The organism is Bacillus tianshenii, assembly GCA_020524525.2.
GTDB lineage: Bacteria > Bacillota > Bacilli > Bacillales > Bacillaceae_N > Bacillus_AV.
In genome coordinates, this window is the sequence record CP129018.1 from 3,534,206 (window position 1) to 3,591,876 (window position 57,671).

44 protein-coding genes, 29 tRNA genes and 4 rRNA genes (1 of these 77 cut by a window edge) are annotated in these 57,671 nt (G+C 40.7%); 70 read left to right on the top strand and 7 right to left on the bottom strand.

From position 1 onward, the window contains the following. Positions 1-45: 45 nt before the first annotated feature. From rrf (LC040_17850) to LC040_17930, 17 genes are all read left to right on the top strand, one after another. Positions 46-161: ribosomal RNA gene (rrf, locus tag LC040_17850) — 5S ribosomal RNA — on the top strand. A 9-nt stretch (positions 162-170) separates the two neighbouring features. Then, a tRNA-Val gene (locus tag LC040_17855) sits at positions 171-246 on the top strand. Between the two features lie 3 nt (positions 247-249). After that, positions 250-325: transfer RNA gene (locus LC040_17860), tRNA-Thr, on the top strand. A gap of 27 nt (positions 326-352) precedes the next feature. Further along, positions 353-434: transfer RNA gene (locus LC040_17865), tRNA-Leu, on the top strand. 30 nt (positions 435-464) lie between these two features. Next, a tRNA-Gly gene (locus tag LC040_17870) sits at positions 465-539 on the top strand. A gap of 6 nt (positions 540-545) precedes the next feature. Further along, positions 546-622: transfer RNA gene (locus LC040_17875), tRNA-Arg, on the top strand. Positions 623-657: 35 nt separating this feature from the next. Further along, positions 658-734: transfer RNA gene (locus tag LC040_17880), tRNA-Pro, on the top strand. Between the two features lie 7 nt (positions 735-741). After that, positions 742-814 (top strand) — tRNA-Ala (locus LC040_17885). A 24-nt stretch (positions 815-838) separates the two neighbouring features. Beyond that, positions 839-915: transfer RNA gene (locus LC040_17890), tRNA-Met, on the top strand. Between the two features lie 9 nt (positions 916-924). Then, positions 925-1,017, top strand: a tRNA-Ser gene (locus LC040_17895). A gap of 8 nt (positions 1,018-1,025) precedes the next feature. Continuing rightward, positions 1,026-1,101, top strand: a tRNA-Phe gene (locus LC040_17900). Between the two features lie 27 nt (positions 1,102-1,128). After that, positions 1,129-1,213: transfer RNA gene (locus tag LC040_17905), tRNA-Tyr, on the top strand. A 17-nt stretch (positions 1,214-1,230) separates the two neighbouring features. After that, a tRNA-Gly gene (locus LC040_17910) sits at positions 1,231-1,304 on the top strand. A 49-nt stretch (positions 1,305-1,353) separates the two neighbouring features. Continuing rightward, positions 1,354-1,430 (top strand) — tRNA-Ile (locus LC040_17915). Positions 1,431-1,436: 6 nt separating this feature from the next. Beyond that, positions 1,437-1,511, top strand: a tRNA-Asn gene (locus tag LC040_17920). A gap of 2 nt (positions 1,512-1,513) precedes the next feature. Beyond that, positions 1,514-1,585 (top strand) — tRNA-Glu (locus tag LC040_17925). Positions 1,586-1,774: 189 nt separating this feature from the next. Further along, the gene (locus LC040_17930) at positions 1,775-3,511 is read left to right on the top strand and encodes a methyl-accepting chemotaxis protein (GenBank protein ID WLR51046.1); all 1,737 of its coding nucleotides are present in this window, start codon (positions 1,775-1,777) and stop codon (positions 3,509-3,511) included. Between the two features lie 47 nt (positions 3,512-3,558). Here LC040_17930 and LC040_17935 read toward each other — a convergent pair whose 3' ends face one another. Then, positions 3,559-4,464: a DMT family transporter gene (locus LC040_17935; GenBank protein ID WLR51047.1), complete on the bottom strand. Its 906-nt coding sequence runs from the start codon at positions 4,462-4,464 to the stop codon at positions 3,559-3,561. A gap of 163 nt (positions 4,465-4,627) precedes the next feature. Between LC040_17935 and LC040_17940 the strand changes: the two genes are divergently transcribed. The 3 genes from LC040_17940 to uvsE all read left to right on the top strand — a co-directional run bounded on the left by LC040_17940 (position 4,628) and on the right by uvsE (position 7,702). Continuing rightward, positions 4,628-6,088, top strand: coding sequence for a DEAD/DEAH box helicase (locus LC040_17940; GenBank protein WLR51048.1), 1,461 nt, complete (start codon positions 4,628-4,630; stop codon positions 6,086-6,088). 177 nt (positions 6,089-6,265) lie between these two features. Then, positions 6,266-6,694: a large conductance mechanosensitive channel protein MscL gene (mscL, locus tag LC040_17945; GenBank protein WLR53332.1), complete on the top strand. Its 429-nt coding sequence runs from the start codon at positions 6,266-6,268 to the stop codon at positions 6,692-6,694. 42 nt (positions 6,695-6,736) lie between these two features. Beyond that, positions 6,737-7,702 carry a UV DNA damage repair endonuclease UvsE gene (uvsE, locus tag LC040_17950; GenBank protein ID WLR51049.1) on the top strand — a complete coding sequence of 322 codons (966 nt, stop codon included), beginning with the start codon at positions 6,737-6,739 and terminating at the stop codon, positions 7,700-7,702. Positions 7,703-7,755: 53 nt separating this feature from the next. On the opposite strand, the gene LC040_17955 is transcribed toward uvsE, so the two are convergent. Further along, positions 7,756-8,478 carry a rhomboid family intramembrane serine protease gene (locus tag LC040_17955; GenBank protein WLR51050.1) on the bottom strand — a complete coding sequence of 241 codons (723 nt, stop codon included), beginning with the start codon at positions 8,476-8,478 and terminating at the stop codon, positions 7,756-7,758. Between the two features lie 95 nt (positions 8,479-8,573). Between LC040_17955 and acpS the strand changes: the two genes are divergently transcribed. From acpS to LC040_18025, 14 genes are all read left to right on the top strand, one after another. After that, positions 8,574-8,930 carry a holo-ACP synthase gene (gene acpS / locus LC040_17960; protein WLR51051.1) on the top strand — a complete coding sequence of 119 codons (357 nt, stop codon included), beginning with the start codon at positions 8,574-8,576 and terminating at the stop codon, positions 8,928-8,930. Between the two features lie 73 nt (positions 8,931-9,003). Next, positions 9,004-10,539, top strand: a complete 1,536-nt coding sequence (locus LC040_17965; GenBank protein WLR51052.1) for an NAD(P)H-hydrate dehydratase — start codon at positions 9,004-9,006, stop codon at positions 10,537-10,539. A gap of 52 nt (positions 10,540-10,591) precedes the next feature. Beyond that, complete coding sequence (locus LC040_17970; protein WLR51053.1) at positions 10,592-11,608, top strand: outer membrane lipoprotein carrier protein LolA; 1,017 nt, start codon at positions 10,592-10,594, stop codon at positions 11,606-11,608. Between the two features lie 382 nt (positions 11,609-11,990). Continuing rightward, complete coding sequence (locus tag LC040_17975; protein WLR51054.1) at positions 11,991-12,269, top strand: antitoxin endoai; 279 nt, start codon at positions 11,991-11,993, stop codon at positions 12,267-12,269. A 4-nt stretch (positions 12,270-12,273) separates the two neighbouring features. Next, entirely contained in the window at positions 12,274-12,624 is a 351-nt protein-coding gene (locus tag LC040_17980; protein ID WLR51055.1) for a type II toxin-antitoxin system PemK/MazF family toxin, read from the top strand. A 309-nt stretch (positions 12,625-12,933) separates the two neighbouring features. After that, positions 12,934-13,755 (top strand): STAS domain-containing protein, encoded by an 822-nt coding sequence (locus LC040_17985; protein WLR51056.1) that lies wholly within the window; start codon positions 12,934-12,936, stop codon positions 13,753-13,755. A gap of 14 nt (positions 13,756-13,769) precedes the next feature. Continuing rightward, positions 13,770-14,126 carry an STAS domain-containing protein gene (locus LC040_17990; protein ID WLR51057.1) on the top strand — a complete coding sequence of 119 codons (357 nt, stop codon included), beginning with the start codon at positions 13,770-13,772 and terminating at the stop codon, positions 14,124-14,126. A 3-nt stretch (positions 14,127-14,129) separates the two neighbouring features. Beyond that, positions 14,130-14,534, top strand: a complete 405-nt coding sequence (locus LC040_17995) for an anti-sigma regulatory factor (GenBank protein WLR51058.1) — start codon at positions 14,130-14,132, stop codon at positions 14,532-14,534. 55 nt (positions 14,535-14,589) lie between these two features. Next, positions 14,590-15,579, top strand: a complete 990-nt coding sequence (locus LC040_18000) for a PP2C family protein-serine/threonine phosphatase (protein WLR51059.1) — start codon at positions 14,590-14,592, stop codon at positions 15,577-15,579. A 57-nt stretch (positions 15,580-15,636) separates the two neighbouring features. After that, a complete protein-coding gene (locus tag LC040_18005) occupies positions 15,637-15,969 on the top strand; it encodes an anti-sigma factor antagonist (protein WLR51060.1) in 333 nt (110 codons plus the stop codon). Next, positions 15,966-16,454: an anti-sigma B factor RsbW gene (gene rsbW, locus LC040_18010; GenBank protein WLR51061.1), complete on the top strand. Its 489-nt coding sequence runs from the start codon at positions 15,966-15,968 to the stop codon at positions 16,452-16,454. The genes LC040_18005 and rsbW overlap by 4 nt, the downstream gene beginning before the upstream one ends. Next, positions 16,420-17,211 (top strand): RNA polymerase sigma factor SigB, encoded by a 792-nt coding sequence (sigB, locus tag LC040_18015; GenBank protein ID WLR51062.1) that lies wholly within the window; start codon positions 16,420-16,422, stop codon positions 17,209-17,211. The genes rsbW and sigB overlap by 35 nt, the downstream gene beginning before the upstream one ends. Beyond that, complete coding sequence (locus tag LC040_18020) at positions 17,211-17,813, top strand: PP2C family serine/threonine-protein phosphatase (GenBank protein ID WLR51063.1); 603 nt, start codon at positions 17,211-17,213, stop codon at positions 17,811-17,813. Before sigB ends, LC040_18020 begins: the two co-directional genes overlap by 1 nt. A gap of 139 nt (positions 17,814-17,952) precedes the next feature. Continuing rightward, the gene (locus LC040_18025; GenBank protein ID WLR51064.1) at positions 17,953-20,100 is read left to right on the top strand and encodes a Tex family protein; all 2,148 of its coding nucleotides are present in this window, start codon (positions 17,953-17,955) and stop codon (positions 20,098-20,100) included. 8 nt (positions 20,101-20,108) lie between these two features. Here the strand turns inward: LC040_18025 and cmpA are convergent, their stop codons facing one another. Next, the gene (gene cmpA / locus LC040_18030) at positions 20,109-20,222 is read right to left on the bottom strand and encodes a cortex morphogenetic protein CmpA (GenBank protein WLR51065.1); all 114 of its coding nucleotides are present in this window, start codon (positions 20,220-20,222) and stop codon (positions 20,109-20,111) included. Between the two features lie 139 nt (positions 20,223-20,361). On the opposite strand from cmpA, the gene LC040_18035 reads away from it, so the two are divergent. The 23 genes from LC040_18035 (at position 20,362) to tsaD (ending at position 31,514) form a co-directional block, all read left to right on the top strand. Then, positions 20,362-20,811 carry a SprT family protein gene (locus LC040_18035; protein WLR51066.1) on the top strand — a complete coding sequence of 150 codons (450 nt, stop codon included), beginning with the start codon at positions 20,362-20,364 and terminating at the stop codon, positions 20,809-20,811. Positions 20,812-20,982: 171 nt separating this feature from the next. Further along, positions 20,983-21,057: transfer RNA gene (locus tag LC040_18040), tRNA-Asn, on the top strand. Between the two features lie 3 nt (positions 21,058-21,060). After that, positions 21,061-21,151, top strand: a tRNA-Ser gene (locus LC040_18045). Positions 21,152-21,157: 6 nt separating this feature from the next. Next, positions 21,158-21,232 (top strand) — tRNA-Glu (locus tag LC040_18050). Positions 21,233-21,248: 16 nt separating this feature from the next. Further along, positions 21,249-21,324, top strand: a tRNA-Val gene (locus LC040_18055). Between the two features lie 7 nt (positions 21,325-21,331). Then, a tRNA-Asp gene (locus tag LC040_18060) sits at positions 21,332-21,408 on the top strand. Between the two features lie 5 nt (positions 21,409-21,413). Next, positions 21,414-21,488: transfer RNA gene (locus LC040_18065), tRNA-Gln, on the top strand. Between the two features lie 6 nt (positions 21,489-21,494). Continuing rightward, positions 21,495-21,570, top strand: a tRNA-Lys gene (locus LC040_18070). A gap of 7 nt (positions 21,571-21,577) precedes the next feature. After that, positions 21,578-21,662, top strand: a tRNA-Leu gene (locus tag LC040_18075). Positions 21,663-21,669: 7 nt separating this feature from the next. Then, positions 21,670-21,755: transfer RNA gene (locus LC040_18080), tRNA-Leu, on the top strand. Positions 21,756-21,775: 20 nt separating this feature from the next. Beyond that, positions 21,776-21,852 (top strand) — tRNA-Arg (locus LC040_18085). A 49-nt stretch (positions 21,853-21,901) separates the two neighbouring features. After that, a tRNA-Pro gene (locus LC040_18090) sits at positions 21,902-21,978 on the top strand. Between the two features lie 13 nt (positions 21,979-21,991). Further along, positions 21,992-22,065, top strand: a tRNA-Gly gene (locus LC040_18095). Between the two features lie 4 nt (positions 22,066-22,069). Beyond that, positions 22,070-22,143, top strand: a tRNA-Ile gene (locus tag LC040_18100). Between the two features lie 90 nt (positions 22,144-22,233). Beyond that, a 16S ribosomal RNA gene (locus LC040_18105) occupies positions 22,234-23,776 on the top strand. Positions 23,777-23,970: 194 nt separating this feature from the next. Next, positions 23,971-26,898, top strand: a 23S ribosomal RNA gene (locus LC040_18110). Positions 26,899-27,000: 102 nt separating this feature from the next. After that, positions 27,001-27,116: ribosomal RNA gene (gene rrf / locus LC040_18115) — 5S ribosomal RNA — on the top strand. Together the 16S, 23S and 5S rRNA genes with 13 tRNA genes alongside form the textbook arrangement of a ribosomal RNA operon. Positions 27,117-27,252: 136 nt before the next feature. After that, complete coding sequence (locus tag LC040_18120) at positions 27,253-28,395, top strand: aminotransferase class I/II-fold pyridoxal phosphate-dependent enzyme (protein WLR51067.1); 1,143 nt, start codon at positions 27,253-27,255, stop codon at positions 28,393-28,395. Between the two features lie 139 nt (positions 28,396-28,534). Then, positions 28,535-28,611, top strand: a tRNA-Met gene (locus tag LC040_18125). 264 nt (positions 28,612-28,875) lie between these two features. After that, positions 28,876-29,331 carry a tRNA (adenosine(37)-N6)-threonylcarbamoyltransferase complex ATPase subunit type 1 TsaE gene (tsaE, locus tag LC040_18130; protein WLR51068.1) on the top strand — a complete coding sequence of 152 codons (456 nt, stop codon included), beginning with the start codon at positions 28,876-28,878 and terminating at the stop codon, positions 29,329-29,331. After that, positions 29,331-30,023 (top strand): tRNA (adenosine(37)-N6)-threonylcarbamoyltransferase complex dimerization subunit type 1 TsaB, encoded by a 693-nt coding sequence (gene tsaB, locus LC040_18135; protein WLR53333.1) that lies wholly within the window; start codon positions 29,331-29,333, stop codon positions 30,021-30,023. Before tsaE ends, tsaB begins: the two co-directional genes overlap by 1 nt. A gap of 10 nt (positions 30,024-30,033) precedes the next feature. Further along, positions 30,034-30,492 (top strand): ribosomal protein S18-alanine N-acetyltransferase, encoded by a 459-nt coding sequence (gene rimI / locus LC040_18140; GenBank protein WLR51069.1) that lies wholly within the window; start codon positions 30,034-30,036, stop codon positions 30,490-30,492. Next, on the top strand, positions 30,489-31,514 hold the full coding sequence (gene tsaD, locus LC040_18145) for a tRNA (adenosine(37)-N6)-threonylcarbamoyltransferase complex transferase subunit TsaD (protein WLR51070.1): 1,026 nt from the start codon (positions 30,489-30,491) through the stop codon (positions 31,512-31,514). The genes rimI and tsaD overlap by 4 nt, the downstream gene beginning before the upstream one ends. Before the next feature lie 295 nt (positions 31,515-31,809). On the opposite strand, the gene LC040_18150 is transcribed toward tsaD, so the two are convergent. Further along, positions 31,810-33,756 carry an ABC-F family ATP-binding cassette domain-containing protein gene (locus tag LC040_18150; protein ID WLR51071.1) on the bottom strand — a complete coding sequence of 649 codons (1,947 nt, stop codon included), beginning with the start codon at positions 33,754-33,756 and terminating at the stop codon, positions 31,810-31,812. 208 nt (positions 33,757-33,964) lie between these two features. On the opposite strand from LC040_18150, the gene LC040_18155 reads away from it, so the two are divergent. Further along, entirely contained in the window at positions 33,965-34,615 is a 651-nt protein-coding gene (locus LC040_18155) for a redox-sensing transcriptional repressor Rex (protein WLR51072.1), read from the top strand. Between the two features lie 70 nt (positions 34,616-34,685). Here LC040_18155 and LC040_18160 read toward each other — a convergent pair whose 3' ends face one another. Together LC040_18160 and LC040_18165 are read right to left on the bottom strand one after the other, a co-directional pair. Continuing rightward, the gene (locus LC040_18160) at positions 34,686-34,880 is read right to left on the bottom strand and encodes a YdiK family protein (protein WLR51073.1); all 195 of its coding nucleotides are present in this window, start codon (positions 34,878-34,880) and stop codon (positions 34,686-34,688) included. Further along, on the bottom strand, positions 34,877-35,596 hold the full coding sequence (locus tag LC040_18165; protein ID WLR51074.1) for a type II CAAX endopeptidase family protein: 720 nt from the start codon (positions 35,594-35,596) through the stop codon (positions 34,877-34,879). Before LC040_18165 ends, LC040_18160 begins: the two co-directional genes overlap by 4 nt. A 295-nt stretch (positions 35,597-35,891) precedes the next feature. On the opposite strand from LC040_18165, the gene groES reads away from it, so the two are divergent. From groES to egtB, 4 genes are all read left to right on the top strand, one after another. Then, positions 35,892-36,176: a co-chaperone GroES gene (gene groES, locus LC040_18170; GenBank protein ID WLR51075.1), complete on the top strand. Its 285-nt coding sequence runs from the start codon at positions 35,892-35,894 to the stop codon at positions 36,174-36,176. A gap of 116 nt (positions 36,177-36,292) precedes the next feature. Beyond that, positions 36,293-37,930 (top strand): chaperonin GroEL, encoded by a 1,638-nt coding sequence (groL, locus tag LC040_18175; protein ID WLR51076.1) that lies wholly within the window; start codon positions 36,293-36,295, stop codon positions 37,928-37,930. A 230-nt stretch (positions 37,931-38,160) separates the two neighbouring features. Next, positions 38,161-39,765 carry a BCCT family transporter gene (locus LC040_18180; GenBank protein WLR51077.1) on the top strand — a complete coding sequence of 535 codons (1,605 nt, stop codon included), beginning with the start codon at positions 38,161-38,163 and terminating at the stop codon, positions 39,763-39,765. A gap of 119 nt (positions 39,766-39,884) precedes the next feature. Next, positions 39,885-41,138 carry an ergothioneine biosynthesis protein EgtB gene (gene egtB, locus LC040_18185; protein ID WLR51078.1) on the top strand — a complete coding sequence of 418 codons (1,254 nt, stop codon included), beginning with the start codon at positions 39,885-39,887 and terminating at the stop codon, positions 41,136-41,138. Positions 41,139-41,411: 273 nt separating this feature from the next. Here the strand turns inward: egtB and LC040_18190 are convergent, their stop codons facing one another. Further along, a complete protein-coding gene (locus LC040_18190; GenBank protein WLR51079.1) occupies positions 41,412-42,185 on the bottom strand; it encodes a CPBP family intramembrane metalloprotease in 774 nt (257 codons plus the stop codon). Between the two features lie 1,070 nt (positions 42,186-43,255). On the opposite strand from LC040_18190, the gene LC040_18195 reads away from it, so the two are divergent. From LC040_18195 to LC040_18230, 8 genes are all read left to right on the top strand, one after another. Then, positions 43,256-45,334, top strand: a complete 2,079-nt coding sequence (locus tag LC040_18195; protein ID WLR51080.1) for an AAA family ATPase — start codon at positions 43,256-43,258, stop codon at positions 45,332-45,334. Further along, positions 45,327-47,279, top strand: coding sequence for a UvrD-helicase domain-containing protein (locus LC040_18200; GenBank protein WLR51081.1), 1,953 nt, complete (start codon positions 45,327-45,329; stop codon positions 47,277-47,279). The genes LC040_18195 and LC040_18200 overlap by 8 nt, the downstream gene beginning before the upstream one ends. Positions 47,280-48,473: 1,194 nt before the next feature. Beyond that, positions 48,474-49,193, top strand: coding sequence for a hypothetical protein (locus LC040_18205; GenBank protein ID WLR51082.1), 720 nt, complete (start codon positions 48,474-48,476; stop codon positions 49,191-49,193). Next, positions 49,186-50,802: a hypothetical protein gene (locus tag LC040_18210; protein ID WLR51083.1), complete on the top strand. Its 1,617-nt coding sequence runs from the start codon at positions 49,186-49,188 to the stop codon at positions 50,800-50,802. The genes LC040_18205 and LC040_18210 overlap by 8 nt, the downstream gene beginning before the upstream one ends. 1,084 nt (positions 50,803-51,886) lie before the next feature. Beyond that, positions 51,887-53,392, top strand: a complete 1,506-nt coding sequence (gene rlmD / locus LC040_18215) for a 23S rRNA (uracil(1939)-C(5))-methyltransferase RlmD (GenBank protein ID WLR51084.1) — start codon at positions 51,887-51,889, stop codon at positions 53,390-53,392. A gap of 417 nt (positions 53,393-53,809) precedes the next feature. After that, positions 53,810-54,784 carry a MoxR family ATPase gene (locus LC040_18220; GenBank protein WLR51085.1) on the top strand — a complete coding sequence of 325 codons (975 nt, stop codon included), beginning with the start codon at positions 53,810-53,812 and terminating at the stop codon, positions 54,782-54,784. Further along, positions 54,781-55,965 carry a DUF58 domain-containing protein gene (locus tag LC040_18225; protein ID WLR51086.1) on the top strand — a complete coding sequence of 395 codons (1,185 nt, stop codon included), beginning with the start codon at positions 54,781-54,783 and terminating at the stop codon, positions 55,963-55,965. Before LC040_18220 ends, LC040_18225 begins: the two co-directional genes overlap by 4 nt. Before the next feature lie 17 nt (positions 55,966-55,982). Beyond that, positions 55,983-57,671 carry the 5' portion of a transglutaminaseTgpA domain-containing protein gene (locus tag LC040_18230; GenBank protein ID WLR51087.1) on the top strand. Its footprint extends 429 nt past the window's final position, so 1,689 of the gene's 2,118 nt are visible here — the first part of the coding sequence; the start codon lies at positions 55,983-55,985; its stop codon lies off the right edge, out of view.

Sequence of the window (57,671 nt, forward strand, 5' to 3'; positions counted from 1 at the left end):
GTGTATAATAATTCTTGTCCCTTAGAAAAGGAACAAGAAACATAGTCTGGTGGCAATAGCGAAGAGGTCACACCCGTTCCCATACCGAACACGGAAGTTAAGCTCTTCAGCGCCGATGGTAGTTGGGGTTCTTCCCCTGTGAGAGTAGGACGCCGCCAGGCGATATTTTTGGAGGATTAGCTCAGCTGGGAGAGCACCTGCCTTACAAGCAGGGGGTCGGCAGTTCGATCCTGTCATCCTCCACCATATGCCGGTCTAGCTCAATTGGTAGAGCAACTGACTTGTAATCAGTAGGTTGGGGGTTCAAGTCCTCTGGCCGGCACCAGGTTTTCTTAGAAAACTTTATATTTTTGCGGGTGTGGTGGAACTGGCAGACACGCTAGACTTAGGATCTAGTGCCTTACGGCGTGGGGGTTCGACTCCCTCCACCCGCATCATTTTACTTAAAAACATTCTTTAAAAATGCGGAAGTAGTTCAGTGGTAGAACACCACCTTGCCAAGGTGGGGGTCGCGGGTTCGAATCCCGTCTTCCGCTCCAACTTTTGCGCCCGTAGCTCAATTGGATAGAGCGTCTGACTACGGATCAGAAGGTTAGGGGTTCGACTCCTCTCGGGCGCGCCATTTTATTTGTTTGGTAAGTTTCTATTACATAAAAACGGGAAGTAGCTCAGCTTGGTAGAGCACATGGTTTGGGACCATGGGGTCGCAGGTTCGAATCCTGTCTTCCCGACCATTTATTTGGGGCCTTAGCTCAGCTGGGAGAGCGCCTGCCTTGCACGCAGGAGGTCAGCGGTTCGATCCCGCTAGGCTCCACTTGAAATACATTTATTATATTATGGCGGTGTAGCTCAGCTGGCTAGAGCGTACGGTTCATACCCGTGAGGTCGGGGGTTCGATCCCCTCCGCCGCTACCATATATATACGGAGGAATACCCAAGTCCGGCTGAAGGGATCGGTCTTGAAAACCGACAGGGGCTTTACGGCCCGCGGGGGTTCGAATCCCTCTTCCTCCGCCATATATTTTGGCTCGATAGCTCAGTCGGTAGAGCAGAGGACTGAAAATCCTCGTGTCGGCGGTTCGATTCCGTCTCGAGCCACCATAATTTTATAAAGTTCTCTCTTTATATGGAGGGGTAGCGAAGTGGCTAAACGCGGCGGACTGTAAATCCGCTCCCTCAGGGTTCGGCGGTTCGAATCCGTCCCCCTCCACCATGTAAACTATTAGAAGTGCGGGTGTAGTTTAGTGGTAAAACCTCAGCCTTCCAAGCTGATGTCGTGGGTTCGATTCCCATCACCCGCTCCATTTATATACATATGTGATTGCCCCATAGATTATGCAAGCGCCTAACTATGGGCCTGTAGCTCAGCTGGTTAGAGCGCACGCCTGATAAGCGTGAGGTCGGTGGTTCGAGTCCACTCAGGCCCACCATAATATTCCACAGTAGCTCAGTGGTAGAGCTATCGGCTGTTAACCGATCGGTCGTAGGTTCGAATCCTACCTGTGGAGCCAACGGCCCGTTGGTCAAGTGGTTAAGACACCGCCCTTTCACGGCGGTAACACGGGTTCGAATCCCGTACGGGTCATACTAAAAAATAGAGTGTATGCTAAAAAGCATGCACTCTATTTTTTTATTCTATAAACAAGTTAGAAAATTTTGAAATTATGGCAAATATCTAGTATTATTTTATTAATATAGGTAAGTTAAATGACCTAGTGGAAGATGAAAGGAAGGAAAAGTAGGGTTTGGTCTTAATGGGATGGGGGGTTGGTTTATGAAGTATCACATTCGTACAAAATTAATTATTGTTTCCATGCTTCTGTTAGCAGTTCCGAGTTTGGTGATTGGGAACATTGCTTATACAAGTTCTAAGCAGAGTCTTGATGATTTAGGCGCTGTTGGCTTGCAGAACGACGTTAGAATGGCTATGAAGTTAATTGATTCATTAGATTCTCAGGTTGAGAGTGGGGATTTGTCCCTTGATGAAGCTAAGGAAATGGTGAAGCAGCAAATATTAGGGAATAAAAAGGATGATGGAAAGCGAGAAATTGATAAAAGTATCGACATTGGTGAAAACGGTTACTTTTTTGTGATGAGTAAGGACGGGAAGTTGTTAGCGCATCCTAGTTTGGAGGGTGAAAATATTTGGGAGACGGAAGACCCGAACGGGGTAAAGGTCGGTCAAGTTGTGGCTGATGCGGCATTAAATGGAGATGGGTTCATTTATTATGAATGGCCTCTTCCGAATGACGATTCTAAGGTGGCGCCTAAGGTTACTTATGCTGAATATAATGAGAATTGGGATTGGATTGTCGCAGCAGGGACATATATGATGGATTTTAACAAGCAGGCAAATAAAATTCTTTACGCACTGCTCATTACCTTAGGAGTAGCATTGATTGTTGGCGTTATTATCATTATTCTATTCTCTCAACATATTTCAAAACCAATATATAGAATCGCAAAACAAGTTCACCGTGTCGCAGATGGCGATCTTACTGGAGAGCCGCTCATTGTGAAGAATCGGGATGAGGTTGGCTTGCTGGCAACTGATGTTAATAAAATGACGACAAATTTAAAAGAAATGATTAGCTATGTATCGAAAGTTTCCAATACAGTTGCTGATGAATCTTCAGAGTTGATGGCAAACACGGACCAAACAAGAAAAGCAAGTGAGCAGATTAGCGTTGCGATGGATGAGGTAGCAAGTGGGGCGGATAAGCAATTAACAAACATGCACGAGGCGAAGGAAGATGTATCTGAAATGGCTGTGCATGTTGAAGAAATTACCGAGAAGATAAGTGATGCAAGTAAGTCTACTCAATTTGCCTCTTCAACTGCTAAGAATGGAAACGAGGTCATTCACACTGCTATTAATCAAATCAACTTAATTAACACACATACAAAAGAAGCAGCAGAAATGTTAGAGTTGCTCACTGAAAAATCAAATGAAATCGAATCGATTATTACGATGATTACTGCTATTGCCGATCAAACAAACCTCCTAGCTTTAAATGCATCAATTGAAGCTGCTAGGGCAGGGGAACATGGGAAAGGATTTGCTGTGGTGGCAGATGAAGTGAGAAAGCTTGCTGAGCAGTCAGGAAATGCTGCTTCACAAATTGGTCAATTGATTGCTGTTGTACAAGAGGAAATTGGAAATGCTAATAAAGTAATGGGTGAAGGGCGAAGCGCTGTGAAAGAAGGCACGGACCTCGTTGAACAGGCTGGAGGTTCTTTCGTCGACATTACGAAAGCTGTTGATGAAGTAACAGGACAAATGAAGTCACTTTCAACTTATATCTATCAAGTACGAGAAGGTGCAAATGGTTTGGTTGACAAAATCCAGGTCGTAGGCGAAATCTCTGAATCATCAGCAAACCATACTCAGCACGTGGCTGCGGTTACTGAAGAGCAAAATGCGGCGATTGAAGAAGTATCTTCTTTGGCTGCCATGCTTGCTGATATCGCTGATGAATTAAACCATACCGTTAAAAAGTTTAAATTTTAAAAATATTTGTTTCCCGTGAAACAAACGTTAAACTAGAAAAGAGCCCATTATAGTGAGCGGGCTCTTTTTGCTGGCGATGAAACTGATGGCTGTCTGTTGAATAGTAGAAAAAGAAACATGCCTAATAGGACGAGAAAACCTCCGATCCATTGGGTCCATACTAACCTCTCACCAAAGATATAATAGGCAAGGATAGAAGCACCTACAGGTTCGAACAGAATGCTCATAGAAATAACCGACGTACTTAACCAACGAAGTGTCCAATTAAATAATGTATGTCCGAGTAATGTAGGAACTATTGCTAATAACAAAAAGTAGGACCAAGTTTTCAGAGGGTATGAAAAAAATGCATAACCGTTATACACACTATAAAGGATTAGTGTAAATGAGCTGAAACTATACACAAGAAAGGTATACGTCATAAGCGACAGGCGCTTTCGAATATTTTGTCCAATTAAGAAGTAGGCAGTTACCATTACTGCCCCGCCTAAGGCTAGAATATCACCAAACAAGGCAGCTCCACTTAATCGAAAATCGCCCCAGCTGATGAGAATACTTCCTCCGATTGCTAAACAGCCACTTAAAATTGCACTTAACCGTAGGCGTTCCTGGAAGAAAAGGAAAGTACCTGCAAATGCAAAAATTGGTTGAAGCGTAACAAGAACAACAGAACTAGCTACAGATGTATAGTTTAAAGACTCAAACCAAAGGATAAAATGAAAAGAGAGGAATACACCAGCTAGAGCAGAATAGAGCCAATCTTTCTTATTGATGTTGCTAAGTTCATGGTGATATTTTAAAATGATCACCGGGAGCATCAGAATGACTGTGAACAGTAACCGATAAGCTGCGGTAATTGCGGCCGGAGCAGAAGCTAGCTTCACAATAATCGCAGATGTTGAGACAGCCAGCACGCCGATTAGTAGTGCAAAATAAGGGTTTATCTTTGGCATTTAAGATCAATTCCTTATCGTAGTATTGTTTGGGATATTTAATCACACCTCTGTTAAATTGTAAATCAAGAAACTTTAATTGCGGTTGTGACAGTCCTGTGCTACAATGAAATCTAATGCCAAAAAACATGAGATTAATGTTTTCTAAAGGAGTATGAATAAATTGGGGAAATTTTCTGATTTAGCAATTAGTCAAACGACACTTAAGTCGATTCATAATATGGGATTTGAGGAAACAACATCTATTCAAGAAGAAGCAATTCCATTGTGTCTTCAAGGAATGGACGTTATTGGACAAGCTCAAACTGGAACGGGCAAAACAGCAGCGTTCGGAATTCCGTTAGTGGATAAAATTGATCGTGATGGTGGATTACAAGGTATTATTGTTGCACCAACTCGTGAGTTAGCAATTCAAGTTGGAGAAGAGTTAAATAAGATTGGCCGTAGCAAAGGTCTTCAAACTCTTCCTGTCTATGGTGGACAAGATATCCGCCAGCAAATTCGTTCATTGAAGAAGCGCCCGCAAATCATTGCAGGTACACCTGGACGTCTTCTGGATCATATCCGTCGTAAAACAATCCGCTTAGACCAAATTAAAATGGCTGTCTTAGATGAAGCTGACGAAATGTTAAACATGGGCTTTATTGAAGATATTGAGGCTATTCTAAAGGAAATGCCTGTCGAGCGTCAAACAATGCTATTCTCAGCAACGATGCCTGGACCAATTCAACGTATCGCTGAAACATTCATGAACGACCCGAAAGTCGTGAGAGTGAAAGCGAAAGAAATGACAGTTCCAAGTATCGAGCAACTTTACATGAAAGTAAAAGAAAAGGATAAATTCGATGCGTTAACACGCTTAATTGATATCCATGCACCTGAATTAGCAATTGTATTTGGTCGTACAAAGCGTCGTGTTGATGAATTATCTGACGGCTTAAAGCTTCGCGGTTATTCAGCAGAAGGTATTCATGGCGACTTAACGCAATCAAAGCGTATGAACGTGCTTCGCCGTTTCAAAAATGGTCAAATCGATGTTCTTGTTGCAACAGATGTAGCAGCACGTGGTTTGGATATTTCCGGTGTAACACATGTATACAACTTCGACTTACCGCAAGACCCTGAAAGCTATGTTCACCGTATTGGACGTACAGGACGCGCAGGTAAAACAGGAATGGCAATCTCTTTCGTAGAGCCAAGAGAAATGGAGCATCTGCATAATATTGAGCAGAAGACAAAGCGTAAGATGACTCCACAAACAATGCCGTCTTTCTCAGATGCGCTTATCGGTCAGCAACGCATGGTTGTAGACCAGCTAGTAGAGGCGATTCAAAACGAAGATTTAACTCGTTACGAAGATGCCGTTCAAGAGCTTACAAACTCTTATGATGTAAATGAAGTACTTGCTGCAGCAATTAAAGTACTGATTAAAGAGCCTGACACAACGCCTGTAAAGTTAACTTCTGAAGGTCCACTTCCAACGAAGAAACACCGTGGCCCTCGTGGAGGAAAAGGCGGAAAAGGCGGAAACAACAAACGCCGTTTCCAAGGCAACCGCTCTGACCGAAAAGGAAGAGGCGGAAATAATCGAAACGACAAAAGAAGACGTCGTCCATCAAATTAATTGATGATAAAATGCCGGGTATAGGACTATCCGGTATTTTTTTATGCAAAAAATCCGATATGCATGACCGTCCACATTTCAACTATACATAATGGTAAGTGGAGTTTTTGTGGAGGTGTGCGTGTGAAGCTACTTAAAGAATTTAAGGAATTTGCTGTACGAGGCAGTGTTGTGGATATGGGTATTGGCGTGATTATCGGTACTGCTTTCGGAAAGATTGTTGATTCGCTTGTTTCAGACATCTTAATGCCTCCGCTTGGTTTATTTCTTGGAAAGGTGAACTTTTCCGAGCTTTTTCTAACTCTTTCGGGTGGGACGTACCATTCATTAGAGGAAGCGAAAGAGGCGGGAGCGTTAACGATTAATTATGGGGTTTTCATTGATTCGGTTATCCACTTTGCGATTATTTCGTTCGTTACATTTATGGTCATAAAACAAATGAATCGCATTCGAAAGGTGCCTGTTTCTCTTGTAGTGAAGGAATGTCCATATTGCTATTCAACCATTCCTACAAAGGCGGTGCGGTGCCCAAATTGTACAACAATCATAAATAAGCAGCTGATGAAGGAAAAGGAGAAATTGAAAGTGACAATTAAAGCAGGTTAATTGGGCATACTAAGTGAAAGTCAGAGAGAAAGGTTGATTTTCATGACGGTTGTCCGTCTCGGTTATGTAGCAATGAGTGTTCATTTGCAAAACTGTTCACCATCTCAAACGATGACTCATGCTCAATTTCAAAAGATAGCAGATAAGGAAGCGGCGGTTCGAAAGCTTGAGCGGATTGCCAAGTCAAATCTTCATAATTGTCTCCGTCTCCTAAAGCACAATGCAGCCCACGATATTTCTTTTTTTCGACTTAGCTCTCGGCTGATTCCACTTGCGAACCATGAGGACTTAAAAGGCTGGCAGTACTTAAAGCCATTAAAAGAGGAGTTAAACGAAATTCGTAACTTTCTACAGCGTCATCCGATGCGAATTGATTTTCATCCCGACCATTTCGTTCTATTTACTTCAAAGAAGCTTGAGATTTTAAATCAATCTATTAAAACTTTGCTTATGCATAGAGGTTTGTTGCAAGGAATGGGGATCGACCCAAGGCACCGCTGTGTTCTTCATGTTGGCGGTGCATATAACGACAGGGAAAAAGCACTTGAGCAGTTTATTTATAATTGGGGTCATGTACCGCAGAAGCTGCAGCAAATGGTTATGCTTGAAAATGATGATACAGCATTTACGATGACAGATACTTTATATCTGTGTGAAAAGCTCGAAATTCCGCTTGTATTTGATTATCACCATCATTTGGCTCATTATGACGACCCATCCTGGCAGAGTCATTGGGAACGTGCTGTTCAAACGTGGGAACGTTCTCCACTTCCGATTAAAATTCATATTTCAAGCCCGAGAAATGAACGTGAATACCGGGCGCATGCTGATTATGTTGATCCGAAAATGTTTTTGGATTTTTTGCAGGGTGTTAAGGGGAGTGTGTCAGAGATTGACTGTATGATTGAGGCGAAGAAAAAGGATGACGCTTTATTTCGCTTGATGGAGGAGTTGCGAGCTGAGCCATCTGTGGAAATCATTGACGGCGCGAGTTTTCGAATAAAGTAAAGCGGTTGCCATGAATGGCAGCCGCTTTGTGCGAAAAAGGGCGGAGTTATACGCTATAAAAACTTACTGATGAAGCCGATTAGCGCAAGGACAATTAAGACGACCCAAAAGATATTGCGGCTGTTTCCCTGTCGTTTCTTCCAGCGGTTTGGGTTGAAGGTGATTTCATAATCATTAAATGATTGCTGTTTTCTTGGGCGACCGAGAAACAATGGAGAGAGCAATGCGCCACTAATAAAACCAAATATGTGGCCGACCATATTAATGTTCGGTCTAGCAAAGGTCATTACTAACCCAATAACAAGAATGGCGATAATAATTTGTGAATTCGCCGAATCGATTAGGTCTTTACGATAACGAACCATATAAAGGTAAATACCAAACAAACCAAACAGCGCTCCCGAAGCACCTAAATGATACAGGTACGGCGGAGAAAGAAAGAAGGTTGCAATGTTTGCTGCGATTCCTGTTGCTAAATAAGCAGTGATAAACTTGTATTTTCCGAGAATATGTTCTAACGCTGGACCAAATAAAACAAATGAAAAAGAGTTAAATAGTACATGTGTAAAGCTCCCGTGTAGAAAGATTGGTGTAACTAACCTCCAAAGTTCCCCTTGTGCAACTGCAGCATTTGAACCGATATACTGCTGCAGAACATAACCGCCCCCAGGAAAAAAGGTTGTATAAATCCATAGAAAAAGGTTCAAGCCTGTAATCAATGACACAACAGGGTATAATCGAAGAAAAGAGCGAAAGTCTTCTGTGCGAACAAACATGATTTAATCTCCTTTTATAAAATAAAATGATTTCGTGATAAACAGTGTACCCAAAGCAAATCAATTATTAAACAGTTAAGTTAGGTGGAATGAGGATGATTAAAGGAATCGGCTTGGATATCGTCGAACTACAGCGTATTAAACGAATGGTTGAGAAAGAAAGGTTTGTATTAAGGATCTTAACGAATCAAGAGCGAGAAAAGTTTCAGAAATTAGAAGGTCACAGAAAAGTAGAATTTCTAGCTGGCCGATTTGCTGCCAAAGAAGCCTATGCAAAGGCCGTCGGAACAGGAATAGGAGCAAATTTGAGCTTTCAAGATATTGAAATTTTAAATAATGAGTATGGTAAGCCTATTTTATATCATAAATCGAAAGAAATTGTGCATGTATCAATCACTCATAGTCAAGAGTATGCAGCGGCTCAAGTCATTATTGAAGAAAAAAATGAGTAAAGCTTGGCAAGCTCGTCTGCATATCAGCATCTTTTCTCACATATATTTCTATTGCGGGTAGGAGGGAACTCAAGTGCATGTTGTAACCGCGCACGAGATGTATCAAATGGATCGCTTGACAATTGAACAGGTTGGACTTCCTGGTATTGCGTTAATGGAGAATGCTGGACGTGCTGTCTCGGATGTTATTGAAAGAGTAGTAGGCAAGGAGAAACGGATTGTTGTTCTTATTGGTACCGGGAATAACGGTGGGGATGGCTTTGTTATTGCAAGAACATTAAAGAGTCGCGGCTTTCTGGTGGAGTCATGGCTTATCCCGCCTCTTGAGAAGTTAAAAGGTGATGCGCTCAAACATTATCATATTTATGAGCAAGCAGGTTATCGGTTACATGAATATGAGGTAGAGGGAGCGGATCGGCTGAATCAACAGTTAATAGGAGCTGACTGTATTGTTGATACAATGCTTGGTATTGGTGTGAAAGGTCGTTTGCGTGAGCCGTATGCAGAAATCATTCATACATGCAACAGACTAGATTCAATGAGAATAGCTGTTGATATACCAAGTGGTGTGCCGGCAGATAGTGAGGTTCCTTTTGAAGCTGCTTTTCGAGCAGATTTAACTGTGACGATTCAGTATCCGAAAACAAGTGCTTTCGTTTTCCCGCATGCCGATTACTATGGAGAAGTGAAAGTCGTGGATATTGGCATACCGCCTTCTGCATTAACAATAATAGAAACGGAACGGAAATGTTGGACGAGCGAAGATGTGAAGCGCACTTTCCCTAGAAGAAGTGATGACTCTCATAAGAGTACTTATGGAAAAGGTATCGTCTTCGCTGGTTCGCAGGCAATGTCGGGAGCAGCAGTCATGACAGCAAAAGCGGCTGTTAAGAGCGGAGCGGGTCTTCTGAGTGCTGCTGTTCCTGAGAATGTACAGCCGATTGCAGCATCGCAGTTGCCGGAAGTGATGTTTCATTCTCTTCCATCTAATCAGGGGGGAACGACAGGAGAACATTCATTTGATTTAGCACAATTTGATGCAGTAGCGACAGGGCCGGGGCTTGGGCGGACAGAGGGTGTTAAGAAGCTTATACAAGGATTGCTTGAGAATGTAGCCGCTCCTTTAATACTAGATGCGGATGCACTTTATCACCTGTCAGCCAATTTGGAGCACCTTCAATTACGTTCTCATCCAACGATTCTGACACCACACCCTGGGGAGATGGCTCGTCTAGCAGGTCTCTCTGTAAAAGATGTAGAACAGAATCGGTTCAAAGTAGCGCGACAATTTGCTACAGAGAATGGTGTCTATCTTGTACTGAAAGGAAGATACACCATTGTAACAACACCAGAAGGCGCCCAGTATATTAATACAACCGGTAACGCTGCTCTTGCAAAGGGTGGTTCAGGAGATGTGCTTACAGGCATTGTTCTTGCATTTGTTCTTCAACAAACCAATATCCAGGAAGCAATAAGTAACGCCGTTTTTCTACATGGAAAAGCAGCTGATTGGCTTATTGAGGAAAAGCATTCGAAGCTTGATGTAATGGCAACTGATTTGATTGAAGCTTTACCACATGTATTAAAACCATTTGATGCAAGCTGTTAGCATGCACTTGTTCTCTTCTTTGTCGTCGATATGAGACAAAGGAGCTGATAATGTGAAAAGGCGATTGATTTTGTTTTCGTTATTTTTATTAGTAGGGATTTTACTGGCAGGTTGTGGTGAGAAGTCACAAGAGGATGTTACCTCAATGCTTGAGAAGAAGATGGAAGAGATGACGGGTTACAAGACAGAGGCGAAGATGACACTTGATATTGGAAAAGAGCCTCAATCTTATGATTTAGAAATTTGGCACAAGAAAAAGGGCTATTACCGTGTTGTTCTGAATCATGAACAAAAGAAACAAAACCAGATGATCATCCGTAATGATGAAGGTGTATTTGTTTTAACACCTGCTTTGAATAAAAGCTTTCGATTCCAAAGCGAGTGGCCTGAAAATAGTAGCCAAACGTACCTGTATGAATCGCTTGTAAGTGATATCTTAAATGATAAAGATGCAAAATTTAAATCAGATGAAAAACATTATATCTTTGAAACGAAGACGAACTATCAAAATAATAAAACACTTCCATATCAAGAAGTGACGCTTTCAAAGGATTCACTTATGCCTGTGATGGTGAAGGTGATGGACCAAGACCGTACGCCGCTTGTCCAAGTTGACTTTACTAACTTTAAGTTTAATCCGTCTTATGACGAAGGCGCCTTTGATGTGCAACGAAATATGACTGGGGCGCAATTGGATACAGATGCACCGACAATGGCTCAACCGACTAACAAAGAATTTAAAATACTCTATCCGTTGAATTTGCCAGAAGGTGTGGGTTTGGTTGAAGAGAAGAAGGTAGAGACAGAAGATGGTGAGCGCATGGTGCTTACCTATGGTGGAGATAAATCGTTTACCTTATATCAAGAAAAAGCAATTGCAATGCAAACAGGAAGCCTAGTTTCTGCTGAAGGAGAACCGGTTGATTTAGGATTTGCAATTGGAGCGATGACAGACCGCACATTGTCTTGGTCATTTGAAGGTGTTGATTATTATTTAGCTTCAAAAGATTTAACACAAGATGAAATGGTCGAAATTGCACGTTCTGTCCAAGGGCAGGCAATGAAGTAATCCTATTGTGAAGGCAGGTCCATTTAGGGCCTGTCTTTTTCAAAAATTTCAAGGGACTCTTCCATTGAAGTATAAAATATACATTTTCGAGAATAATTGAAATAGCATAAAAAATTTCCACCTGAAATATTTTTATTTAGTTGAAGGAATTCTGAATTGATTAGCGAATATACATTGTGAAAGAGTTTGTTCGGCATCGTCACATGTATTTAATTTGAAATAACTGCCTGTTGGGGAAGCGTTGAATTTTGAAATCCGATGCTTAATTCTACGCGGTATATAGCCTAAAATAGCTTTGCAATCGTTCTCCAGCGATGGTATGATGAATAGTGGGTTTTCATAACAAAAAATTGGCGTGCAGTTGTGGTGGAGGTGTACGTTTGTGTCCGAAGCTAATACTCAAGAAATTATGGTACGTTTACCAGAGAGCTTAGTGAATGAGCTTGATCTCATTCTAAAACAAGAAGACGGAAGTCGGAGTGATTTCATTTACCAAGCTACGAAACAGTATCTTCGAGAGCGTAAGAAGCGTCACATACGCGAGTCAATGCGACGTGGCTATATGGAAATGGCAAAAATCAATCTTAATATTGCTTCAGAAGCCTTTCTTGCCGAGGAGGAAGCAGACCACACCTTAGACCGCTTAGTAAGCGGGGTGTAAGGGTTTGATAGTTAAGCGCGGCGACGTGTATTTTGCTGATCTTTCTCCTGTAGTTGGTTCAGAGCAAGGAGGCGTTCGCCCTGTTTTAATCATTCAGAATGACATCGGTAATCGATTCAGCCCTACTGTTATTGTGGCGGCGATTACTGCTCAGATACAGAAAGCTAAATTACCCACACATGTGGAAATCGATGCGAAACGTTATGGGTTTGAGCGTGATTCTGTCATTCTGTTAGAGCAGATACGAACGATTGATAAACAGCGTCTTACGGATAAGATTACCCACCTCGATGATGGTATGATGAGTCGAGTGGATGACGCGCTTCAAATTAGCATCGGATTAATTGATTTCTAGAATAAGGTTCATGACGAAAAAGTTGCTTATTTAAGCAGCTTTTTTTATTTGATTCAAATCCAAATTATGACGTATTCTTTATTCTGTAGGAAAAAAAGAATGAGATTCTGCGGGTTTGCTAATGAAGAACGTGCTAAGCTTATCTCACATGCTCATTTCCACCTTTTGGTTGGAGGTAAACATTCAGCGGAAGTTTTTTTGCAGATTCTTTTTGTTATTCTTTGGATAGGGTGCTAGGTGTATTCGTTGAAAGATATCTGGAAAAATGAAATAATGATTAAAAACCTATTTTGAGTGAGGAGATGACCAATGCGTTCTTTTATCGTAGAAATTATAAATGATAATTATGAAGTAATTGTTGAAAAATGGATGAACGAAACTGCAAAATATGAAAAAACAAGCGCGTTAAATCGGTTTGTGGACCATGATCAGACCGAAACAAATAGAGAATTTATTGAGCTGGTTTTACAGTCAATTATTTTAGACGGTGAAGATTATCGCCCTAAAATGGTTGAATTTTCCGAAAAGGTCATGGGTTTAGGGTGGCATCTCGAATATATAACAAAAGGGCTTCAGCTTGTCCGTCATATTCTCTTGGAACTTCTATCAGAGAAAGGGTTTGGCAGTCATAAGCCTCTTCAAATGATGAAGAAAGTAGACGATCTTGTCGACCCAATCGTTAATGAAATGGTGAAAAGTTATACAGGAGCATGGGAGAATACGTTTTCGTTGCAAAAAGATGCTCTTCAAGAGCTTTCATCACCACTTATTCCGCTATTTGATAACATCACTGTCATGCCTCTTATCGGGACAATTGATACAGAGCGTGCCCAATTAATTATGGAGAACTTGTTAGATGGTGCTGTAAAACATCGTTCAGAGGTTGTTTTAATTGACATTACTGGGGTTCCTGTTGTGGACACAATGGTTGCTCATCATATTATTCAAGCAGTCGAAGCTGTGCGTTTAATTGGTGCCCAGGCAATCCTTGTGGGAATCCGCCCAGAAATTGCACAAACAATTGTTAACCTAGGAATTGATTTGAGCCAGTTCCCTACAAAGAACACGATGAAAAAAGGAATAGAGAGCGCATTGGAGATTACAAATAGAAAATTAACGAGTCTCAACTAGGGGGAGGGTGAACAATGAGGATTCCGATATTGAAGTTACATGAGTATTTGCTCATATCTATTCAATGGGAACTCGATGATCAAACAGCTTTACAATTTCAAGAAGACCTACTGAACAAAATTCATGAGACTGGCGCGAAAGGTGTAGTAATTGATCTAACATCAATTGACATGATCGACTCATTCATTGCAAAAGTTTTAGGGGATGTTGTCAATATGTCGAACCTTTTAGGCGCTAAAGTGGTTTTAACAGGTATCCAGCCTGCTGTTGCTATTACATTAATTGATTTAGGAATCTATCTACGTGACGTTCCAACAGCATTAGATTTAGAGCAGGGGTTGGATAAATTGAAACAGGAATTGGGGGATTAGAAAATGAACCACCAGTCCTGTGTGAATATACAAAAAGAATGGGATATTGTAGCGGCGAGGCAATTAGGACGAAACGTTGCAAAAGAGCTTGGCTTCGGAAGTGTTGATCAAGCGCGTGTAGCCACTGCGATCTCAGAGTTAGCACGAAACATTTATTTATATGCAGGAGCAGGAAAGATTTGTATTGAACCTGCCCATGATAGCGGGAGACCCGGTTTAATGATTGTTGCTTCTGATGCAGGACCTGGCATCAAAGATATCCGTAGAGTGATGGAAGATGGATATTCTACGTCAGGCGGGCTTGGATCAGGTTTGCCTGGTGTAAAACGTTTAATGGATGACTTTACGATCGAATCTGCTTTAAATAAAGGTACAGAAATTGTCGTTTATAAGTGGTTGCGTCGATAGTTGAAATGAGCAACTGCTTTATATATGGGGGGTTACTGTGGAAGAGCAGACAACTATGGAAACATATAAAAGTATATTAGAGGACTATTTAGAGCGTAAAGATGAGACTGCCTTATATCGCGCTCAACGTTTCAGCAGAAAAGCATTAGAGCAAAAGACATCACCAGAAGAAGTAATCAACATGCATATCTTAGCTCTTCAAGAAATCTTTCCTGAAATGCAAAAAAGTGTGCGCGACTCATTTGATTTTCTGTTAGAAGTGATGATGGAATATGGTATGGCTTATCAGGAACATCAGAGCTTACGAAACCAACAACTGGAATTGAAATCTGAAATAGAAGTCGCGGCAAACATGCAACGCACATTATTAAAATCACAAACCCCTTTTGTTTCATCAATGGATATTGGTGCGCTTAGCGTGCCTGCTAAGAAAATGAACGGCGATTACTTTCATTTTGTTCAAGATGAGAAAGATAGGGTAAGTGTAGCTATAGCAGATATTATCGGAAAAGGCATTCCGGCGGCACTATGTATGTCGATGATTAAGTATTCAATGGATAGCTTGCCAGAAACTCGCATGAAGCCTGCAGCAATCCTAGAAAATTTAAACCGTGTAGTAGAGCAGAACGTTGACCCAAGTATGTTTATTACAATGCTATACGGGATATATGACCCAAGTGCCCATCGTTTTTCTTATTCTTCAGCTGGCCATGAGCCAGGTTTTTATTATCATGCAGAAGATGATGAATTTGAAGAATTAGCAGCGAAGGGTCTTGTATTAGGTGTATCTCGGAATACGATTTACAAAGAGTATCAACGAGATGTTAAGCCGAATGACATGGTCGTCCTTCTTACAGACGGTGTTACAGAATGTCGTTCTGGAGAAGAGTTCATTGATCGATCCCAAATTGCAGATTTGATTCGAAAGTACATCAATCTCCCAGCGCAACAAATTGTTGAGAATGTTTACAAAGAATTAGAAAAGTTACAGGATTTTGAACTGCGGGATGACTTTACATTATTGATTATTCGACGGAAGGTTTAAAATAAAAGAAAGAGGGAATCCCAAGAGTACGTAAAAAAGTTGAGGGGGGCGCTGAGCGTGAATTTAAAAGTTGATATCATTCATAATGATTCTCAAATTGAAGTAAGTGTTTTTGGAGAAGTAGACGCTTATACAGCTCCAAAACTAAGAGAGTCGCTTATTCCTTTAACAGAAGAAGAAGGCGTCGATATTTTTGTTAATTTAGCCGGTGTTGATTATATGGATAGTACCGGGCTAGGTGTGTTTATTGGCGCATTAAAATCTAGTCGTAAGCATAATAGCACACTTAAATTACATGGAATGACCGATCGTGTTGAACGATTGTTTCAAATCACCGGTTTGAATGAAGTCATGGATATCGAAACTAGCCCAAGAGGTGAAACGCAATGAAACAAACCGTCGATTATGTAGAGATGAAGGTTCCTGCCAAAGCTGAATATGTAGGGGTTGTACGGTTAACCTCTTCGGGTATAGCTAGTAGAATGGGCTTTTCATACGAAGACATTGAGGATATTAAAGTAGCGGTTTCAGAAGCATCTACAAATGCTATCCAACACGCATACAAAGAAGATGAAAAGACAGGAGAAGTCCTTGTTGGCTTTAGTAGCTATGAAGATCGTTTAGAAATTATTATTTCCGACCATGGTCAAAGCTTTGATTCAGAAGAGGTGAGAAAGAAGACAGGTCCATACAATGCTGAATCACCACTTGAAGATTTGCGGGAAGGTGGGTTAGGTCTATTTTTGATTGATACCTTGATGGATAAACTGCAAATCAATGATGATTCAGGCGTGATTGTAATCATGACCAAGTATTTAAACAGAGATGAGGTGGAGCATAGTGGCGACACAATCTCAACCTCGCAAACCAAATAAAAAAGAGGTTTATGAATGGATTGAGGATTTCCAAAATGACCGAAATAAGGCTGAGGTTCAAGAAAAGATTGTTACACAATATCAAGGCTTAGTTGAATCACTGGCGAGAAAGTACTCACGTGGAAAGAGCATTCACGATGATTTAGTACAAGTGGGTATGCTCGGTCTTCTTGCGGCGATCCGTCGCTATGATTCTACATTTGGCAAGTCATTTGAATCGTTTGCGGTTCCGACCATTATTGGTGAAATTAAACGCTTTATACGTGATAAGACATGGAGTGTTCATGTTCCACGACGGATTAAGGAACTAGGTCCAAAGCTTAAGAAAGCTGTAGAAGAGTTAACGACTGACTTGCAGCGTTCACCGAAAGTATATGAAATCGCTGAACACCTTGGGGTTACAGAAGAGGAAATTCTCGAAACGATGGAAATGGGTAAGAGTTATCAAGCATTATCCGTAGACAGCAAGATTGAAGCGGATGCAGAAGGAAGTACAGTTACGTTGCTTGATCTTGTCGGTAACCAAGATGAGAACTTTGAGACGACTGATCAAAGATTAATTCTTCAGAAGGCATTTAAAGTACTGACTGAACGTGAGCAAGCAATTATTCAATACACCTACTTTGAAAATATGAGTCAAAAAGAAGCTGGTGAGATGCTAGGTATATCACAAATGCACGTTTCTCGTTTGCAGCGGCGTGCGCTTAAGAAACTTCGTGAAGCGATTCGACTTGAACCGCAGGAGTGTATTGAATAATGATTATCGAAAAATACGATAATGTGGATATTGCAGCTTATCAGCGGGCGAAAAAAGGGCAAACATGTTGTGGTGACAGTTACTTTATGGTTGAGACAAAAGGTTACTTTGTATGTGCTGTAGCGGATGGGCTTGGGAGCGGGCCAGAAGCAAAGAAGTCATCCGAAGCAGCTATACAGGTAGTGAAACGATGCCATTCAGGTGATGTCCAAACCATCATGGAAGAATGCAATCGAACCTTGACTGGAAAGCGTGGTGCAGTCCTCGGTCTTTTGAAAGTTGATTATGAAAAGCGTGAGATCGTTTATAGCTCTGTAGGAAATATACGCTTCATTCTTTATTCGCCTACAGGTAAAATCACCTATCCGTTGCCGAAGAGTGGTTACCTTTCAGGACGTCCAGTAGATATCCCGGTTCAACAGATAGCGTATGAGGAGGACTCTACTTTTCTTATCCATTCTGATGGCTTACAGCTAAAGTCGTTAAAGAAAGTGATTTGGAAAATGACTTCACCTGAAGTCGCCTCGACAGAATTGAAGAAATACGTTGCTGAAGGACTTGATGATACAACCTTCATCGTTGGAAAAATCCATTCCTCATAAAAAAGAGTTTTCTATTTTAACGATAGAAAACTCTTTTTTAGTGCTTCATGGTAAAAGTTTTTTCCATTGAAGAAGTTTGATAAAATAGACTTATTGTGAATATATGTGAAAAAGGTGGCGAAGAACGATTAAAGAATCAGTGACGATAAAGACAATCGCGCAAGAACTTCAATTAAAAGAAAAACAAATTCAAGAAGTAATAAATCTACTTGAAGACTCAAACACCGTTCCGTTTATTGCCCGGTACCGAAAAGAACAAACCGGTGGGCTTGATGAAGTCCAAATTAGAGATATCATGGAGAAATGGCAATATGCACAGAACTTAGAGAAGCGAAAAGAAGAAGTTGTTCGCTTAATCGATGAGCAAGGAAAGCTGACAGATGAGCTCAAGAAATCTATTGAAGTTTCTACGAAGCTGCAGGAAGTAGAGGATTTATATCGCCCTTACAAGCAAAAGCGTCGTACGCGTGCCACGGTTGCGAAGGAAAAAGGCCTTGAACCATTCGCACAATGGCTGTTTAAGTTGCCGAAAGAAGGTAATCCGCAAGAAGAGGCAAAGAAATATCTATCAGATGAAAAAGAAGTACTTTCTGTTGAAGATGCTTTAAATGGAGCGAAGGACATTATTGCGGAGCAAATTTCTGATGACGCACAAACGAGACAGCTGATTCGTGAGAAGACATTTAAACAAGGGAAGCTTGAAACGAAGGCAAAAGATACTGAGAAAGACGAGAAGAAAATTTACGAAATGTACTATGAGTATGAAGAGCCTGTCTCAAAGGTAGTGCCGCACCGTGTGTTAGCGATGAATCGCGGGGAAAAAGAAGGTGCTTTGAAAGTCTCTGTTGCTATTGATGAAGCATCAATTGTAAACGTAATAGAGCGCAAGTTTGTTAAATATCCGAACTCTCCGACTGCCCCTTATGTTATTGAAGCAATTGAAGATGGTTATAAGCGATTAATTCAACCGTCGATTGAACGAGAGATTCGCAATGAATTAACTGATAAGGCGGAAGAGCAAGCTATACATATTTTTGCAGAAAACTTACGTCACCTTCTACTACAACCACCATTAAAAGGGAAGGTTGTGCTTGGCGTCGACCCGGCATATCGAACGGGTTGTAAGCTCTCTGTTGTAGATGCAACTGGGAAAGTGTTAAAGATTGACGTCATCTATCCGCATCCACCTGTTTCGAAGGCTAGTGAAGCGAAGAAGAAGATCAAGGCAATTATTCAGCAGTTTGGCGTGGAAATTGTTGCGATTGGGAATGGAACAGCTTCAAGGGAAACAGAAACCTTTGTAGCGGATATTTTGCGAGAGATGGAAGAGGGAATTTTCTACCTTATTGTAAATGAGGCGGGCGCCAGTGTTTACTCGGCTTCTGATCTTGCAAGGGAAGAGTTTCCTGATTTTCAGGTGGAAGAACGGAGCGCGGTCTCCATTGCAAGAAGACTACAAGATCCTCTTGCAGAATTAGTGAAAATTGATCCGAAGTCTGTCGGTGTTGGCCAGTATCAACATGATGTGACGCAGAAGCGTTTGAATGAATCACTCACCTTTGTTGTAGAAACAGTTGTAAACCAAGTTGGAGTGAATGTGAATACGGCGTCTTCCTCCTTATTGCAATATGTAGCTGGCCTTACGAAAACAGCTGCAAATAATATTGTGAAGAAGCGAGAAGAAATTGGACATTTCCGTAATCGGAAACAATTGAAAGACGTACCTCGCCTTGGCCCGAAAACATATGAGCAATGTATCGGTTTCTTGCGTATTTTAGAAGGTGAACAGCCATTAGACCGCACACCTATTCACCCTGAAAGCTATAAGGAAACAGAACAATTGTTACATAAGCTTGGTTGTACGGTGAATGAATTAGGTACAGAGAAATTGAAAGAGCAGCTTTCTCAAATTGATATCGCGGGTACAGCAGAGCAGCTAGAAATCGGGAAATTAACACTTCAGGATATTGTGGATGCCTTGAGTCGACCAGGCCGTGACCCGCGCGATGATGTGCCAAAGCCATTGCTGCGAACAGATATTTTAACACTCGAAGACTTATCGAAAGGGATGGAGTTAGAAGGAACCGTCCGAAATGTTGTTGACTTTGGTGCATTTGTTGACATAGGTGTAAAACAAGATGGTCTTGTGCACATTTCAAAGTTAAGCAGACGCTTCGTGAAACATCCATTAGATGTTGTCTCGGTAGGACAGATTGTTAAGGTTTGGGTTGATGATGTAGATAAGAATAAAGGAAGAGTTGCATTAACGATGCTTTCTCCAGAATAAGCACTGCTTTATGAGCAGTGTTTTTTTCTATAGAAAAACCAACATTGATTAAGTAGACGAATTTGCCCGCAATCCTTTTCTTTAAATGCTCGCGTCAGTTGATTAATTAACCAAATAGGCATAAGCTAACCCCCTTTATCCGCCTTTCCAAGATGAGGTATTGTAAATTGTATGCTTACAGCGGATAAAATGTGCTATAATATCACAACTACATAAGTTTCTGCACGCTGAATTGTTTGGTGAAGAAAAGGAAGGGTAACGATGAATGATGCCGAGCTTCAAGCATTAACCGAGGAAATCTCTGAGACGTACTTTGGTTTGCCATTTGCACATCAAGCATACTTCAATCACCGGTTGAGAACGACAGGCGGCCGATATATGCTGCGTTCACATCACATTGAAATTAACCGAAAGTACCTTGATGAGCAGGGGAAGGAAGCATTGGTTGGGATTATCAAGCATGAACTCGTGCATTATCACCTGCATCTTGCTGGTAAAGGGTACAAGCATCGTGACCGAGACTTTAAACAATTAATGAAGGAAGTAGGAGCACCTCGTTATTGCACCCCACTCTCATCAGCGAAGAAAACAACGGTTTATCATTTCTATACATGCAAGCAGTGTGGGCTCATTTACAAACGAAAGCGACGGATTAATACGGCGAAGTATGTCTGTGGTAAGTGTAAAGGGAAACTGCAAAAAACGTCCTGAAAAAATATTAACAAGGGGTGTTGATCTACCTTTGATAATATGTTAAATTATAAAAGCGTCGTTGAGATGACGGCAAACAAAATGCCGATAAAAATATTTATAAAAAAATGTTGACATCTAGTTAACAAATGTAATATAATAATTTTTGTCGCTGAAAGAAAAACATATCGTTCCACAGTAGCTCAGTGGTAGAGCTATCGGCTGTTAACCGATCGGTCGTAGGTTCGAATCCTACCTGTGGAGCCAAACGGAGAAGTACTCAAGTGGCTGAAGAGGCGCCCCTGCTAAGGGTGTAGGTCGCGTAAGCGGCGCGAGGGTTCAAATCCCTCCTTCTCCGCCATTTCATGGCCCGTTGGTCAAGTGGTTAAGACACCGCCCTTTCACGGCGGTAACACGGGTTCGAATCCCGTACGGGTCACCACTTACATAACATATTCGGAGGATTAGCTCAGCTGGGAGAGCACCTGCCTTACAAGCAGGGGGTCGGCAGTTCGATCCTGTCATCCTCCACCATCTATATGGTCCGGTAGTTCAGTTGGTTAGAATGCCTGCCTGTCACGCAGGAGGTCGCGGGTTCGAGTCCCGTCCGGACCGCCATTTTTTGCCCGATAGCCAAGCGGTAAGGCAACGGACTTTGACTCCGTCATGCACTGGTTCGAATCCAGTTCGGGCAGCCATTTTAAGAGCCATTAGCTCAGTTGGTAGAGCATCTGACTTTTAATCAGAGGGTCGAAGGTTCGAATCCTTCATGGCTCACCATTTTTTTGCGGGTGTGGTGGAACTGGCAGACACGCTAGACTTAGGATCTAGTGCCTTACGGCGTGGGGGTTCGACTCCCTCCACCCGCACCATAAAAATGCGGTCGTGGCGGAATGGCAGACGCGCTAGGTTGAGGGCCTAGTGGGGGCGACCCCGTGGAGGTTCAAGTCCTCTCGGCCGCACCAAGAAGAACAATATATAGAATGCGCCCGTAGCTCAATTGGATAGAGCGTCTGACTACGGATCAGAAGGTTAGGGGTTCGACTCCTCTCGGGCGCGCCATATTTTTTGAAACAACAAGCTGAAACAAAGTTCAATTATAAATAATAAACGGGAAGTAGCTCAGCTTGGTAGAGCACATGGTTTGGGACCATGGGGTCGCAGGTTCGAATCCTGTCTTCCCGACCATTCCAATTTTTGTGCGGGTGTAGTTTAGTGGTAAAACCTCAGCCTTCCAAGCTGATGTCGTGGGTTCGATTCCCATCACCCGCTCCAAAACGGGCCTGTAGCTCAGCTGGTTAGAGCGCACGCCTGATAAGCGTGAGGTCGGTGGTTCGAGTCCACTCAGGCCCACTCTCGTTTTAAATGTTCTTTGAAAACTGGACAAAATGAACATGCTTAACGAGCAAGTTTCAAATTTTTTTCGAACTTCCATTTGGAAGCTTATCGGAGAGTTTGATCCTGGCTCAGGACGAACGCTGGCGGCGTGCCTAATACATGCAAGTCGAGCGGATGAAGGGGAGCTTGCTCCCTGGATTCAGCGGCGGACGGGTGAGTAACACGTGGGCAACCTGCCTGTAAGACTGGGATAACTCCGGGAAACCGGGGCTAATACCGGATAATCAAGTGAACCGCATGGTTCGCTTGTAAAAGACGGTTTTGCTGTCACTTACAGATGGGCCCGCGGCGCATTAGTTAGTTGGTGGGGTAACGGCCTACCAAGACAACGATGCGTAGCCGACCTGAGAGGGTGATCGGCCACACTGGGACTGAGACACGGCCCAGACTCCTACGGGAGGCAGCAGTAGGGAATCATCCGCAATGGACGAAAGTCTGACGGTGCAACGCCGCGTGAACGATGAAGGCCTTCGGGTCGTAAAGTTCTGTTGTTAGGGAAGAACAAGTGCCGGAGTAACTGCCGGCACCTTGACGGTACCTAACCAGAAAGCCACGGCTAACTACGTGCCAGCAGCCGCGGTAATACGTAGGTGGCAAGCGTTGTCCGGAATTATTGGGCGTAAAGCGCGCGCAGGCGGTTTCTTAAGTCTGATGTGAAAGCCCGTGGCTCAACCACGGAGGGTCATTGGAAACTGGGGAACTTGAGTGCAGAAGAGGAGAGGAATTCCACGTGTAGCGGTGAAATGCGTAGATATGTGGAGGAACACCAGTGGCGAAGGCGACTCTCTGGTCTGTAACTGACGCTGAGGCGCGAAAGCGTGGGGAGCAAACAGGATTAGATACCCTGGTAGTCCACGCCGTAAACGATGAGTGCTAAGTGTTAGGGGGTTTCCGCCCCTTAGTGCTGAAGTTAACGCATTAAGCACTCCGCCTGGGGAGTACGACCGCAAGGTTGAAACTCAAAGGAATTGACGGGGGCCCGCACAAGCGGTGGAGCATGTGGTTTAATTCGAAGCAACGCGAAGAACCTTACCAGGTCTTGACATCCTCTGACCACCCTGGAGACAGGGCTCCCCTTCGGGGGCAGAGTGACAGGTGGTGCATGGTTGTCGTCAGCTCGTGTCGTGAGATGTTGGGTTAAGTCCCGCAACGAGCGCAACCCTTGTCCTTAGTTGCCAGCATTTAGTTGGGCACTCTAAGGAGACTGCCGGTGACAAACCGGAGGAAGGTGGGGATGACGTCAAATCATCATGCCCCTTATGACCTGGGCTACACACGTGCTACAATGGATGGTACAAAGGGAAGCAAGACCGCGAGGTGGAGCCAATCCCATAAAGCCATTCTCAGTTCGGATTGCAGGCTGCAACTCGCCTGCATGAAGCCGGAATCGCTAGTAATCGCGGATCAGCATGCCGCGGTGAATACGTTCCCGGGCCTTGTACACACCGCCCGTCACACCACGAGAGTTTGTAACACCCGAAGTCGGTGGGGTAACCTTTGGAGCCAGCCGCCGAAGGTGGGACAAATGATTGGGGTGAAGTCGTAACAAGGTAGCCGTATCGGAAGGTGCGGCTGGATCACCTCCTTTCTAAGGATTTTATATGCACCAACGGTGCAAAACGATTAAGCATGTTTCATTTTGTTCAGTTTTGAGAGAGCATTCTCTCAATCAATGTTTGTTCCTTGAAAACTAGATAACCGAAACAGAAGTAAAGATTCCTTTTTAAATTAAACCGATTTAAAGGGTATGTGCAAATGCGTTTATGTATGATGCTCATCAATGGTTAAGTTAGAAAGGGCGCACGGTGGATGCCTTGGCACTAGGAGCCGATGAAGGACGAGACTAACATCGATATGCTTCGGCGAGCTGTAAGTAAGCGTTGACCCGGAGATTTCCGAATGGGGAAACCCACTGTCCGTAATGGGGCAGTATCATCATCTGAATCCATAGGGTGATGAAGGCAGACCCGGGGAACTGAAACATCTAAGTACCCGGAGGAAGAGAAAGCAAACGCGATTTCCCGAGTAGCGGCGAGCGAAACGGAAACAGCCCAAACCAAGAGGCTTGCCTCTTGGGGTTGTAGGACGTTCCACATGGAGTTACAAAGGAACAGGATAAGTGAAGCGGCCTGGAAAGGCCGGCCACAGAAGGTAACAGCCCTGTAGCTGAAATCCTGTTCTCTCCGGAGCGGATCCTGAGTACGGCGGAACACGTGAAATTCCGTCGGAAGCAGGGAGGACCATCTCCCAAGGCTAAATACTCCCTAGTGACCGATAGTGAACCAGTACCGTGAGGGAAAGGTGAAAAGCACCCCTGACGGGGAGTGAAAAGATCCTGAAACCGTGTGCCTACAAGTAGTCGGAGCCCATTAACGGGTGACGGCGTGCCTTTTGTAGAATGAACCGGCGAGTTACGATCTCGTGCAAGGTTAAGTCGGAAAGACGGAGCCGCAGCGAAAGCGAGTCTGAATAGGGCGATATAGTACGTGGTCGTAGACCCGAAACCGAGTGATCTACCCATGTCCAGGGTGAAGTTCAGGTAACACTGAATGGAGGCCCGAACCCACGCACGTTGAAAAGTGCGGGGATGAGGTGTGGGTAGGGGTGAAATGCCAATCGAACTCGGAGATAGCTGGTTCTCCCCGAAATAGCTTTAGGGCTAGCCTCAAGGGAAGAGTCTTGGAGGTAGAGCACTGATTGGATGAGGGGCCCCCAACGGGTTACCGAGTTCAGTCAAACTCCGAATGCCAATGACTTATCCTTGGGAGTCAGACTGCGAGTGATAAGGTCCGTAGTCGAGAGGGAAACAGCCCAGACCACCAGCTAAGGTCCCTAAGTATACGTTAAGTGGAAAAGGATGTGGAGTTGCCCAGACAACCAGGATGTTGGCTTAGAAGCAGCCACCATTTAAAGAGTGCGTAATAGCTCACTGGTCGAGTGACTCTGCGCCGAAAATATACCGGGGCTAAACGTATCACCGAAGCTGTGGATGTTCCGTTGGAACATGGTAGGGGAGCGTTCTAAGCGCTTTGAAGCCAGACCGTAAGGACTGGTGGAGTACTTAGAAGTGAGAATGCCGGTATGAGTAGCGAAAAGACAAGTGAGAATCTTGTCCATCGAAAGCCTAAGGTTTCCTGAGGAAGGCTCGTCCGCTCAGGGTTAGTCGGGACCTAAGCCGAGGCCGAAAGGCGTAGGCGATGGCCAACAGGTTGAAATTCCTGTACACCTCCTCACCATTTGAGCAATGGGGGACGCAGGAAGGTAGGGTGAGCACGCCACTGGATGTGCGTGTCCAAGCCGTTAGGCTGACAACGAGGCAAATCCCGTTGTCATAAGGCTGAGCGGTGATGGCGAGGGAAATTTTAGTACCGAAGTCCCTGATCCTACACTGCCAAGAAAAGCCTCTAGCGAGGTGAGAGGTGCCCGTACCGCAAACCGACACAGGTAGGCGAGGAGAGAATCCTAAGATGAGCGGGAAAACTCTGGTTAAGGAACTCGGCAAAATGACCCCGTAACTTCGGGAGAAGGGGTGCTCTTTGGGGTTTATAGCCCCGAAGAGCCGCAGTGAATAGGCCCAAGCGACTGTTTAGCAAAAACACAGGTCTCTGCGAAGCCGCAAGGCGAAGTATAGGGGCTGACACCTGCCCGGTGCTGGAAGGTTAAGAGGAGGGGTTATCCTCACGGAGAAGCTCTGAATCGAAGCCCCAGTAAACGGCGGCCTAACTATAACGGTCCTAAGGTAGCGAAATTCCTTGTCGGGTAAGTTCCGACCCGCACGAAAGGTGCAACGACTTGGGCACTGTCTCAACCAGAGACCCGGTGAAATTATACTATGCGTGAAGATGCGCATTACCCGCGACAGGACGGAAAGACCCCGTGGAGCTTTACTGCAGCCTGATATTGAATTTTGGTACAGCTTGTACAGGATAGGCAGGAGCCTTGGAAGCGTGAGCGCCAGCTTACGTGGAGGCGCTGGTGGGATACTGCCCTTGCTGTATTGAAATTCTAACCCTGAGCCGTTATCCGGCTCGGAGACAGTGTCAGGTAGGCAGTTTGACTGGGGCGGTCGCCTCCCAAAAGGTAACGGAGGCGCCCAAAGGTTCCCTCAGAATGGTTGGAAATCATTCGCAGAGTGTAAAGGCACAAGGGAGCTTGACTGCGAGACCTACAAGTCGAGCAGGGACGAAAGTCGGGCTTAGTGATCCGGTGGTTCCGCATGGAAGGGCCATCGCTCAACGGATAAAAGCTACCCCGGGGATAACAGGCTTATCTCCCCCAAGAGTCCACATCGACGGGGAGGTTTGGCACCTCGATGTCGGCTCATCGCATCCTGGGGCTGTAGTCGGTCCCAAGGGTTGGGCTGTTCGCCCATTAAAGCGGTACGCGAGCTGGGTTCAGAACGTCGTGAGACAGTTCGGTCCCTATCCGTCGTGGGCGCAGGAAATTTGAGAGGAGCTGTCCTTAGTACGAGAGGACCGGGATGGACACACCGCTGGTGTACCAGTTGTTCCGCCAGGAGCATCGCTGGGTAGCTACGTGTGGACGGGATAAGTGCTGAAAGCATCTAAGCATGAAGCCCCCCTCAAGATGAGATTTCCCATAGCGTCAAGCTAGTAAGATCCCTCAGAGATGATGAGGTAGATAGGTTCGGGGTGGAAGCGTGGCGACACGTGCAGCTGACGAATACTAATCGATCGAGGACTTAACCAATTTAATTGGAAATGCAAGACAACCAGCGTGCATCATACATGCACTGCACACTTCTGTTTCACGTGTTATCTAGTTTTGAGGGAACAAACCTCAATTAAATAGTCTGGTGGCAACAGCGAAGAGGTCACACCCGTTCCCATACCGAACACGGAAGTTAAGCTCTTCAGCGCCGATGGTAGTTGGGGTTCTTCCCCTGTGAGAGTAGGACGCCGCCAGGCAAAAAGCTCAGCATCTAATACAATTAGGTGTTGAGCTTTTTTTATATATTATTTAAAGTTAGTTAAATAGTGAGGTATTGAGACAACCACAAATAAGTTGGTTGTTGCTATTTATTGAAATAAGGAGTGCTATGAATTGTCGAAACATTTTGATACGAAAACAGTGCATTCTGGTGAGAATGTTGATGTGAAAAGTGTAAGTAAAACAAAGCCTATTTATCAAACGTCTGTTTTTGCTTTTGAAAACTTAGATGATTTGGAAGGTTATTTTAGTGGTGAGAAGGACTATCTTTATTCTCGAATGGGAAATCCAAATGTGAATGATTTAGCAGCAAGTGTTGCAAAATTAGAAAATGCTCCAGCAGGATTGGCTGCAGCTTCAGGTATGGCTGCGATTCTTTCAGGGTTATTAGCAGTCGTTTCGAATGGTGATCATATTGTAGCGCCTACTGACCTTTATGGTGGAACATATCAGCTGCTGGCCGAAGAGCTTAAGACGTTTGGAATTGAGGTCTCATTTGTATCGTTTGCAAACCACGAGAACGTGAAGAGTGCTATTCAAGCTAATACAAAGCTCATTTATTCTGAGTCTGTCACAAATCCTTTTCTTAGAGTAGAAAATATTGATGGTTTAATAAGCATAGCGAAAGCATATAATGTAAAGGTTATGATTGACAATACATTTGCTACACCTTACTTATCTCAACCTTATGAAAAAGGCGTAGATTTAGTTGTACATAGCGCAACAAAGTATATTGGCGGACATAGTGATGTAACAGCTGGTGTATTAGTTGGTGATGAGGAATTAGTGCAAAAAGCGAAACAAAAAGTTTCAAACCTTGGAGCAAACTTAAGCCCATTTGAAGCATGGCTAGGATGCAGAGGATTAAAAACCTTATCTGTTCGGATGGAGCGACATGTGAAGAACGCCCAAAAGCTTGCTGACAGATTAAGAAAAAACCATCTCGTTAGCAAAGTCTTTTACCCTGAATTTGTTTCGGAAAAAGGAAATGGGGCAATTGTTACGGTTGATATGACAGAAAAATGCAATGTGGAAGCATTTTTTGAAAATTTAACTTGGATTAAGATTGTTCCATCACTTGCAGGATGTGAAACGAGTATTTCTTATCCTCTTGGTACTTCTCATCGGAGTTTGCCAGAAGATTTGCAGAAAGAACTAGGAATTACAAAAGGGCTTATTCGAATTTCGGTTGGGTTAGAAGATAGTGCAGATATTATCGAAGAAATCGAACAGGCGCTATTACAAGCGGCAAAATGATAATCCAAATAAATGGTAAAAATAATTTCGAGGAGGCCTTGCGTCTCCTTCGATTCTATGGTATATTTATATATGTCAGTAAGAAGACATTGATTGGAACTCAAACATCAGTGTCTTAAATAATATACTTTCTTATCGTCGCGGGGTGGAGCAGTCTGGTAGCTCGTTGGGCTCATAACCCAAAGGTCGTAGGTTCAAATCCTGCCCCCGCAACCAAATTATTTTCATTAACTAAGTCGAAATACTTCCTAGCTAATGAACCCAAATTAAATTTCATGACCTACAGAACTTACGAAACCAGATGTTTCGTTTTTTTTATGTCTGAAAACTGATTTCCATTTAGCTTTTACTTCTTTTATAATAGAAATAACGATTGTATCCTTAGGTCTTTGTCCTAAGGTTTTTTTATACCATTCGAACAATGGGAGTCTTTCGGGTATAATAGATAGTGCTTTCAACAATAGAACATAGGTGATTAACGTGGAGATATATGAATTTGAAACAACTTCGCCAGAAGAAACAAAACAAATAGCAGAACGGTTAGCAGCGCTTCTTTTGCCAGGGGACGTCTTGACACTTGAAGGCGATTTAGGTGCAGGTAAGACGACTTTTACCAAAGGGCTTGCGAAAGGGCTTGGCGTGAAACGAACAGTCAACAGCCCGACCTTTACAATTATCAAAGAATACCAAGGAAGAATGCCATTTTATCATATGGATGTCTATCGGCTTGAGAACAGTGATGAAGATTTGGGCTTTGAGGAATATTTCTTTGGTGAAGGGGTAACAGTTGTGGAATGGGCTCAGTTTATTGCAGATGAGTTACCTGAGCAGTATTTAGAAATTGTTGTTCATCATACAGGAGATGATCAGCGGAAAATTACATGTAAACCTCATGGAGAGCGTTACGTCCAAGTTTGTAAGGAGTTAATGCAGTGATGAAAGTGTTAGCAATTGATACGTCAAATGATGTTATGGGTATTGCCGTACTCGATGGTGACAAAGTAGCTGGAGAGTACATTACAAATATTAAAAAAAATCATTCGGTACGCCTCATGCCTTCAGTGCAACGCTTATTAGAAGAAACCAATATAAAGCCGAAAGAGTTGGACAAGATTGTCGTGGCGAATGGGCCTGGCTCTTATACTGGCGTCAGAATCGGTGTGACAGTGGCGAAAACGTTAGCTTGGTCATTGAATATCCCGTTAGTAGGTGTGTCTGGACTTGAAGCGCTTGCTTATAACGGCAGGTACTTCAATGGAAAAATTGCGCCGATCTTTGATGCGAGAAGAGGGCAAGTTTTTACAGGGTTGTATGAGTGGAAAGATGGTCAGTTAACAAAGGTTATGGAAGAGAAGATGGTGATTCTAGCTGATTGGGTGAAGGAACTGAAGAAGTTAGAGGAACCGATTCTTTTTCTAGGAAATGATGTGGCATTGCATCGTGAAACAATTGTGTCGGAATTAGAGGATGCTGCTGAATTACCACAGATGCCGCAATACAACCCTCGACCATCTGAATTGGCGTATACAGGGCTTAATAAGGAAGCTGAAAATATACATGGCTTCGTACCAAACTACTTAAGGCTGGCAGAAGCAGAAGCTAATTGGCTTAAAGCACAGAAGAATTAAGGTGACCATAATGGAAAAGCAGCAAGTCATTTCTTTTCGACTTATGAAAGAGCAGGATGTTGATGACGTAATGAAAGTGGAAGAAGCATCCTTTCCCATTCCGTGGAGTAAAGATGCCTTCTATAATGAGGTTGTTCATAACCAATTTGCACATTATCTTCTTCTTGAGAAAGATGAAGAGGTGATCGGGTATTGTGGAATATGGATAATAATTGATGAAGCACATATTACAAATGTGGCGATTTTGCCTGAAGAGCGTGGAAACAAATATGGGGAGAAGTTAATGAGACAGGCAATGGACTTTGCGGTCGCATTAGGTGCTGCCACACTTAGCTTAGAAGTCCGTGTCTCAAATTATGTGGCACAAAATCTGTATCGAAAGCTCGGCTTTGAAGCTGGCGGTATACGGAAAAACTATTATGCTGATAATCAAGAGGATGCATTAGTAATGTGGGTGAAACTTAAATGAATGAAAAAGATGTAATTGTATTAGGGATTGAAACAAGCTGTGATGAAACAGCTGCGGCAATTGTACGCAACGGGCGAGAAATTCTATCGAATGTCGTGGCTTCTCAAATTGAAAGTCATAAACGATTTGGCGGAGTCGTACCTGAAGTCGCATCTCGTCACCATGTAGAACAATTAACGCTGGTTTTCGAAGAGGCGCTTAATAAAGCGGAAATGACATTTGAAGATATTGATGCGATTGCAGTTACAGAGGGGCCTGGACTTGTCGGTGCCTTATTAACAGGCGTGAATGCAGCGAAGGCAATGGCTTTTGCTCACGGTATTCCGCTTGTACCTGTGCATCATATTGCCGGTCATATTTATGCGAATCGCTTTGTTGAAGAAATGGTATTTCCATTGCTTTCACTTGTCGTCTCAGGTGGTCATACAGAGCTTGTCTATATGAAAGAACATGGCCATTATGAAGTGATTGGGGAGACAAGAGATGACGCTGCAGGCGAAGCCTATGATAAAGTCGCGCGTACGTTGAACTTGCCTTATCCAGGTGGTCCTGAGATCGACAGATTAGCTCAAGTTGGAGAGGTAACGATTGACTTTCCGCGTGCTTGGCTTGAAAAGGATTCATATGATTTTAGCTTCAGTGGTTTAAAATCGTCTGTTATTAATACGCTTCATAATGCGAAGCAGCGAAATGACACGTTGCGGCCAGAAGACATTGCAGCCAGCTTTCAAGAGAGCGTAGTTGATGTGTTAGTGACGAAGACTGCACGTGCTGCAGAAGAATACGATGTGAAGCAAGTATTAGTAGCTGGGGGAGTAGCTGGGAATAAAGGGCTGAGAGCCAGATTAGAAGAAGTGTTCTCACAAATGGATGTTCCACTTATTATCCCTCCGTTAAAGCTGTGCACCGATAATGCAGCCATGATCGCTGCTGCTGGCACAATTGAATATGAAAAAGGAAAACGTGCGTCGTTAGCTCTAAATGGCGTGCCTGGTCTCGACTTGGAACGTTTCAGTGGGTAAAAGGTTGACTCAATTTGGGTCAACCTTTTTTATTTGGCGGTGTGGATAAACTTATGCACATGGGAAAGGTTTTTGTGGAAAACTACTACAAAACTCGACATCATCATGTTTATGATGTTAATAACAGTTTGTGGATAAACCAGCACAATTCTGTGGATAAAGAGGATAACTTTAAAATCTATTGTAAATATAGCATTTACAATGTGGATAAGCATGTGGATAGTGTGAATATGTCAGAATATTTATTCACATATCCACCATAAAAAAGAACCCTCGGTGACAAATACCGAGGGTTTTACACATCTTCCTGCAAACTTTCCCATTCTTCCATTAAAGTTTCTAATTTTTGTTGAATGGACTCATTTTCTGTATTTAATTCTTGTGATTTCTCATAGTCCTCATATACCTCTGGCTTACAAAGTTCATCTTCATTTTGCTGGAGCTTCGTTTCTAAAGCTTCGATTTCTTCCTCAATTTCTGCAATGCGTCGTTCTGTTTGTCGTTTCTTACGTTTTTCTTGTTTGTCTTGTTCATATTGATTTTTATCCTGTTGTGCGTTGGTTGTGGATAAATGAGCGTTTTCTTTCTGTGCTTCTGCTCGTTCCAGCTGTTCAAGCTCGTATTTTTCCTGTTTCTTCTCTTGGTAGTAATCATAATCACCGAGATATTCTGTCATACCTTCTCCGGAAAGCTCTAGGACCCGGGTGGCGATTCGATTAATAAAATAACGGTCATGGGAAACGAACAGCAATGTGCCTGGATAATCAATTAATGCGTTTTCGAGCACTTCTTTACTATCTAAATCAAGATGGTTTGTCGGCTCATCCAGAATGAGAAAGTTTGCCTTTTCCATCATTAATTTAGCGAGTGAGAGCCGGGCTTTCTCGCCGCCGCTTAATTCTTGAACGTTCTTCAGTACATCATCACCGCTGAATAGGAAATTTCCAAGCACGGTGCGAATTTCTTTCTCATTCTTCTGTGGATAATCATCCCACAGTTCATCGAGAACACGTTTGTTTGATGTAAGATTCGCTTGTTCTTGATCATAATAGCTAATCTTTACATGTGAGCCGTACTGCACGTCTCCTGCTTTTGCCTCAAGCATATGATTAATCGTCTTCAATAATGTTGACTTACCGACTCCGTTCGGTCCGATAAGTGCCGCACTTTCTCCACGTGTGAGTAAGAAGGTAATTTGTTCAGATAGTGCTTCGGAATTAGGGTATCCGATTGCTAAATCTTTCGCTTTAATGACGTCATTTCCACTAATCCGCTCAATATCAAATGAGAAGGATGCAGATTTTTCATCGCCTTGTGGCCGGCCCATGCGATCCATACGCTGGAGCTGCTTTCGGCGACTTTGCGCGCGCTTTGTTGTGGAAGCACGGGCAATATTTTTTTGAATAAATGCTTCTGTTTTTGCAATTTCTTCTTGTTGTTTCTCGTATTGCTTCCACTCACGCTCAAGACGACTTGCTTTTTCCTCTAGGTATTTACTGTAGTTACCGTGGTACTTTGTACTTTTTGTGCGGGAAATTTCATATACTTGAGTGACAAGCTTATCTAAGAAGTATCGGTCATGCGATACAATCAGCAATGCTCCAGGGTAGCCTTGTAAGTATTGCTCTAACCATGTCAACGTTTCAATGTCGAGATGGTTTGTCGGCTCATCGAGTATGAGCAGATCTGGCTTTGTAAGCAGCAGCTTTCCGAGTGCAAGGCGTGTTTTCTGACCACCGCTTAGGGTGGAAATAGGTGTACTGTAATCAAAATTACCAAAGTTTAAGCCATGCAGCACACTGCGTGTATCGGCTTCGTATTGGTAACCGCCTTTGTCTTTGAAGGAAAGCTGTAAGGCATCATATTCTCCTAGGACTTTTTCATAGTCTGCTTCGTTCTTGAAAGCATCTGGATCAGACATTTTCACTTCTAATTCACGAAGGCGGCTTTCCATTTTCTTAAGCGGTTGGAAAACTGTCATCATTTCATCCCAAATCGACAGCTCAGACTCTAGTCCTGTGTGCTGTTCCAAATAACCAACAGACAAGTCCTTCGGTTTGATAATTTCGCCGCTTTCGTGGGATAGCTGTCCGGCAATTACTTTCAATAATGTAGACTTTCCTGCCCCGTTTTTTCCGACGAGGGCAATGCGATCATTTGATTGTACTTCCAGTTTAATATTCGATAAAATAGGATCAGCACCAAATGATTTCGATAAGTCATTTACTTGTAATAAAATCATGTCCGTTCACCTCATTTTCAATAAGGTTAGTGTATCGTACTCTGTAAGAAGCGGGCAAATAATTTATCAAGGAATACAGACAGAAGGAAAAAATTAATGTAAGGTTAGAGATAGAATGCGTATATCTGCTCGTACGTTTCAATGGAAGCGTTCGCATTAGCAGACTAAATACACCGAATAACAGAACAAGAAGCAATGGGGGTGCAAGATGAATTTCGAGCAAAATAAAATACCGCAAGCTACAGCGAAAAGACTGCCGCTCTATTACCGGTTCATTAAGAACTTACATGCTTCGGGGAAGAAGCGGGTGTCTTCAGCTGAACTGAGCGAAGCGGTAAAAGTCGATTCAGCAACCATTCGAAGAGATTTCTCGTATTTTGGAGCATTAGGAAAAAAGGGGTACGGGTACAATGTCAATTATCTGTTGTCATTCTTTCGCAAGACATTGGACCAAGATGAAGTGACAGGCGTCTGCTTAATTGGAGTAGGAAATTTAGGTACTGCATTTTTACATTATAATTTTACTAAAAATAATAATACAAAAATTGAAATGGCATTTGATATTTCGCAAGAAAAGATTGGTACTGAAATTGGCGGCGTTCCAGTCTATCATCTAGACGACCTGGAAGAAAAAGTGAATGAACAGTTATCGGTGGCAATCTTGACCGTTCCAGCTCAAGCAGCCCAAACGATAACGGACAGGCTCATCGAGAAAGGAATTAAGGGGATTCTTAATTTCACTCCAGCCCGAATCCACGTGCCTGCTGGCATTCGTATTCACCATATTGACCTTTCTGTTGAGCTTCAATCGTTGATTTATTTCTTAAAGCATTACCCGATTGAAGGAAATGAAGGATAAGAGATTTCCAGTCATCCCTTCATGTGAACAGTTGATCAATGAAAAAAGGTTTGCCGAGGATGGCAAACCTTTACTTCTTTTTTTTGAGTCTTTTTTGTAGTTTTAGAAAACGTACAGCGATGAAGAAATCATACGCTGCAATCAGCATAAGGATAATTGTCCACGTATTCCAAACCGTTTCCTGGGCACTTTGAATAGCAAGTGAAGTAAACAAAAAACCCATAAAACCGTAAATGACACTCATCCTTATTGGCGTCACTCTCATAGGAACCATCCTCCAATAAATGCTTGCGCTTCATTCATTTGGCGTTCCCATTCTTCAAGCTTCTCTGGATCAATGAATCGGACCAGAATAACAAGGGTATTCATCGTAACATGTGCGAAGATCGGCACCCAAATTCGTCTTGTTTTGTAATAAAGAAAGGCAAAGACAAACCCAATTGACGAATAGATTAAAAGGTGTTCAAGCTCGACATGAATCGCGCCGAATATGATAGAACTAATAATGGCTGCGAACCAGAAGTTCATTTTCTTCATTAATTCACCAAACAAAATCTTCCGGAAGATAATCTCTTCATAAATCGGACCAAGTACAGAGGTAACGACAATGAAGAAAGGCGAGATCTTCGTAATTTTGTAGAGCATTTCTGTATTTTCTGAACCAAGCTCTACATTAAACACATAAACTTCAATCAGCGCAGCAATATTTTGTGCAAACATGGCTAAGAAGATACCGCCGACTGCCCAAAGAGCTGACTTCGTTACAGATGAGCGGTTTCGCTGCTCGAAAACAGGCTGCTTCATCGCACGCAGTAACATGAAGACTACGAGAAGCCCAGTGCCGAATGAGGAAACTGTCCACCAGACGAAAGCATTTTCTCTTGTGAGTCCAAATGACTCAAACAATTCTTGACCGAAGAGCGGTCCGGAAAACTGGACAATTATATAGGTTAAGATGATGTACCAATATTGTTTAGTCAAAACAAGTGACTCCTTTACATAGAATTGAAAGTCCCTCATATTTTATCATAACTTCATTCATACGCTGAAACATTCCCACTCATAACCTAAATAACTTCTGTTTAAACATTTGAGATCAAGGAAATGATGCAATTGTGTAGAACACGTAAATCGTGGATAAAGATCTAGAATTTTTTACTTTTTCTACTTGCAAAAATTCCATCATTTATTTATTATAATAAATGTGTTAGCACTCATGATGAACGAGTGCTAATAATTAAAAGTTAAGAATATAGATTTTAGGAGGGTGTTTCACTTGTTAAAGCCTTTAGGTGACCGTATTGTTATTGAGTTAGTTGAATCTGAAGAGAAGACTGCAAGCGGTATCGTACTTCCGGATTCTGCGAAAGAAAAGCCGCAAGAAGGTAAAGTAGTCGCAGTTGGTGCAGGCCGTGTAGCAGACAATGGTGAGCGTATCGCACTTGAAGTAAGCGAAGGCGACCGTGTCATTTATTCAAAATATGCTGGTACTGAAGTAAAATACGAAGGCAATGAATATCTAATCCTTCGTGAAAGTGATGTATTAGCGGTTATTGGCTAACAGATCTTGAACGTTAAGGTCTACTAGTCGTGGTACATAGTAGATCACCCTTTATTTAATTTCTTTTTATAGATATTTAAAAATGACTTGGAACGATTTCTAAGGAGGTCTTGTAAATGGCTAAAGATATTAAGTTCAGTGAAGAAGCTCGCCGTTCGATGCTTCGTGGTGTAGATGCTCTTGCAAACGCAGTAAAAGTAACACTTGGACCTAAAGGTCGTAACGTTGTACTTGAGAAGAAATTCGGTTCTCCTCTAATCACAAACGATGGTGTAACAATTGCGAAGGAAATCGAACTTGAAGATAAATTCGAAAACATGGGTGCGAAGCTTGTTGCAGAAGTAGCAAGCAAAACAAACGACGTAGCTGGTGACGGTACAACAACTGCTACAGTTCTTGCACAAGCAATGATTCGTGAAGGTCTTAAGAACGTAACTTCTGGCGCAAACCCTATGGGCGTACGTAAAGGGATTGAGAAAGCTGTAGAGGTTGCTACTCAAGAGCTTAAAGACATTTCAAAGCCAATCGAAGGCAAAGATTCAATCGCACAGGTTGCTTCTATCTCTGCTGCTGACAATGAAGTTGGCCAATTAATCGCAGAAGCTATGGAGCGCGTTGGTAACGACGGCGTTATCACAATCGAAGAATCAAAAGGCTTCAACACAGAAATGGAAGTTGTTGAAGGTATGCAATTCGATCGTGGTTATGCTTCTCCATACATGGTTACTGACCAAGACAAAATGGAAGCAGTGCTTGAAGATCCATACGTACTTATCACTGATAAGAAAATCTCAAGCATCCAAGAAGTTCTTCCTGTTCTTGAGCAGGTTGTACAACAAGGCAAGCCTATCCTTATCATCTCTGAAGATGTTGAAGGCGAAGCACTTGCTACATTAGTTGTAAACAAACTTCGCGGTACATTCAATGCAGTTGCTGTTAAAGCTCCTGGCTTTGGTGACCGTCGTAAAGCAATGCTTGAAGATATCGCAGTTCTTACAGGCGGCGAAGTAATCACAGAAGACCTTGGCCTTGACCTTAAATCTGCAAATATCACTCAACTTGGTCGCGCTTCTAAAGTTGTTGTTACAAAAGAAAACACAACAATCGTTGAAGGCGCTGGCGAAGCTGACAAAATCGCAGCTCGCGTTAACCAAATCCGCGGTCAGCTTGAAGAAACAACTTCTGAATTCGACCGTGAAAAATTACAAGAGCGTCTTGCAAAGCTTGCAGGCGGCGTAGCAGTTATCAAAGTTGGTGCTGCAACTGAAACAGAATTGAAAGAGCGCAAACTTCGTATCGAAGACGCATTGAACTCAACTCGTGCGGCAGTAGAAGAAGGTATCGTATCCGGTGGTGGTACGGCGCTAGTTAACGTATACAACAAAGTTGCTTCACTTGATGCTGAAGGTGACGAAGCCACAGGTGTGAACATCGTTCTTCGCGCACTTGAAGAGCCAGTTCGCCAAATCGCACACAATGCAGGCCTTGAAGGCTCAATCATCGTTGAGCGCCTAAAAGGCGAAGAAATCGGCATCGGCTTCAACGCTGCAACTGGCGATTGGGTAAACATGGTTGACGCTGGTATCGTTGACCCAACAAAAGTAACTCGTTCAGCTCTTCAAAACGCTGCATCTGTAGCAGCTATGTTCCTAACAACTGAAGCAGTTGTCGCTGACAAGCCTGACGAAAACGAAGGCGGAATGCCTGACATGGGCGGAATGGGCGGCATGGGTGGAATGGGCGGAATGATGTAGTCATCCCCCCTCACCCCTAGAACCTTGTCTCTGAATGGAGACAGGGTTCTTTTTTTTGTACACAATAAAAATTAAAATGTTTGCTTTAGTGTGGTGGGGGACAGTCCCTAGCACCCGTTTCCTACTTAATCATATGACAGGTTTATAAATAAACAGTCAGGGTATTTACTTTATGGTGATCTTTATTTGGCTAAAGAGTAATAAATAGGAAGGAAGGATGTTAAAAAATAATGGAATCTAAAAAGATTAGATGGGGTGTTTTTCTACCGATGTCCGTTTTGCTGCTCATAACGGTACTTATCGGTATTTTTTATCCAACAGGTTTTTACAATGTTCAAACAAGCATCGTGGATTTTGCGTTTATAAATTTTGGCTGGCTGTTCAATTGGACTGTATTTATCTTGATTTTTCTTTGTTTGTATCTTGGTTTCTCTAAGTATGGCTCCATTAAATTTGGCGGCGCAGATGCTAAACCGATTGTTAGAACGTACACATGGTTTGCGATTTCCTTAACAGCTGGAATAGGGGTCGGAATTCTATTTTGGGGGCTAGCAGAACCCATCAATCACTTCAGTTCCCCACCTGAGGCTTTAGGAATCAAGGCAGGAACAGAGCAGGCTGCAGTGTTTGCCATCTCTACTAGCTTAAGGCATTGGACACTTGCTCCTTATGCTATTTACGTTTTATCGGGGATTGCTGTGGCTTATGCCCACTATAACTTAAAGCTCCCTTATACTATTAGTTCCACCTTATATCCATTGATTGGGAAAAGAGCTTTCGGGATAACTGGCACAATTGTGGATTGTTTAACCATGTTTGCAATAGCCGGTGGAATGGCAGCTGTACTTGGGGAAGGGGTCTTACAGATCGGAAGCGGTCTCAGTCACCTTACAGGTTTACCTACTGGGCCCGTAATGTGGGGATCACTCGTTATTTTAATTACAGCAAGTTACATAATATCAAGCTATACAGGATTAAAAAGAGGGATTAAATTTTTAGCCGATCAAAACACGAAAGTCTTTTTATTTTTATTAGTTTTTGTATTTGTGTTTGGCCCAACCATATTTATCTTTAATTTAGGCACTCAAGCGACAGGTTACTTCTTAACCCACATGCCTGAACGGTTTTTGTGGATGAGTGCGATGGAAGGATCGAAATGGCCAAGATGGTGGCCGATTTTCAACTGGTCGATCTGGCTTGCCTACGCACCTATTACAGGTATGTTCTTAGCAAGATTGGCATATGGCAGAACGATGCGGCAGTTTGTGGTGGTCAACTTGCTCTTGCCTGCCTTATTTGGAGCACTTTGGTTTTGGGCCTTTGGCGGAGCCTCAATCTATTTTGATTGGAAAGAGGATGGTCAGTTGTGGAATCTAATTAATAAAGAAGGAGGCCTTGAGCTATCGCTTTTCGCCTTTTTAGAACACTTCCCATTATCAACGATAATCAGCTGGTTGATGTTGATTACCATTTACATCTCCTTTACGACATTAGCTGACTCATTAACGACCACTGTTTCATCTTTGACAACAACTGGAAATACGATTCTTAACCCTGAACCTCCAGCTAGAGTGAAAGTTTTCTGGGGTATCATAATGGGATTGATGGCTTTATTAACGATTACTGCAGGCACGGGAGGAGAAATTACAGGTGTGGATGCGGTTAAGCAAATGGCTACTGTGGCCGGATTCCCCGTTCTATTCTTCATGATTATCCAGGCGATTGCTACTGTTAAGGGGATCACTAACACAACAACAGCTGTTCAAAAAACTACCCTTCAAACAAAAGTGACAGAAAAAGACGATTCGGACACTCAAGTTTACTCAAAGAACTAAAAGGTTTTACGTTAAAACAAAAGTTTAACAGAAAAATGTTTAGGGAAAATCCTTTTAATAAATTCATAAGATACTCTTTTATAATTTACCCTCATTATAGTATAAGGAGTGTATTCCGATTGCAATTTATTGAGAATAGGGAAATATTGAAAGACTATCAAACTATAAGAAGTCAAACGGAAAAGTTAGTATCGAACCTGCAAACGGAAGATTTTATCGTACAGGCGGCTACTCATGTCAGTCCGACAAAATGGCATTTAGCTCATACGACTTGGTTTTTTGAAAAGTTTATATTGGAGAAATATGTGCCAGGATATCAATATTTCAACTCAGAGTTCCTCTACTTATTCAATTCTTATTATGAAACCGTTGGCACTCCCCACCCCCAAGCCAAACGAGGGATGATCACCCGTCCAACGGTTAAAGAAACATTAGATTATCGAGCCTACGTCGACAAGCATATGAATGAACTACTATCAAGTCAGGAAGAAAATAAAGATATCGCACAACTGGTAGAAATCGGATTACAACATGAACAGCAACACCAGGAACTCATTTTGATGGATATTAAATTCAACTTCTCTTTTAACCCTCTTCATCCTGTTTTTCAAGAAAATAACTCTGTCTACTCTTCTGATTTACCAAAGCTATCTTTTCACGAGGTAAAGGGTGGTCTTGTCGAAATCGGACATAATGGGGATGGGTTCTCATTTGATAATGAGACGCCTCGCCATAAATCTTATCTGGAACCTTTTCAATTAGCTAACCGTCCCGTTACAAATGGAGAATTCATGGATTTTATCAATGATAAAGGATATGAAGTACCAAACTGGTGGTTGTCCGATGGCTGGAATAAAGTGAAGGAGGAAGAATGGGACCACCCTCAGTACTGGATAAAGCAAGATGGAAAGTGGTACAACTATACATTAGGAGGCTTAAAAGAAGTTGATCCAAATGCTCCAGTAACTCATGTAAGCTTCTATGAAGCTGATGCCTACGCAAGATGGGCGGGCAAGCGGCTGCCTACTGAGCAAGAGTGGGAACATGCTCTGGAGGGACATTCACTTGAAGGACATTTCGTGGAAGACGGACATTACCAGCCCCATTCTTTCTATAATGAAAGCCACACGTTTCATAAAGCGTTCGGGGATAATTGGGAATGGACCCAAAGTCCTTACGTTCCTTATCCGAAAAACAAGCCTTTGGAAGGTCCACTAGGCGAATATAATGCAAAATTCATGGCCAATCAGATGGTGATGAGGGGTGGTTCTTGTGTTACTTCACAGTCCCATATTCGCCTGACTTACCGAAACTTTTTCTATCCTGAAATGAGATGGCAGTTCAGCGGTTTTCGTTTAGCAGACAATTTGTAGCTCTAATGAAGAAGTAGCCATTAATATTCACAAAAGACTTGAGCCAGTATAATAACCTTCTCCACCAATGGGTTACTGTTCATAAAGTATCAAAACTTAGGGTGTTAAATCGATTTACTTGCTAAGGAAAACCTTGTCTCTCAATGGAGACAGGGTTCTTTGTTTTGAATTAGTTCGTTAAGGTTTGGTTTTGAGGTTAACCACCAAATAAATAAGCATCTACTGAAGAGTAGCTGACTTAAGGCCAAAAAAATTGAGCTTTTATGATTTGTCTCATATATCATTTTTGTTTATGGAGTAGAACTTTATTGTTATTAGTACAACACTAAACATTAGTGATGCAATAAGTGTTGAAATCCATCCAACCCAGCTTGCTATTGATTGGTTTTGTGTAACCACAAATATTCCATCTCCTGCTTTACCTGTTACTCCATAAAATAGTCCATGTATTGTGTTTAAACCAAAGTGAATCCCTGTATTAGCCCATATTGAGTTGGTTTTATAAAAAGAATATGTAAGGCTAAGACCTAATACAAGCGAAAAAATCGTATTTTGTATACTAAAGCCAGCGTACCAAATGTCATCAAAAGCATAGATAATGAGTGTTAGGGAAAATAAAACTAAAATAGGAACACGATTCTTAAAATGGTAGAATACTAGACCTCTTACAATCATGTCATTGATTATTGAGCCTGTACCAAACCCAAAGAGAACGACTAATAAAGGAAATATACTGTTACTAAAGTCTTTCAAACCTTGAAGCTCAAGTTTTCTAAAATAAAGGTACAAGCTGAATAAAACTGTCCATGCAATGGATCCAGTTAAAAATCCAAGTAATAAGTTTTTCCCCCATCCTTTAAACCTAACAAGGCCGTAAATATCTAATCCACGTGAGTGAAATTGCTTAGCAAGTAAATAAGCTAGTGGAAAAAATAAGATTATATGAACAAAGCGAATGCCATCATCCATACTAAAAATAATAGGAAGCACATTAAAATATATGCTTAGTAAAATAAATAAAAATAGGAACGTAAGTAGGTTTTTCATGTATTTTCCTCTAAAGGTAATTTGTTTTTTTGTATGTATAAAGATATCTCAAAGAGTGCGGAACCCAATGAGTAAATTAAAAGATGGTGCAAATAATTAGTATACAACACATACAGCAAGAAAAGGAGATTTATGTGTTGGTGTTTTGAGTAAATAGTTTGTTTTGCGAAGTACTAATAGACTGGAAATGAAACATAATTTTTATAAGGCAATCACTTGTCTGGGGAATCGGTGTTAAAAGATGAATATAGATTATGCGAAGGAAGAGAAAGCTTACCATAGATTTATTGGTAAGCTTTTTAAATGGATAAATTTGTTGTAATATGGAAGAAAATATAATTTAGGATTTGCTTTAGTGTGGTGGGGGACTGTCCCCAGCGCCTTCTGATGGCTTCGACAACCTAACAGTAGAGGGACTTGGGGTGACTGACAAGTCCTTTTTTTATGCACTTATAAAATAAGTGCAGGACTCTGCATTTTTCCTTTGCAAAGCTCTGCACTTCTATTTTGCAATAAACATAAATGGCAAAGGAAGAAATACCTTTTCATGCAAAATTACTATAATGAAATTTAACATTTTGCTAAAGCACTCATGTCCAAAACGTAAATTCAGGTTCACAATGTTACAGTGAAAAATTAACAAATCCTTGATATACCGCACTCTCATCACACGTCGTTAAAGAAAAAACACCCTTTCACCTTAGGGCGGCAGGATGTAGTCATCCCCCTGAAATCCACCTAGAACCTTGTCTCTGAATGGAGGCAGGGTTCTTTTTTTGAATTAGTTCGTTAAGGTTTGGTTTTGGTGTTAGAAGATGAATATAGATTAGGTAAAGGAAGAGAACGCTTACCAATAGATTTATTGGTAAGCTTTTTTAATGGATAATTTTGTTGTAAAATGGAATAAAATATAAATTAGGATTTGCTTTAGTGTGGTGGGGGACTGTCCCCAAAGCCCTAGTCAATAAACCCCTGAAATTGTCTTAATGTGTAAATATATGTGTTATAATTAGGTGGAATTAACAATATATGACTGGTGAATTTAAATATTTGCATGGGATGTGTTACTAATGTATTTGGCCGAATTGAAGGTATGGAACTTTAGAAAGTATGGTGGTACCTCTGTTGATGAAGAGCCTTCATTAATTGTGAATTTCAAACAGGGCCTAAATCTTCTTGTTGGAGAAAATGATTGTGGAAAAACTACAATTATTGATGCAATAAAACATCTGCTAGGTACTCAAAGCTTTGACTTCAATAGAATTGACGAAGATGACTTTTATGTTAGTGAACCAGGGGTAAGAGCAAATCATTTGAAGATTGAAGGCAAATTCAAGTCATTATCTGATGAAGAGTCAGGCAGGTTTTTAGAATGGATCACTTTTGGCAAGGAAGGTAAAAGTGAACTAATTATTCGCTTGGGAGCAAAATTTAAGAATAATAAGGTCTTTACTTCTATAACTGCTGGTGAGGAAGGATTGGATTCAAGGTTTGAGGCAAGAGATTTGTTAAGAGTTACATATTTAAAACCTTTAAGAGATGCAGAAAGTGAACTATCATCTGGTTATAAGTCAAGATTTGCCCAGATATTAAGGAATCATCCTCTTTTTGAAAAAAAAGAAAGTGAACATACATTAGAGAAATATATCCGTATAGCGAATTCTAGAATAAAGGATTATTTTGAAAAAGAGAGTTTAGAACAAGAGGATATTTTTGAAATTGTTGACGGAGAAGAAGGTGCTAAGTTAATTACGAGTTTCTTAGATTTAACTCTTACAGAGTTTATGGGTACTAGTTTTGGAGAAAATAAATATAAATCCTTTGTTGACATTACCAAAAATGATTTGAGCTCCATATTACGTAAATTAAGCTTGAATATTGATGAAAATAAGATTGGTTTGGGTTCACTCAATCAACTTTTTATTGCAATGGAATTATTATTATTCGAAATAGAGTCAAATTTCAATTTGGCACTTATTGAAGAAATTGAAGCTCATCTTCACCCTCAAGCACAACTTAGACTAATAAAATATTTACAAGATAAAGGTAACATTGATAATGAACAGTACATAATAAGTTCTCATAGCATCACATTATCCTCTAAAGTCAAATTAGAAAATATTATACTGTGTAGAGAGAACTCAACTTTCCCTATGGCATCCTCATTTACTGAACTTAGCGGTGGTGACTATCAATTTCTTCAAAGATTTCTCGACGCTACAAAAGCAAATTTATTCTTTGCCAAAGGAGTCATTTTCGTTGAAGGTGATGCTGAAAACCTTTTAATACCTGTATTAGCTGAAATAATAAATAAGCCTTTACACAAATATGGTGTGTCATTAGTAAATGTAGGGAGCACTGCCTTTTTGAGGTATTCTAAAATTTTTAGAAGAAAAGAAAGCCAACTAATGTTAAGGCTTCCAGTTTCAATTGTGACAGACTTAGACGTAAAGCCGCTAGAATGTAATGGGAACAACAGTAATCATGATGATTACAAATATTTTGAACTGAGTGAAGAGAATATACGTGAGTTTGAAGAAAAATATAAAGGACTAAAATTGGATTTTATGCAAGGGAAGGCATTCTTATCTAAAGAAAAAACTAAGATTGAGATCTTAAATCATAATAAAATTAATAATTTTAGTAATTTTCGAGGTTTTCCTGCGGAACTTGATAGGGAAATGACACAATGCTTTAATATCGATTTAGTAAAAAAAATAGTAGAGGAAGAGAAAAGAAAAAAATATGAAACAGAAACAATAAAATTAAATATTAATAAATGGACTATGGAATATGATATTTCACTTGGTGGTTTAAGAGAATATATGTTTTGTGCAGTTAAAATTAGTAAAAAAATAAAGTCCAACGAAGATATAATTGATACATTGGATCTGCAAAGAGAATTAGATGAGGCTAACAAGGAGATTGAGGAATACTCTAATGATAGAAGTAATGAAGAAATTGCATTTTGGATATATGAAGATTTGTATAAGAATAGAGCATCTAAAGCGGTTGCTGCACAATACTTTGGAAGTTTATTAAAAATGAATGAAGAAACAGTTAGACCAATCATAGAATCAGATCAATCTATTAAATATTTATTAGATTCTATTAATCATGTCTGTAGTGAGGAGGGCTTAAGTGATTAACACTGCCATAACTGCTATAGAAATAAAAGCGGCTGAAAAGATTCTTTTAAAAGATGGAGATAAGTTTGACCAAGATGAAAAAGTGCCAATTATAAGATGTATGGATGAGTCCATAGATGTTATTGCCTGCCCAGGTAGCGGTAAAACGACCACTTTACTAGCAAAACTATGTATTTTGTTAGAAAAGATGCCGTTTATTGATAAAAGAGGATTGGTGGTATTAACCCACACTAATGTGGCCATTGAAGAAATATTAAGTAAATTAGGATATAAGATTGATATTTTGTTTAATTATCCAAACTTCTTTGGTACTATTCATTCGTTTGTAAATAAATATCTTGCTCTACCATTTTATAAAGAAACGTTTAAAACTAACAAGGTGACGATTAACGATGACATATTTAATTATCAATTAACAAGAAAGATTACTCCATATGGTAAGTTGGATAAATATATTTTTAGACAAGTAATGAGGCAATTTGATGAAAAACCACCTGTTATTATACTAGAGCAATGTAAAAAAGACTATCTGTGTAGTATATATATGGATTTAGAGGATGGTAGAATAGTATTTAAAAAGAGTGGTAGGGTTATTGTAAAAAAACCAGATAGTGATCTGTATAAAGAGCTGTTTAAACTATTCTATGAAGATTTGCTTGCTAAAGGATATTTAAGATATATGGATACATATCTGCTTGGTAAATTATATATTATTAAACATCCTAATATTAAAAATTTATTTACAAAAAGGTTTAAATACCTTTTTGTTGATGAGACTCAGGATAATAGTATTATTCAGAATGATATATTAAATTGTCTATTTGAAAAAGGGGATACAATAATACAACGTTTTGGTGACCCCAACCAAGCGATATATGAAAGCATTAACACAGAACAGTCGCAAAACTTTATAGAACTCAAAAAATATGAAATTTCGAAGAGTATGAGGTATAGTCAATCTATTGCAAATTTTATTGATCCACTCCGGGTTGAAAATTATGGAAAAAATCTATTAGGGAAAAGTAGTCATCAAGATGATATCCCACCGCATATAATAATTTATAATAAAAGTAGAATCCTAGAGGTAAAAGGAGAATTTATTAAAATAATTCAGAGGTATAAACTGAGTAACAATATACATCCTTTTAAAGCTGTTGGATGGGTAGGCTATAATAACAATCCTGATCGAACAACAATCCAATCTTACTTTCCAGATTTTATTTCTAAGAAAAATATAGTCAATCAATTAGATAAATATAACTTTCACATTTGTTTAAATAATAATATCAAAAGAAAACACACTGTAGGTAATGTGTACAATGGTATTTTGGAATTTTGTGCTAACTATTTGAAGTATGTCGGTGTAGAATTTGAAGAAAATAATAAGAGAAGTTTTGAAAAAATTCTTGAAGAAGATAATAATGAACATTTCCTAAAGCTAAGAAAACAAACATACTTATGGTCGAAAGCCATCTTTTCTGATGATAGAAATGTTTATAATCAAATAAAGGAATATATAAAAGAAGTGTTAACATTATTTATTGAAATAGAGGATTTTGATGAAAGCCATTTTGATTCATTATTCCATTTACCGGAAGGGATAGTTGAACTAGGAAATAACAACAATACATACTCAAAAGCGGGAACTGCTGTTTTAGTTGACACCATTCATGGTGTTAAAGGTGAAACTCATACGGCAACGTTATATCTAGAAACTTTCTATAAAGTTAATGATATTAAGCGGATAATGAAGTTTCTTCTAAAAAAAACTACAAGAAAACCAAATATCGATGAATTTAAAAGTATGAAAATGGCATATGTTGGTATGAGCAGAGCGAAAGAATTATTATGTGTTGCTATAGAAAATGAGAGTATTAGTGATAAGGATATGGAAATATTGAAAGCTAAGGAAAAAGCTAATGAGGTTGCAATTGTGAATATATAATTCTGTAGAAGAAAGTTTAACGAAAACATTACTGCCTATTAAAGTATTTTTCAGTAGTAACATTTTATTATAAGATATGAGACTATTGGATAATGTTAAATCTTAGACAATATTGGAGTTATTGCTTGAGTAATGATGAACGAATTCTCTGACCATATACATTTCAAGTGGATTATACAAAATAACGTTTTATTCAGCATTCATAGCTTATTAGGAAAAATATTGTGAACAAAATGCTTTGCTAACGTCATCCAGTAAGTTTAACCGCCTTAAGTATGTTACAGTGAAAATTTGCAAAACCTTGATTATCGCACTTTTAGTGCAAATCGTTAAAGATATTACACACTCTCACCTTAGGGGCGGAATGATGTAATCCAAAAAGCGGACCAGGCTTGCTCAGATGTGACCGGATAAGTGAGTCGTTGTAAAGCCCCTGAATTTTGGGGCTTGTAAGGGAGTTGCTTATCTCGCGAGCATCTGCCTGTATACCTGAATTACTTCCCCATCAACCCTAGAACCTTGTCTCTGAATGAAGACAGGGTTCTTTTTTTGGAATTAGTTCGTTAATATTGGGTTTTGGTGTTAAAGGATGAATATAGATTATGCGAAGGAAGAGAAAGCTTACCATGCCCAGCAAGCCGTTCAATTGCTAGTTGGTGAAAGTCAAATCTGAGTAGTGCCCAAGACGCTCAGTAGCTGGCAGGCAACTGGTGGAGAAATCCTAAGGCTAGAGTCCTATGACAATGTAACTCATTCGAGTGCAAGCGACCAAACAGGTTGTAACATCAAGTAATCCTGCCGCCTCGTCAAAAGAGCCCTTCGTTGAAGGACAAAGAGAAGTCGAACCTGGTGTCTATAGGTGAAGACCACGGAAGATGTGAAGAACTTAGAGGAACAGTACCGAAGAATCTCTCGGGGGATGGAGAGCGACATGTTTGAGTGTAGTGGAGGACTGGCCCTAATGCCCAAAAGATAAGTTATTGTCATAACGTGCAATATAAAATGTCATATTAACCTCCAATCATACAAATAAATGTAATTTTTTCATGAAGCTATGAAGGTTCTTGGAGGAAAAAGAATATTTGTTGTCGAAAATGATAATTTGGGAAATTCAGTTCGTAACTTACTTTATTAAAATATTCAACTAAAATGGTTCCTCACTATGTTTAAAAATTAATAAAAGAGGTGAAAATATTGGACTTAGAAAAGTACTATATTAATCTAATGGATAAATCAAAAAATATCTTAATAGAGTCATTTAAAAGTAAATCGAATTTTTCTAACTGTCATGCTTTCTTAGATGATTTAGATAATTGGATTACAATATTATCAGAGCGTTATGAAAAGCAATTGTATCTATCTGCTATAAATGAATATCAAAGAAGTTTATATTTAGTTTTACAAGGTTCATATAGGCAGGCATTTATAGCATTAAGATTTTTTATTGAACATACATGCGCAGCAATATATTTTTCAGTTAGGGAAATAGACTACAGATTTTGGACTAAAGGTCAATTAGATATATCATGGAGTAAGGTTACTGATAGGGATTTAGGTGTATTTTCAAAAAAATATATTTCTTTATATTTTGAAGGATTATCAGAATATTATGAACAATTTGACTCGTTGGCTAAAAAATTATATCGAGAGTGCTCAGAATATACTCATGGAAATTATATTACCTACCAACATTTAGATCACGAATTAAAGTATAATCAGGAACTATTTGATAAGTTTATTGAAACGGCACAAAATGTAAATCGTCTTATAACTTTTATATTAACAGCACGTTTTTGGAATTCAATGGACTTTAAACAAAGGAACAAACTAGAAAGTTCTATAACCGACTATATAGGGTTTACTAAATATTTTGCTTATCAAATGCCTTTAGAAAGTGAGGCTAATTATGTCTAGTTTTTTTTATAGAACAGAAGAGATAAGGCTAGATGAAATTCATAAGTATTTTGTAGAATCCAATCAAGAAAGACAGATTATTAACCAATTAAAAATGCCCTCTCCTGTAATATTAGTGGGAAGTCGAGGAGTAGGAAAATCTTTTCTATTTAGAATTGCACAAGAGGAGTTATTTAGAAGTATTAATAGAGAAAAGATCCTACCTATTTATGTGACCTTTAGAAGTAGCTCATTGTTAACTACAAACGAAAAATATAAGTTTCACAATTGGATGTTATCGAGAATTTGTACAGAAGTAATTAGGGCATTAAAGAAAAATGGCTTTATATCAATAAATAGTGAGAGTTTATTTACTTTAGGTGAATCAAATTCTAATAGTAATAAAATAGAAGAAATAATGAAGTTATATGAAAATTCTTGGATGAAGCCGGATCAAGAGATTGATTCAAGTAGTTTACCAAGTATCGATGATTTTCTAAATGCTATTGAAGATATATGTATAGATATGGATATATCTCGAATGGTTATATTTATCGACGAAGCAGCACACGTTTTTTTGCCAGAGCAACAAAGACAATTTTTTACACTGTTTAGAGATCTAAGAAGTCCCTATATCTCTTGTAATGCTGCAGTTTATCCGGGTGTAACGGTATATGGAGATTCTTTTCAACCAACTCATGATGCAGTACTAATAAACCTTCATAGGAAAATTACTGATGACGATTATGTTAATCATATGAAGGAAATTGTAATAAAACAGATTAAAGAAAATCTCTATGGTGATAGTAAATTAATTACTCAAATATTAGAGAGAGGCGAAAACTTTTCAATATTAGCTTATGCATCAAGTGGTAATCCTAGGCATCTTTTAAAAACTTTAATGACCACAAAAAAAATGGATAATAATTCGTTGAATTCAACAATTAGGGGTTATTATAGGACAGCTATTTGGACAGAGCATTCAAATTTAGCTGAAAAATATAAAGGACATAAAGAACTAATTGACTGGGGTAGAACATTCATTGAAAATGAAGTATTGCCTTCTATAAGAAAAAAGAATGGAGAACGTTTAGATGAAGATAAAAAAACTTCTACATACTTTTGGATGCATAGAGATGCGCCACAAGCTGTTAAAGAAGCATTGAGATTACTAGAATATACTGGTATTTTATATGAGGAAAGTAAAGGTATAAAAGCTACTAGAAATCAAATAGGAAGCCGTTATTTTTTAAACGCAGGAATTCTTATTTCATTTGAACAAAAACCAGCTTCTACCGCCTTAGATATTATAAATTCTCTTTCCCCTAGAAATTCTACAGAATATGGTATAAATAATAAGCATTATGATTCTATTGAAGAAAAATTTAAAGTAATAGAAAATCTTAATATGTCAGATATCTTAGATTATATGTTACAAAAAAACATTGACGTACTTGATTTACCCGATTGGCAAATTAACGAACTTAAACATGTAGGTATACTCACCATAAAAGATGTATTAACTGCTTCTGAAAATACTTTCAGACAAATCTATATGGTTGGAGAAGTTCGAGCAAGAAGAATCAAATCGGCTGCAATTTCAGGTGTATATGAATATCTATCAGATTAAATTCATCACCTAAAAATACCATTACCTACAATCATATTAAGAGATTAATTTTCTAAGACCTGCAAACATTTTCTTAATCAAAAAAAGGTTAGACACCGTGAATATGTATGCGAAGATGAGTAGTTAAGGATTTGACTTGTGGCTTCTGTGTGCATGGTTGGTCTTGAAAGCTTGAAGTTAAGGTTTCATTAGGTAAACGAATCTACTATACCATTTCTCCCATCTCTCTATTTACTGAAGATCATGTTTTCATAAAGATAGGAATGGTTCTACTTACATAAAACTTTTACTATTAAATATGTCATTTAGCAAATAAATACTCATCTTAAAAAAGCTGATATATTATTAAACACTCTGAACTGTTTGTGGGAAACTCTTCATTGCACTATTCTTTTATTGCTGTTAAGAGAAGATCATTGTTACACATTATAAGACTACTGCGTAATACATAATATATTCTGAACATTTACAGAAGACTGAACTTAATGAAAATTAATCAAATTTTTATAACATTTTGGATTATCAAAAAAATAATTGTTTTATATCTTTTATAATTTGGTGGTATATTTCAATGGTTGTAAACATCTCTTGAATTATTAAGAAGTAGGATAAAACAAGCGACCACAAAAAGTGGTCGCTAATCCTATGTGTACTCTAGTTATCAAAATCATTTATAATTATAAATAACAACACTGAAAATTTTTTTACGTTACTTAATTTTTTGCAAATCCCTTAAACCAAATATTAATAAATCTTCCATTCGATTATCTTTCTCAAACATCCTCTACATATTTATGTTCTAATAAATCATTTATTTCTTCAACGATCATTTGGTGTGTGAAAATAGAATGATAGCCTTCATCTAATAACTAAATCATGTTTTCAGTAATATATCTAATTACACCAAGTGAATCGATAGCAAAATAAAAAGGATCACTATTTAGGTAGCATGTTTTTTTTATTAAATTAGCAACCATTAACTGCATATACTCAACACCGGTTGAAACTCCCCACCCATTTTACTCCCCCCCCTCCCATAGTATATAATAAAGAGTCAAAGCAAAAGAAAAGTTGGGAAGTGCCTATGAATAAACGAAAGAACAACGAAAATAGAAAAGCGGGTAAGAAACGCAACCGCTCAGATAAACAGTTCAATAAACAAAACGCAGCGCGTGGGAATCGAAAGGACGGAAACCCGCAAGGTAACCGTACGGCACCCGGCGCACAGAAGCGTGGCAAGAAGTCCGTAACAGCCGAGGTGACCTGCACAGGCTTGACCACTGATGGCAAAGGGATTGCTCAGTGGGAAGGGAAGCGGCTCGAGGTAGCGCATCTGATGCCTGGTGAAAAGGCTGAAGTGACCGTTTCTCAAAAGGGCCGATATGTGAATGCGGAGCTGAAGCGGGTGATTAAGCCGTCGGAAGACCGGGTTAAGCCGCCGTGTCCGTATTACTATGAGTGTGGTGGATGTCAGCTGCAGCATATGAACGAGCAGGCGCAAGAGCGTTTCAAGCAGGGAACGGTCGATGAGCTTATGAAGCCGTTTGGGAAGCCGGACGCCATTGTGACGATGAAACATCCTTATGATTATCGGAACAAGAGTCACTCGACATTCGGTTTAGATAGGAAGAAGCAGGTTATTAGTGGGTTGTACGCTCAGAATACGCATAAGATTATTCCGATGGAACGGTGTCTTATTCATGACCCGAAAGCGGACGAGATCGTGAAGACGATCCGAAAGATGGTGCAGTCTTCTAAGATGCAGCCGTACAACGAAGACACAGGACAGGGCTTTCTGCGTCATGTGCTTGTAAAGGTCGGCAAGGTCAGCGGTGAAATTATGGTGGTGATGGTAGTCGCGTCATCTGAGTTCAAGGGCAAGAATAATTTTGTGAAAGCCCTAAGAAAGGCTCACCCAGAAATTACGACTCTTCTAATGAATGTAAATAACCGGAACGATAGTATGGTATTGGGCGATCAGGAAAAGGTGCTGTTCGGCAAGGGAACGATAACGGATACCCTCTGTGGGTTGAAGTTTGAGATCTCAGCGAAATCCTTCTATCAGATTAATCCAGTTCAGACAGAAAAGCTGTATTCAAAGGCAATTGAAATGGCAGAGCTGACTGGCAAGGAAACTGTAGTGGATGCATACTGCGGGATTGGTACGATTAGTCTAATTGCCAGCCAGAAAGCTGGAAAGGTCATTGGCGTAGAGCTGAATAAAGATGCGGTTCGTGATGCTATCCGTAATTCAAAGCGCAACGGCGTGAAGAATGCCCGGTTCTATCAAGGGGACGCTGGCGAGTTCATGGTGCAGATGGCAGCAAGCGGTGAGAAAGCCGATGTGGTCATAATGGATCCGCCACGAAGCGGAAGTGACGAAGCGTTCTTGTCCAGCGTAGTGAAGCTCCAGCCGAAGCGGGTCGTGTATGTGTCCTGTAACCCGGTCACACAGGCGCGGGACTTGAAGTACTTAGTGAAGAACGGGTATGAGGTTGAAGGCATTCAGCCGGTGGATATGTTCCCGCAAACAGTGCACGTAGAAACCGTTACAAAATTAGTACGTAAGGAAGAAGCAGGTAACCGATAAAAAGGTACCTGCTTTTCTTTGATGGTGAAAACTTTCAAAAAACCTTGTCTCTGAATGGATGCAGGGTTTCTTTGGGTTTAATCTAAAATAAATTCCTGTAAAGGTAGAAAATAAGGAAAATGGTATATTTATATTCCGGTTTTCGAGAGGAGATTAAAGGAAAAACTTAAAATACATACTTTATGCAGAGGTCTTAAGTTGTGTTTTGGGGTATTTTATGTTCCTGTGACTTCTGTTACATATGTAATGGGTATGAAATGATAGAGGGAATAAGAATAACTTCCAATTTTACGATGCGTAAAGTCTGATATAATTGTTGCATGTGTAAGAGGTAATATCTTATAGAGAACAGAAATGAAATGGAAAAAACCATTACTGAATATAAGTGAATTTGGAGGAATAGAGAGGGGGAGTACGATGACACCGCCGCATGTTCAAGCAACATATCATACAAAAATCGAAACAGTGCTTCAAAATATAGAGAGTGTAATTATCGGAAAGCATGAAACAAGTCTGTTAAGTATAATGGCTTTGCTCGCTGGAGGGCATGTTCTGCTGGAAGATGTTCCAGGGGTTGGAAAGACAATGCTTGTCCGTAGTTTGGCAAAGTCTTTTGGAGTAGATTTCAAGCGAATTCAGTTTACACCTGATTTACTACCATCAGATATTACAGGTGCTTCTATCTATAATGCGAAAGAGCGGGACTTCGAATTTCGTCCAGGTCCATTGATGGCTCATATTGTGTTAGCGGACGAGATTAACCGTACATCACCGAAGACACAGTCAGCTCTATTAGAAGCAATGGAGGAAAAGAGCATTACCGTCGATAGTGTGACAAGAAGCTTGCTTCGTCCATTCTTCGTGATGGCAACACAAAACCCAATTGATTTCGAAGGGACTTATCCTCTTCCAGAAGCACAGCTGGACCGTTTTCTGATCAAAATTAATATGGGCTATCCGTCGGCAGAAGAAGAGTTTCTAATGCTGAACAGAATGGAACGGGAGGACCCGATTCAAAAGCTTGAATCAGTGCTAACGGTTGAAGAGCTGCTTACATTGCAGGATGAAGTGAAATTAGTGCATGTGGATGAATCAGTTAAGCGTTATATTGTTGATATCATTCGTTCTTCACGTGAGCATTCAGCGGTAGAGCTTGGTGTGAGTCCGCGTGGAGCGATTGCGTTGATGCAGGCTGCACAAGCGTATGCGTTTATTTTGCAAAGAAGCTATGTGGTACCGGATGACATTCAATATTTAGCTCCTTTCGTGCTGAGTCATCGCCTTATGCTTACTTCTGAAGCGCGCTTTTCTCATTTGACTCCAGAGAGTATTGTGAAGCAGCTTGTTCAGCAGGCAGAGGTGCCGATTACAAGGAGTAGAATGAAACGATGAAAAATTTCATGTCAAAATGGCAGCTGATAAAAGGGGCAGCATTTATTATCACAATCGCTGGCTCTACCTATGCGTATGCGATGTTTCAGGGTGGCTTTGTTAGTTGGTTCTTGTTCTATAGTGTATTGCCATTTTTGATCTATATGATTGCGTTATTTTTCTATCCGCTATCTGATATTAAGGCTGTGCGGACGATCGAAAAGTCTCATTATATGGCTGGAGAGAGAATGGACGTGCAGATTGAATTAAAGCGGAGAATTCCTTTTCCGTTGTATTATGCGATTGTGAAAGAAGTGTTGCCGCCTTCACTTCGTCAAGACGACCAGCCAAAGAAGATGCGCTTTCTTTGGCTTTCACGAACATTGAGGTTTTCATATTCAATTGATGAATTGCCTCGCGGGGACCATAGACTGCTTCACCTCTGCTTCAAAACGGGTGATTTGCTTGGACTTGTTGAGAAAGAAAAGCGTCTTTTCACCCAAGGCAGTGTGTTAGTGTATCCGCATCTGGAAAAAGTGTTTGTTCCGAAAGAAGTAAGAAGCGAGGGTGCGAGAAGAGCGAATGCCCAAATGAATGCACCAAGAAACCGTTCATTGACGTCGAGTATTCGTGCATATCAGCCTGGTGATCGCTTCTCGTGGATTGATTGGAAGGCAACAGCTAGAAAAGATGAACTAATGACAAGAGAATTTGAAAGAGAAGAACATCAGAGCTATATGATTTACCTTGACCGAAGTGTGTCTGGAAATGTGCAAGACTTTGAGAGGGCCGTTTCGTATGCTGCTTCTTTCATGCGTGCTGTTTTGCAGAGTCAAACAGCTGCAGGGCTTGTATCGGTAGGTGAGCAGCGTGCGATCTTTTCGGTTGCGAAAGGTGAGCAGCATTTTCGGAATGTGTACCGTCACCTGGCGGCTGTTCAGCCAGATGCACGGATGGCTTTCACAGAAGTAATGAAGCAAGAAAGCATTCAAACACTTCATGTGCCAAGGTTGATTCATGTGCTTATTCTGCAAGTTGTAACCCGGGAAATTATGCAACAGTTACAGAGCTTTGCAGGAAGTGGCAGTTCTTTTTTTATTGTTGTGATTTCACCTGATTCATCTCAGCAATTAATGATTCAATCCTTGAAGAAGGTTGGTATGAATGTGTATTGGTTAAGTCATGAAGAGACGCTCACATAGTTGGTGGAGTGATAAATATGAAAAGATATATTCAACAGCTGCCTGTATATTTATTAGGGTTTATGTTGTTTTGGGAATGGCTTAGGCCGTTAGAGATTGTGACAGATACGGATAATACGGAATGGTTCTTAACATTTGCGATCGTTTCGTTTTTGTTATATTTCCTGGAAATACCGGCGGTTGTCAGTATCGGTATTCGCTTCTTGACGATGATGTATATTCTGAATGTCTTGTTCTTTCCGGGGAGCTTCTTGAAATTAACGTGGCTTTCTCCTTTGCTGCAAGACTTGAAGGCGAATATGAGCTTGCTGACAGAAATGCAGTGGTTGGCGCTTACGAATTCGTTCCGTACGTTTTTGTTTTTTGTATTGTTATGGCTGATGAGTTATTTAACCTATTACTGGCTCATTCAGGCGAAAAAGATTTTTTTGTTTTTCTTGTTAACTGTCATTTATATTGGTGTGCTTGATACATTCACCGGTTATGATGGAAGCTTTGCGATGGTACGTACGATTCTTGTTGGGTTGTTTGTGATGGGGATTCTGTACATGCTGCGGCTTAAGCATGAAGAGCGTATTCAGATTCCTGTATTTTGGGCGTTGCCGTTAATATTACTTGCATTTTCTGCGGCTGGTTTTGCTTATGTCATGCCGAAAGCAGCGCCGCAGTGGCCTGATCCGGTTCCGTTTATTAAGAAGACAGCTTCAGGAGATCCTAGTTCAGGAAACGCTGGTGTGAAGAAGATTGGCTATGGCACAAATGACGAGCACCTTGGCGGGCCTTTTATTATGGATGACACTACGGTATTTACTGCAGAGACTGAAGAGCAGCATTATTGGCGAGTGGAGTCCAAGTCATTTTATACAGGGAAAGGGTGGAAGGCTCCTTCGCAAGCCAACCTGCAAAGAACCTCTCCTGATACGCCTGGGGTAGGTCAATTTGATGCTTCTGTGCCTGTTGAGTCTGTTCGTGCAAAGGTGAAGATGAGCCCTTCCTTCTCCTATCCGCATGTCGTGTATGCACCAGAGCTTCAGCAAATCTTAAGTGATAAGAATGTCGATTATTACGTGAACCCTTTCACTGAAAAGATATTAACGCGCAATGATGAACAGCCTGTTGCTTTAAATGAATATAAGCTTCAATATGAATATCCGAAATTCAAAACAACCAAGCTGGAGGGTGTTGAAGCTGAGCATCCAGACGCGCGTTATACACAAGTGCCTGAGAGTCTACCGAAACGAGTAAAAGATTTGGCACTTGAAATCACGAAGGATGAGCAAACCGATTATGAGAAGGCGAAGGCAATTGAGCGATATTTTTCGCAAAATGGATATATATACGAAACGAAAGATGTAGCAGTGCCGGGAGAAGATGAAGATTATGTTGATCAATTCCTATTTGAGTCAAAGAAAGGCTATTGTGATAACTTCTCCTCATCCATGGCTGTTATGCTCCGTTCGCTAGATATTCCAACACGTTGGGTGAAAGGCTATACGCAAGGGGATTATGTTGAAAATGTGAAGCCTGGTGTACAGCTGTATAAGGTAACGAATGCAAATGCTCATTCATGGGTTGAAGTTTATTTTCCTGAGACAGGCTGGGTACCGTTTGAGCCAACAAAAGGCTTCAACAATCCATATAACTTCAGTTCGGATTCCCAAGCATCCGATCAATCAGTAGAGCTACCTGAAAGCGAGCAACAGGAA

What these genes read in the sequence shown, in the direction of transcription:
- LC040_17990 (WLR51057.1), top strand. Translation starts at nt 13,770, where the DNA reads ATGAGGATTCCGATATTGAAGTTACATGAGTATTTGCTCATATCTATT.
- LC040_18220 (WLR51085.1), top strand. Translation starts at nt 53,810, where the DNA reads ATGACACCGCCGCATGTTCAAGCAACATATCATACAAAAATCGAAACA.
- groL (WLR51076.1), top strand. Translation starts at nt 36,293, where the DNA reads ATGGCTAAAGATATTAAGTTCAGTGAAGAAGCTCGCCGTTCGATGCTT.
- rlmD (WLR51084.1), top strand. Translation starts at nt 51,887, where the DNA reads ATGAATAAACGAAAGAACAACGAAAATAGAAAAGCGGGTAAGAAACGC.
- LC040_17955 (WLR51050.1), bottom strand. Translation starts at nt 8,478, where the DNA reads ATGTTTGTTCGCACAGAAGACTTTCGCTCTTTTCTTCGATTATACCCT.
- LC040_18150 (WLR51071.1), bottom strand. Translation starts at nt 33,756, where the DNA reads ATGATTTTATTACAAGTAAATGACTTATCGAAATCATTTGGTGCTGAT.
- rsbW (WLR51061.1), top strand. Translation starts at nt 15,966, where the DNA reads ATGAAACAAACCGTCGATTATGTAGAGATGAAGGTTCCTGCCAAAGCT.
- uvsE (WLR51049.1), top strand. Translation starts at nt 6,737, where the DNA reads ATGACGGTTGTCCGTCTCGGTTATGTAGCAATGAGTGTTCATTTGCAA.
- LC040_18155 (WLR51072.1), top strand. Translation starts at nt 33,965, where the DNA reads ATGAATTTCGAGCAAAATAAAATACCGCAAGCTACAGCGAAAAGACTG.
- LC040_18225 (WLR51086.1), top strand. Translation starts at nt 54,781, where the DNA reads ATGAAAAATTTCATGTCAAAATGGCAGCTGATAAAAGGGGCAGCATTT.
- LC040_18180 (WLR51077.1), top strand. Translation starts at nt 38,161, where the DNA reads ATGGAATCTAAAAAGATTAGATGGGGTGTTTTTCTACCGATGTCCGTT.
- acpS (WLR51051.1), top strand. Translation starts at nt 8,574, where the DNA reads ATGATTAAAGGAATCGGCTTGGATATCGTCGAACTACAGCGTATTAAA.
- LC040_18020 (WLR51063.1), top strand. Translation starts at nt 17,211, where the DNA reads ATGATTATCGAAAAATACGATAATGTGGATATTGCAGCTTATCAGCGG.
- LC040_17995 (WLR51058.1), top strand. Translation starts at nt 14,130, where the DNA reads ATGAACCACCAGTCCTGTGTGAATATACAAAAAGAATGGGATATTGTA.
- LC040_18190 (WLR51079.1), bottom strand. Translation starts at nt 42,185, where the DNA reads ATGAAAAACCTACTTACGTTCCTATTTTTATTTATTTTACTAAGCATA.
- LC040_18000 (WLR51059.1), top strand. Translation starts at nt 14,590, where the DNA reads ATGGAAACATATAAAAGTATATTAGAGGACTATTTAGAGCGTAAAGAT.
- LC040_17985 (WLR51056.1), top strand. Translation starts at nt 12,934, where the DNA reads ATGCGTTCTTTTATCGTAGAAATTATAAATGATAATTATGAAGTAATT.
- rimI (WLR51069.1), top strand. Translation starts at nt 30,034, where the DNA reads ATGGAAAAGCAGCAAGTCATTTCTTTTCGACTTATGAAAGAGCAGGAT.
- mscL (WLR53332.1), top strand. Translation starts at nt 6,266, where the DNA reads ATGGGTATTGGCGTGATTATCGGTACTGCTTTCGGAAAGATTGTTGAT.
- tsaB (WLR53333.1), top strand. Translation starts at nt 29,331, where the DNA reads ATGAAAGTGTTAGCAATTGATACGTCAAATGATGTTATGGGTATTGCC.
- LC040_17935 (WLR51047.1), bottom strand. Translation starts at nt 4,464, where the DNA reads ATGCCAAAGATAAACCCTTATTTTGCACTACTAATCGGCGTGCTGGCT.
- LC040_18035 (WLR51066.1), top strand. Translation starts at nt 20,362, where the DNA reads ATGAATGATGCCGAGCTTCAAGCATTAACCGAGGAAATCTCTGAGACG.
- LC040_18160 (WLR51073.1), bottom strand. Translation starts at nt 34,880, where the DNA reads ATGAGAGTGACGCCAATAAGGATGAGTGTCATTTACGGTTTTATGGGT.
- LC040_18195 (WLR51080.1), top strand. Translation starts at nt 43,256, where the DNA reads ATGTATTTGGCCGAATTGAAGGTATGGAACTTTAGAAAGTATGGTGGT.
- cmpA (WLR51065.1), bottom strand. Translation starts at nt 20,222, where the DNA reads ATGCCTATTTGGTTAATTAATCAACTGACGCGAGCATTTAAAGAAAAG.
- tsaD (WLR51070.1), top strand. Translation starts at nt 30,489, where the DNA reads ATGAATGAAAAAGATGTAATTGTATTAGGGATTGAAACAAGCTGTGAT.
- LC040_17930 (WLR51046.1), top strand. Translation starts at nt 1,775, where the DNA reads ATGAAGTATCACATTCGTACAAAATTAATTATTGTTTCCATGCTTCTG.
- LC040_18210 (WLR51083.1), top strand. Translation starts at nt 49,186, where the DNA reads ATGTCTAGTTTTTTTTATAGAACAGAAGAGATAAGGCTAGATGAAATT.